The sequence below is a fragment of the Paenibacillus sp. 2TAB23 genome (genome assembly GCF_052115165.1).
Classification (GTDB): Bacteria; Bacillota; Bacilli; order Paenibacillales; family Paenibacillaceae; genus Pristimantibacillus.
The window spans coordinates 1-55982 of record NZ_JBFRGD010000033.1 but is presented as its reverse complement, the minus strand read 5'-3'; the positions used below and the strand labels follow the sequence as shown (position 1 = coordinate 55982).

68 protein-coding genes, 1 rRNA gene and 1 other annotated feature are annotated in these 55982 nt (G+C 46.6%); of the genes, 2 read left to right on the top strand and 67 right to left on the bottom strand.

Annotated elements, in window-relative coordinates; translation table 11 throughout:
- Window positions 1–108: 108 nt before the first annotated feature.
- The 57 genes from rpsK to AB4Z29_RS29540 form a co-directional block, all read right to left on the bottom strand.
- Entirely contained in the window at window positions 109–504 is a 396-nt protein-coding gene (gene rpsK, locus AB4Z29_RS29820) for a 30S ribosomal protein S11 (RefSeq protein WP_054025307.1), read from the bottom strand.
- Window positions 505–523: 19 nt separating this feature from the next.
- The gene (gene rpsM, locus AB4Z29_RS29815; RefSeq protein ID WP_054025308.1) at window positions 524–892 is read right to left on the bottom strand and encodes a 30S ribosomal protein S13; all 369 of its coding nucleotides are present in this window, start codon (window positions 890–892) and stop codon (window positions 524–526) included.
- Window positions 893–911: 19 nt separating this feature from the next.
- Window positions 912–1025 (bottom strand): 50S ribosomal protein L36, encoded by a 114-nt coding sequence (gene rpmJ, locus AB4Z29_RS29810; protein WP_003333770.1) that lies wholly within the window; start codon window positions 1023–1025, stop codon window positions 912–914.
- A gap of 39 nt (window positions 1026–1064) precedes the next feature.
- A complete protein-coding gene (gene infA / locus AB4Z29_RS29805) occupies window positions 1065–1280 on the bottom strand; it encodes a translation initiation factor IF-1 (protein ID WP_053373919.1) in 216 nt (71 codons plus the stop codon).
- A 3-nt stretch (window positions 1281–1283) separates the two neighbouring features.
- Window positions 1284–1565: a hypothetical protein gene (locus AB4Z29_RS29800; RefSeq protein ID WP_441946562.1), complete on the bottom strand. Its 282-nt coding sequence runs from the start codon at window positions 1563–1565 to the stop codon at window positions 1284–1286.
- An 8-nt stretch (window positions 1566–1573) separates the two neighbouring features.
- Window positions 1574–2332: a type I methionyl aminopeptidase gene (gene map / locus AB4Z29_RS29795; RefSeq protein ID WP_441946552.1), complete on the bottom strand. Its 759-nt coding sequence runs from the start codon at window positions 2330–2332 to the stop codon at window positions 1574–1576.
- The gene (locus tag AB4Z29_RS29790) at window positions 2332–2982 is read right to left on the bottom strand and encodes an adenylate kinase (protein ID WP_183571412.1); all 651 of its coding nucleotides are present in this window, start codon (window positions 2980–2982) and stop codon (window positions 2332–2334) included. Before AB4Z29_RS29790 ends, map begins: the two co-directional genes overlap by 1 nt.
- Window positions 2983–3073: 91 nt before the next feature.
- A complete protein-coding gene (gene secY, locus AB4Z29_RS29785; RefSeq protein ID WP_183571410.1) occupies window positions 3074–4375 on the bottom strand; it encodes a preprotein translocase subunit SecY in 1302 nt (433 codons plus the stop codon).
- A complete protein-coding gene (gene rplO, locus AB4Z29_RS29780) occupies window positions 4376–4816 on the bottom strand; it encodes a 50S ribosomal protein L15 (protein WP_053373914.1) in 441 nt (146 codons plus the stop codon).
- 39 nt (window positions 4817–4855) lie between these two features.
- Window positions 4856–5041, bottom strand: coding sequence for a 50S ribosomal protein L30 (gene rpmD / locus AB4Z29_RS29775; protein WP_076271422.1), 186 nt, complete (start codon window positions 5039–5041; stop codon window positions 4856–4858).
- 13 nt (window positions 5042–5054) lie between these two features.
- Window positions 5055–5552: a 30S ribosomal protein S5 gene (gene rpsE / locus AB4Z29_RS29770; RefSeq protein ID WP_054025314.1), complete on the bottom strand. Its 498-nt coding sequence runs from the start codon at window positions 5550–5552 to the stop codon at window positions 5055–5057.
- A gap of 30 nt (window positions 5553–5582) precedes the next feature.
- A complete protein-coding gene (gene rplR, locus AB4Z29_RS29765) occupies window positions 5583–5951 on the bottom strand; it encodes a 50S ribosomal protein L18 (protein WP_441946551.1) in 369 nt (122 codons plus the stop codon).
- Window positions 5952–6011: 60 nt separating this feature from the next.
- A complete protein-coding gene (rplF, locus tag AB4Z29_RS29760; protein WP_441946550.1) occupies window positions 6012–6554 on the bottom strand; it encodes a 50S ribosomal protein L6 in 543 nt (180 codons plus the stop codon).
- A 31-nt stretch (window positions 6555–6585) separates the two neighbouring features.
- A complete protein-coding gene (gene rpsH / locus AB4Z29_RS29755) occupies window positions 6586–6984 on the bottom strand; it encodes a 30S ribosomal protein S8 (RefSeq protein WP_053373909.1) in 399 nt (132 codons plus the stop codon).
- A 30-nt stretch (window positions 6985–7014) separates the two neighbouring features.
- Window positions 7015–7200 carry a type Z 30S ribosomal protein S14 gene (locus AB4Z29_RS29750; RefSeq protein ID WP_037291562.1) on the bottom strand — a complete coding sequence of 62 codons (186 nt, stop codon included), beginning with the start codon at window positions 7198–7200 and terminating at the stop codon, window positions 7015–7017.
- Window positions 7201–7226: 26 nt separating this feature from the next.
- Window positions 7227–7769, bottom strand: a complete 543-nt coding sequence (rplE, locus tag AB4Z29_RS29745; RefSeq protein ID WP_053373908.1) for a 50S ribosomal protein L5 — start codon at window positions 7767–7769, stop codon at window positions 7227–7229.
- Between the two features lie 31 nt (window positions 7770–7800).
- Window positions 7801–8154: a 50S ribosomal protein L24 gene (rplX, locus tag AB4Z29_RS29740; RefSeq protein ID WP_076271424.1), complete on the bottom strand. Its 354-nt coding sequence runs from the start codon at window positions 8152–8154 to the stop codon at window positions 7801–7803.
- Between the two features lie 47 nt (window positions 8155–8201).
- Window positions 8202–8570, bottom strand: coding sequence for a 50S ribosomal protein L14 (rplN, locus tag AB4Z29_RS29735; protein WP_054025318.1), 369 nt, complete (start codon window positions 8568–8570; stop codon window positions 8202–8204).
- Window positions 8571–8617: 47 nt separating this feature from the next.
- On the bottom strand, window positions 8618–8881 hold the full coding sequence (gene rpsQ / locus AB4Z29_RS29730) for a 30S ribosomal protein S17 (protein ID WP_183571406.1): 264 nt from the start codon (window positions 8879–8881) through the stop codon (window positions 8618–8620).
- A gap of 53 nt (window positions 8882–8934) precedes the next feature.
- Window positions 8935–9135: a 50S ribosomal protein L29 gene (gene rpmC, locus AB4Z29_RS29725; protein ID WP_053373905.1), complete on the bottom strand. Its 201-nt coding sequence runs from the start codon at window positions 9133–9135 to the stop codon at window positions 8935–8937.
- Window positions 9125–9559 carry a 50S ribosomal protein L16 gene (rplP, locus tag AB4Z29_RS29720; RefSeq protein WP_028609647.1) on the bottom strand — a complete coding sequence of 145 codons (435 nt, stop codon included), beginning with the start codon at window positions 9557–9559 and terminating at the stop codon, window positions 9125–9127. The genes rpmC and rplP overlap by 11 nt, the downstream gene beginning before the upstream one ends.
- Window positions 9560–9561: 2 nt before the next feature.
- The gene (rpsC, locus tag AB4Z29_RS29715; protein ID WP_441946549.1) at window positions 9562–10224 is read right to left on the bottom strand and encodes a 30S ribosomal protein S3; all 663 of its coding nucleotides are present in this window, start codon (window positions 10222–10224) and stop codon (window positions 9562–9564) included.
- Between the two features lie 13 nt (window positions 10225–10237).
- Complete coding sequence (gene rplV / locus AB4Z29_RS29710) at window positions 10238–10573, bottom strand: 50S ribosomal protein L22 (protein WP_028609649.1); 336 nt, start codon at window positions 10571–10573, stop codon at window positions 10238–10240.
- A 43-nt stretch (window positions 10574–10616) separates the two neighbouring features.
- Window positions 10617–10898, bottom strand: coding sequence for a 30S ribosomal protein S19 (gene rpsS, locus AB4Z29_RS29705; protein ID WP_183571400.1), 282 nt, complete (start codon window positions 10896–10898; stop codon window positions 10617–10619).
- 67 nt (window positions 10899–10965) lie between these two features.
- The gene (rplB, locus tag AB4Z29_RS29700; protein ID WP_441946548.1) at window positions 10966–11796 is read right to left on the bottom strand and encodes a 50S ribosomal protein L2; all 831 of its coding nucleotides are present in this window, start codon (window positions 11794–11796) and stop codon (window positions 10966–10968) included.
- Window positions 11797–11813: 17 nt separating this feature from the next.
- Window positions 11814–12107: a 50S ribosomal protein L23 gene (gene rplW, locus AB4Z29_RS29695; RefSeq protein ID WP_053373900.1), complete on the bottom strand. Its 294-nt coding sequence runs from the start codon at window positions 12105–12107 to the stop codon at window positions 11814–11816.
- Window positions 12107–12730 carry a 50S ribosomal protein L4 gene (gene rplD / locus AB4Z29_RS29690; RefSeq protein WP_183571396.1) on the bottom strand — a complete coding sequence of 208 codons (624 nt, stop codon included), beginning with the start codon at window positions 12728–12730 and terminating at the stop codon, window positions 12107–12109. Before rplD ends, rplW begins: the two co-directional genes overlap by 1 nt.
- Window positions 12731–12758: 28 nt before the next feature.
- A complete protein-coding gene (rplC, locus tag AB4Z29_RS29685) occupies window positions 12759–13382 on the bottom strand; it encodes a 50S ribosomal protein L3 (protein ID WP_441946547.1) in 624 nt (207 codons plus the stop codon).
- 41 nt (window positions 13383–13423) lie between these two features.
- A complete protein-coding gene (gene rpsJ, locus AB4Z29_RS29680; RefSeq protein ID WP_105406965.1) occupies window positions 13424–13732 on the bottom strand; it encodes a 30S ribosomal protein S10 in 309 nt (102 codons plus the stop codon).
- Between the two features lie 559 nt (window positions 13733–14291).
- Complete coding sequence (locus AB4Z29_RS29675) at window positions 14292–15086, bottom strand: ABC transporter ATP-binding protein (protein ID WP_441946546.1); 795 nt, start codon at window positions 15084–15086, stop codon at window positions 14292–14294.
- On the bottom strand, window positions 15086–16000 hold the full coding sequence (locus tag AB4Z29_RS29670) for an ABC transporter permease (protein ID WP_441946545.1): 915 nt from the start codon (window positions 15998–16000) through the stop codon (window positions 15086–15088). Before AB4Z29_RS29670 ends, AB4Z29_RS29675 begins: the two co-directional genes overlap by 1 nt.
- Window positions 16001–16096: 96 nt before the next feature.
- Window positions 16097–17140 (bottom strand): ABC transporter substrate-binding protein, encoded by a 1044-nt coding sequence (locus AB4Z29_RS29665; protein WP_441946544.1) that lies wholly within the window; start codon window positions 17138–17140, stop codon window positions 16097–16099.
- A gap of 315 nt (window positions 17141–17455) precedes the next feature.
- Entirely contained in the window at window positions 17456–18646 is a 1191-nt protein-coding gene (gene tuf, locus AB4Z29_RS29660; protein ID WP_138756290.1) for an elongation factor Tu, read from the bottom strand.
- A gap of 113 nt (window positions 18647–18759) precedes the next feature.
- Window positions 18760–20835, bottom strand: coding sequence for an elongation factor G (gene fusA / locus AB4Z29_RS29655; protein ID WP_441946543.1), 2076 nt, complete (start codon window positions 20833–20835; stop codon window positions 18760–18762).
- 29 nt (window positions 20836–20864) lie between these two features.
- Window positions 20865–21335, bottom strand: coding sequence for a 30S ribosomal protein S7 (rpsG, locus tag AB4Z29_RS29650; protein WP_028609662.1), 471 nt, complete (start codon window positions 21333–21335; stop codon window positions 20865–20867).
- 90 nt (window positions 21336–21425) lie between these two features.
- Entirely contained in the window at window positions 21426–21848 is a 423-nt protein-coding gene (gene rpsL / locus AB4Z29_RS29645) for a 30S ribosomal protein S12 (protein ID WP_054025332.1), read from the bottom strand.
- A gap of 256 nt (window positions 21849–22104) precedes the next feature.
- Entirely contained in the window at window positions 22105–22335 is a 231-nt protein-coding gene (locus AB4Z29_RS29640; RefSeq protein ID WP_441946542.1) for a ribosomal L7Ae/L30e/S12e/Gadd45 family protein, read from the bottom strand.
- Between the two features lie 245 nt (window positions 22336–22580).
- A complete protein-coding gene (gene rpoC, locus AB4Z29_RS29635; RefSeq protein WP_441946541.1) occupies window positions 22581–26207 on the bottom strand; it encodes a DNA-directed RNA polymerase subunit beta' in 3627 nt (1208 codons plus the stop codon).
- A gap of 95 nt (window positions 26208–26302) precedes the next feature.
- Window positions 26303–29854, bottom strand: coding sequence for a DNA-directed RNA polymerase subunit beta (rpoB, locus tag AB4Z29_RS29630; RefSeq protein ID WP_441946540.1), 3552 nt, complete (start codon window positions 29852–29854; stop codon window positions 26303–26305).
- A gap of 384 nt (window positions 29855–30238) precedes the next feature.
- Window positions 30239–30838 (bottom strand): class I SAM-dependent methyltransferase, encoded by a 600-nt coding sequence (locus tag AB4Z29_RS29625; RefSeq protein WP_441946539.1) that lies wholly within the window; start codon window positions 30836–30838, stop codon window positions 30239–30241.
- A 224-nt stretch (window positions 30839–31062) separates the two neighbouring features.
- Window positions 31063–31422 (bottom strand): 50S ribosomal protein L7/L12, encoded by a 360-nt coding sequence (gene rplL / locus AB4Z29_RS29620; protein WP_183571379.1) that lies wholly within the window; start codon window positions 31420–31422, stop codon window positions 31063–31065.
- A 90-nt stretch (window positions 31423–31512) separates the two neighbouring features.
- Entirely contained in the window at window positions 31513–32016 is a 504-nt protein-coding gene (rplJ, locus tag AB4Z29_RS29615; RefSeq protein ID WP_441946538.1) for a 50S ribosomal protein L10, read from the bottom strand.
- Between the two features lie 57 nt (window positions 32017–32073).
- Window positions 32074–32240, bottom strand: a sequence feature (ribosomal protein L10 leader region).
- 12 nt (window positions 32241–32252) lie between these two features.
- On the bottom strand, window positions 32253–32945 hold the full coding sequence (rplA, locus tag AB4Z29_RS29610) for a 50S ribosomal protein L1 (protein ID WP_183571375.1): 693 nt from the start codon (window positions 32943–32945) through the stop codon (window positions 32253–32255).
- A 100-nt stretch (window positions 32946–33045) separates the two neighbouring features.
- Complete coding sequence (gene rplK / locus AB4Z29_RS29605) at window positions 33046–33471, bottom strand: 50S ribosomal protein L11 (protein WP_028609671.1); 426 nt, start codon at window positions 33469–33471, stop codon at window positions 33046–33048.
- Between the two features lie 122 nt (window positions 33472–33593).
- A complete protein-coding gene (nusG, locus tag AB4Z29_RS29600) occupies window positions 33594–34127 on the bottom strand; it encodes a transcription termination/antitermination protein NusG (RefSeq protein ID WP_053373884.1) in 534 nt (177 codons plus the stop codon).
- Window positions 34128–34151: 24 nt separating this feature from the next.
- Window positions 34152–34361: a preprotein translocase subunit SecE gene (gene secE / locus AB4Z29_RS29595; protein ID WP_138756299.1), complete on the bottom strand. Its 210-nt coding sequence runs from the start codon at window positions 34359–34361 to the stop codon at window positions 34152–34154.
- A gap of 18 nt (window positions 34362–34379) precedes the next feature.
- On the bottom strand, window positions 34380–34529 hold the full coding sequence (rpmG, locus tag AB4Z29_RS29590; protein ID WP_015847242.1) for a 50S ribosomal protein L33: 150 nt from the start codon (window positions 34527–34529) through the stop codon (window positions 34380–34382).
- 314 nt (window positions 34530–34843) lie between these two features.
- Window positions 34844–35494 (bottom strand): RNA polymerase sporulation sigma factor SigH, encoded by a 651-nt coding sequence (gene sigH, locus AB4Z29_RS29585; RefSeq protein ID WP_054025342.1) that lies wholly within the window; start codon window positions 35492–35494, stop codon window positions 34844–34846.
- A 298-nt stretch (window positions 35495–35792) separates the two neighbouring features.
- On the bottom strand, window positions 35793–36317 hold the full coding sequence (locus tag AB4Z29_RS29580; protein ID WP_441946561.1) for an NYN domain-containing protein: 525 nt from the start codon (window positions 36315–36317) through the stop codon (window positions 35793–35795).
- Window positions 36318–36320: 3 nt separating this feature from the next.
- Window positions 36321–37076: a 23S rRNA (guanosine(2251)-2'-O)-methyltransferase RlmB gene (gene rlmB, locus AB4Z29_RS29575; RefSeq protein WP_183571371.1), complete on the bottom strand. Its 756-nt coding sequence runs from the start codon at window positions 37074–37076 to the stop codon at window positions 36321–36323.
- A gap of 44 nt (window positions 37077–37120) precedes the next feature.
- Complete coding sequence (locus tag AB4Z29_RS29570; RefSeq protein ID WP_441946537.1) at window positions 37121–37555, bottom strand: Mini-ribonuclease 3; 435 nt, start codon at window positions 37553–37555, stop codon at window positions 37121–37123.
- A complete protein-coding gene (cysS, locus tag AB4Z29_RS29565) occupies window positions 37552–38994 on the bottom strand; it encodes a cysteine--tRNA ligase (protein ID WP_441946536.1) in 1443 nt (480 codons plus the stop codon). The genes AB4Z29_RS29570 and cysS overlap by 4 nt, the downstream gene beginning before the upstream one ends.
- A complete protein-coding gene (cysE, locus tag AB4Z29_RS29560) occupies window positions 38991–39653 on the bottom strand; it encodes a serine O-acetyltransferase (protein ID WP_441946535.1) in 663 nt (220 codons plus the stop codon). Before cysE ends, cysS begins: the two co-directional genes overlap by 4 nt.
- 513 nt (window positions 39654–40166) lie before the next feature.
- On the bottom strand, window positions 40167–41639 hold the full coding sequence (gltX, locus tag AB4Z29_RS29555) for a glutamate--tRNA ligase (protein WP_441946534.1): 1473 nt from the start codon (window positions 41637–41639) through the stop codon (window positions 40167–40169).
- Window positions 41640–41715: 76 nt separating this feature from the next.
- A complete protein-coding gene (gene ispF, locus AB4Z29_RS29550; RefSeq protein WP_441946533.1) occupies window positions 41716–42198 on the bottom strand; it encodes a 2-C-methyl-D-erythritol 2,4-cyclodiphosphate synthase in 483 nt (160 codons plus the stop codon).
- The gene (ispD, locus tag AB4Z29_RS29545) at window positions 42195–42914 is read right to left on the bottom strand and encodes a 2-C-methyl-D-erythritol 4-phosphate cytidylyltransferase (protein WP_441946532.1); all 720 of its coding nucleotides are present in this window, start codon (window positions 42912–42914) and stop codon (window positions 42195–42197) included. Before ispD ends, ispF begins: the two co-directional genes overlap by 4 nt.
- Window positions 42915–43061: 147 nt before the next feature.
- Window positions 43062–44159 (bottom strand): PIN/TRAM domain-containing protein, encoded by a 1098-nt coding sequence (locus tag AB4Z29_RS29540; protein WP_441946531.1) that lies wholly within the window; start codon window positions 44157–44159, stop codon window positions 43062–43064.
- A 176-nt stretch (window positions 44160–44335) separates the two neighbouring features.
- On the opposite strand from AB4Z29_RS29540, the gene AB4Z29_RS29535 reads away from it, so the two are divergent.
- Window positions 44336–44731, top strand: coding sequence for a DUF1573 domain-containing protein (locus tag AB4Z29_RS29535; RefSeq protein WP_138756310.1), 396 nt, complete (start codon window positions 44336–44338; stop codon window positions 44729–44731).
- Window positions 44732–44811: 80 nt separating this feature from the next.
- On the opposite strand, the gene AB4Z29_RS29530 is transcribed toward AB4Z29_RS29535, so the two are convergent.
- Window positions 44812–45429 carry an HD-GYP domain-containing protein gene (locus AB4Z29_RS29530; protein WP_441946530.1) on the bottom strand — a complete coding sequence of 206 codons (618 nt, stop codon included), beginning with the start codon at window positions 45427–45429 and terminating at the stop codon, window positions 44812–44814.
- A gap of 148 nt (window positions 45430–45577) precedes the next feature.
- On the opposite strand from AB4Z29_RS29530, the gene AB4Z29_RS29525 reads away from it, so the two are divergent.
- Entirely contained in the window at window positions 45578–46540 is a 963-nt protein-coding gene (locus AB4Z29_RS29525; protein ID WP_441946529.1) for a tyrosine-type recombinase/integrase, read from the top strand.
- A gap of 282 nt (window positions 46541–46822) precedes the next feature.
- Here AB4Z29_RS29525 and pssA read toward each other — a convergent pair whose 3' ends face one another.
- From pssA to rrf, 9 genes are all read right to left on the bottom strand, one after another.
- Entirely contained in the window at window positions 46823–47569 is a 747-nt protein-coding gene (gene pssA, locus AB4Z29_RS29520; RefSeq protein WP_183571350.1) for a CDP-diacylglycerol--serine O-phosphatidyltransferase, read from the bottom strand.
- An 86-nt stretch (window positions 47570–47655) separates the two neighbouring features.
- The gene (gene disA, locus AB4Z29_RS29515) at window positions 47656–48732 is read right to left on the bottom strand and encodes a DNA integrity scanning diadenylate cyclase DisA (protein WP_183571348.1); all 1077 of its coding nucleotides are present in this window, start codon (window positions 48730–48732) and stop codon (window positions 47656–47658) included.
- Window positions 48733–48743: 11 nt separating this feature from the next.
- Window positions 48744–50111 (bottom strand): DNA repair protein RadA, encoded by a 1368-nt coding sequence (radA, locus tag AB4Z29_RS29510; RefSeq protein WP_183571346.1) that lies wholly within the window; start codon window positions 50109–50111, stop codon window positions 48744–48746.
- A 346-nt stretch (window positions 50112–50457) separates the two neighbouring features.
- Window positions 50458–50835: an antibiotic biosynthesis monooxygenase gene (locus AB4Z29_RS29505; RefSeq protein WP_441946528.1), complete on the bottom strand. Its 378-nt coding sequence runs from the start codon at window positions 50833–50835 to the stop codon at window positions 50458–50460.
- A gap of 136 nt (window positions 50836–50971) precedes the next feature.
- The gene (gene clpC / locus AB4Z29_RS29500; RefSeq protein ID WP_441946527.1) at window positions 50972–53431 is read right to left on the bottom strand and encodes an ATP-dependent protease ATP-binding subunit ClpC; all 2460 of its coding nucleotides are present in this window, start codon (window positions 53429–53431) and stop codon (window positions 50972–50974) included.
- Window positions 53432–53433: 2 nt separating this feature from the next.
- Window positions 53434–54522: a protein arginine kinase gene (locus tag AB4Z29_RS29495; protein ID WP_441946526.1), complete on the bottom strand. Its 1089-nt coding sequence runs from the start codon at window positions 54520–54522 to the stop codon at window positions 53434–53436.
- A gap of 19 nt (window positions 54523–54541) precedes the next feature.
- A complete protein-coding gene (locus AB4Z29_RS29490; RefSeq protein WP_441946525.1) occupies window positions 54542–55063 on the bottom strand; it encodes a UvrB/UvrC motif-containing protein in 522 nt (173 codons plus the stop codon).
- A gap of 35 nt (window positions 55064–55098) precedes the next feature.
- Complete coding sequence (locus AB4Z29_RS29485) at window positions 55099–55560, bottom strand: CtsR family transcriptional regulator (protein WP_441946524.1); 462 nt, start codon at window positions 55558–55560, stop codon at window positions 55099–55101.
- Between the two features lie 290 nt (window positions 55561–55850).
- Window positions 55851–55967 (bottom strand): 5S ribosomal RNA (rrf, locus tag AB4Z29_RS29480).
- Window positions 55968–55982 lie beyond the last annotated feature (15 nt).

Below are 55982 nucleotides of genomic sequence, written 5' to 3'. Positions count from 1 at the left end.
ACGTCGCTCCGTAAGCTTACCGTTATTTTAAGTCAAATCTTGTAGTATGCCAAACCTTCACAACCATTATTCACAAGTTGTTGTTATTTGATACCACATCGGATCCAACTATACGCGACGACGTTTCGGAGGACGGCATCCGTTGTGAGGAACTGGTGTTACGTCTTTAATGAGGTTAACTTCCAATCCAGCTGCTTGAAGCGAACGAATTGCTGCTTCACGGCCAGCGCCTGGTCCTTTTACCATCACTTCTACGGTTCTCATGCCATGTTCCATTGCTGCTTTCGCAGCCGTTTCAGCAGCCATTTGAGCTGCGAAAGGCGTGCTCTTACGTGAGCCTCTGAAACCCATGTTGCCAGAGCTTGCCCATGAAATCGCATTGCCGTGCGGATCCGTGATCGTAACGATCGTATTGTTGAACGTTGAGCGAATGTGCGCAACGCCAGTCTCAATATTTTTCCGGTCGCGACGTTTCGTACGAACGACTTTTTTTGGTTTAGCCATTGTCCATTATCCTCCCTTCTTATTTCTTCTTGTTAGCTACAGTCCGACGAGGACCTTTACGCGTACGCGCATTTGTTTTCGTACGTTGACCGCGAACAGGCAAGCCGCGACGGTGACGAAGACCACGGTAGCATCCGATTTCAGTCAGACGTTTAATGTTAAGCGAAATTTCACGACGCAGGTCGCCTTCTACTTTAACAGATTTATCGATTGCTTCACGAAGGCGAGCAAGTTCATCTTCTGTCAAATCGCGAACGCGAGTGTCGTAGCTAACTTCAGCTGTATTCAAAAGTTTTTGCGACGTTGTTTTGCCGATACCGAAAATGTATGTCAGGGCGATTTCGACGCGTTTGTCACGCGGCAAGTCTACACCAGCTATACGTGCCATAGGCTATATTCCCCTCCTTCTATCCTTGTTTTTGTTTGTGTTTCGGATTTTCACAAATCACCATAACGTTGCCTTTGCGACGAATGACTTTGCATTTTTCGCAGATCGGCTTTACCGAAGGTCTTACCTTCATTGTGATTACCTCCCGAATCTTTCGTGAGTAAGCAGCTGCTTACTTACGATAGGTGATGCGCCCTTTTGATAAATCATAAGGCGATAACTGTATAACCACCTTGTCTCCTGTCAGGATGCGGATAAAGTGCATTCTGAGCTTACCGGAAACATGTGCGAGAATTTGGTGACCGTTCTCCAGTTCCACCTTAAACGTGGCATTCGGCAACGGCTCTATGACCGTACCTTCGACCTCAATGATGTCTTCCTTAGCCAAGCGTCATTCTCCTTTCGCATTAACATACTTCTGAATAGCGTAACGTAACTTTGCGTTGGTCACCCTGCCGGTTTCATGCATACTGCTTGAAACCTCAGAACTAATTGCAGGCTGTAACTCGAGATGTAGAACGTTCTTTCTCTTCGGCTGATCGAATCGGCGCTTATGACCATCAGCAATCGTGACGAATCGATCATCAACGATTGTTAAAATAACAGCATAGCTTTCCTCATCTTTACCGCGAAGAACTTTGACGAACTGACCAATCTGGGGACGAGCATCCATTGTCATGCTTATGACTGCTGCGGCAGAATGGTCAATATTTCAAAGCCGTCCTCTGTAACAGCTACTGTATGCTCGAAATGTGCACACCATGAGCCGTCTTCCGTTACAACCGTCCAATTGTCTTCGAGCGTACGGACATATCGTTCACCGATATTAACCATTGGTTCGATTGCAAGCACCATTCCGGTCTTCAAACGAGGGCCGCGATCAGGTATGCCGTAGTTCGGTATTTGTGGTTCCTCATGGAGGTCCGCGCCGATTCCGTGCCCTACGTATTCCCTAACTACGGAGAATCCTGCATCTTCAATTACCTTTTGAATAGCGTGCGAAATTGTATATAGTCTAATATCTGGTTTGATAAGCGCAAGCCCCGCATATAGCGATGCTTCCGTTACATCAAGCAGTTTCTGAACATCAGGCGTTACTGCCCCAACCGCATAGGTCCAAGCCGAATCGCCATGATACCCTTCATACTGCGCACCGATATCGATACTAATAATATCGCCTTCGTTCAACTTGCGTGAACCAGGGAAGCCGTGCACCAGCTCGTCATTCACAGAAGCACAAATGCTGGAAGGAAAACCATTGTAACCTTTGAAGGACGGAATCGCATTTTTACTCTTAATGAACGTATCAGCGATTTGGTCAAGCTCACGAGTTGTGATGCCTGGTTTCACAGCCTCCGCCATCAATCGATGCGTTTCCGCAACAATGCGTCCAGCTTCCCTCATATATCGCAGCTCCGATTCGGATTTGCAAATAATCATTACAATGAACCTCTCAAGTTGGAAATAATGTCGGATGTTACGACATCAATGTCCTTCTCGCCGTCGACTTCGCGAAGGAGACCTTTAGCACTGTAGTAATCAAGAAGAGGAGCCGTCTTAGATGAATACTCATCCAGGCGCGTACCAACCTTTTCTTCCGTATCATCAGAACGCTGATACAGTTCGCCACCGTCTTTGTCGCAAATACCTTCGACCTTAGGCGGGTTAAAGATTACGTGATAAGTCGTACCTGTCGTTTTCGATATGCGTCTGCCCGTCAAGCGAGCAAGCAGCAAACTGCGGTCAACCTTTAAATTTACAACATGGTCAATACTGCGTCCGAGCTCCGCAAGCATAACATCGAGTGCTTCTGCTTGCTGCAATGTGCGAGGAAACCCGTCGAGCAAGAATCCATTTTTGCAATCGGATTGTTCAAGTCTTTCCTTCACAATACCGTTCGTGATCTCATCGGGAACGAGCAAGCCTTGATCGACATACTCTTTCGCTTTGATTCCAAGTGCGGTTCCTTCTTTCATAGCGAGGCGGAAAGCATCGCCAGTAGAAATATGGGGAATACCGAACTCTTCAACGATCCGTTCAGCTTGTGTACCTTTACCGGCACCCGGAGGGCCCATGAATAAAATGTTCATTGCTGAGTTCCTCGCTTTAAGCACAATAGGCTCGGGCGGGCTACCGCAGTGCGCAAGTTGACGAACGCGGAAGCCCGGTCAGAACCTATTGTTATTTATTGATAAACCCTTTGTAATGGCGTTTGATCAACTGGCTCTCGATTTGCTTCATCGTATCTAGTGCAACACCGATAACGATTAGGAGCGAGGTGCCGCCTAGCTGTACTGATTTAGGTAATCCAGCAAGTGTCCCGAAGAATACCGGAATGACTGAGATAACCGCCAGGAAGATCGCTCCTGTCAATGTGATCCGCGACATAACGCGAGTCAGGTATGACGAAGTTGGCTTGCCTGGACGAATGCCAGGAATGTAGCCGCCGTTCTTCTTCATCTGATCAGCCATTTGAACCGGATTAATTTGCACGAATGTGTAGAAGAAGGTAAACCCGATAATTAACAATACGTACAATACCATACCTAGCGGTTGGTCATAGCTCATATTTTTAATAATCCAGTCTGCCCAATTTTGGGTAGCCCAGAACTGAGCAATCGTAATCGGGAACATAACGAGCGAAACCGCGAAGATAACCGGGATAACGCCAGCGCCGTTCACTTTCATAGGAATGTGAGTGGACTGTCCGCCGTACATTTTCCGTCCAACAACGCGCTTAGCGTATTGAACAGGAATTTTACGAATACCTTGTTGTACGAATATAACACCGACAATGATTGCGATAATCGCAACCAGAACCAGTACCATTTTGATAATGTTCAAGAACAACTGATCTTGGGCACCTACGAACTGATCTTCAACAATCGTACGAATGTGTCCAGGGATACCAGCTGCAATTGCTGCAAAGATTAGAATGGAAATACCATTTCCGATTCCTTTTTCCGTGATTTGCTCACCTAGCCACATCAAGAAAGCAGTACCTGCAGTCAAGATAATAGCAATGAGAACATAATCGACGAATGTCGCGCCAACAATCATTTCGTAACCGTATTGACGGTTAAAGCCGATTGCCGTAGCGAAACCTTGGATCAAACCAAGTACAATCGTACCATAACGAGTGATTTGTGCGAGCTTGCGTTTACCGTTCTCGCCTTCCTTAGCCCATTCCGCAAACTTAGGTATAACGTCCATAGATAACAGCTGTACGATAATCGACGCTGTAATATATGGCGTAATTCCGATTGCGAAGATGGAGAATTGGAACAAAGCACCGCCGGAAAACGTGTTAAGCAAGCCGAACAGATCCGCACCGGCTGCATCAACCTGCTTAAACACATCTTTGTTTACATCGGGAACCGGGATAAATGAACCGATGCGGTAAATCAAAAGGATGAAAAGGGTGAAGAGGATCCTTGTACGAAGATCCGCCACTTTCCAAATGTTGGACACGGTCTTGAACAATTAGATCACCTCGGTTTTACCGCCGGCAGCCTGGATTTTCTCTACCGCAGATTGAGAGAACTTGTTTGCTTTTACAGTAAGTGTAACGCTAACTTCACCATTACCCAAAATTTTAATTCCTGCGAGCGGGTTCTTAACGATCCCAGTCTCGATGAGAACTTCTGGAGTGACTTCAGTTCCTGCTGCAAACGCATTTAGTTCTTCAATGTTGACAATCGCGTACTCTTTGCGGAACGGGTTGTTAAATCCACGTTTCGGCACTCGACGATACAAAGGGTTTTGTCCGCCCTCGAAACCAGGACGAACGCCGCCGCCGGAACGAGCGTTTTGACCTTTGTGACCTTTACCGGCTGTTTTACCGTTACCGGAACCGATACCGCGACCTTTGCGCTTTGGCGCTTGGGTTGAGCCCGGTGCTGGTGCTAGCTCATGCAATTTCATCGTTCGTGCACCTCCTTATTTATTTCTTGGAACTACATGCTATTCTTGTACTTCTTCTACTTTTACCAAGTGACTAACAGTGTTAACCATGCCGCGGACAGCTGGGCTGTCGTTCAAAACAACTGCCTGACGAATCTTTTTAAGACCGAAAGATTCAACCGTTGCACGTTGTTTCTCGTTGCGACCGATTAAACTGCGAACGAGGGTGATTTGCAATTTTGCCATCTTATTTCCCTCCTTAGCGTAACAGCTCTTCGACTGTTTTTCCACGTAGCTTTGCAACTTCTTCCACGCGTTTAAGACGGGAAAGACCTTCAAGCGTTGCGTTAACCATATTCATGGAGTTCGAAGAACCTAGCGATTTCGTCAAGATGTCGCCGACACCAGCAAGTTCGAGAACTGCACGAACCGGGCCGCCAGCGATAACCCCAGTACCTTCAGAAGCGGGCTTCAGAAGAACTTCACCTGCTCCGAAATGTCCCAGAACAAGGTGGGGAATAGTCGTGCCAACGATTGGAACATGGATCAGGTTTTTCTTAGCATCTTCGATACCTTTGCGGATTGCATCAGGTACTTCGCCTGCTTTACCGATCCCTGCGCCAACGTAGCCTTTACCGTCGCCGACTACTACAAGTGCACTAAAGCTGAAACGGCGTCCGCCTTTTACAACTTTAGATACGCGATTGATATTAACAACTTTTTCAGTCAGTTCTAACGTATTTGGATCTACACGCAAGTCGTTTAACCTCCTTATAAATAAAGTCGATTAGAATTCTAGGCCAGCTTCGCGAGCTGCTGTAGCAAGTGCCTGAATTCTGCCGTGATACAAGTAACCGCCGCGATCAAATACTACTTGGGTAACACCCTTAGCTTGAGCGCGTTTCGCAATCAATTCTCCGACTTTGCTCGCTGCATCGATGTTGCCACCGTTGCTTACCGCTTCAGTCAATTCTTTATCCTGTGTGGATGCAGAAGCGATTGTTACGCCTGAAACATCGTCGATTAATTGAGCATACATATGCTTGGAGGAACGGAATACAGATAGACGCGGACGTGCAGCTGTACCGTTAATTTTTTTACGAACACGAAGGTGTCTTTTCAGACGAGCCTTGTTTTTGTCGCCTTTCGTAATCATACAAAGTTCACTCCTTTCTTTCAGCCTTAAGACGCTATCTTAAGCAAACGGACTGTTTGCTTATTTTTTCTTACCAGCTTTACCTTCTTTGCGGATGATGCGTTCGCCTTCGTACTTGATACCTTTACCTTTATACGGCTCTGGTTCACGTACGGAACGAATTTTTGCAGCAGTTGCACCAACGAGCTCTTTATCGATACCGCGAACAGTTATTTTCGTGTTTGCTGGTACTTCGAATTCGATTCCGTTATCAGGTGCGATCTCGACTGGGTGAGAATATCCTACGTTAAGTACGATTTTGTCTCCAGCTTTGTTTGCACGGTAACCTACGCCGACTAGCTCCAAGTTTTTGAAGAAGCCTTCAGTAACGCCGCTCACCATGTTATTGATGACGCTGCGAGTTGTTCCGTGCAACGAGCGATGCAATTTATTATCGGAAGGACGTTCTACTAGGATTTCTGTTTCCGTTACATTCACTTTCATATCTTTGTGAAGTTCACGGGAAAGCGATCCTTTCGGTCCTTTTACAGTAATTACTGTGTTGTCCAAGTTGATTGTTACGCCGTTAGGCACTTGGATTGGTTTGCGACCAATACGGGACATTGTTACACCTCCTATCTTTGTGACTTGTTACTTACCAAACGTAGCAAACTACTTCGCCGCCGGATTTAACCTGACGAGCTTCTTTATCAGTCATAATCCCTTTGGAAGTGGAAATGATAGCAATTCCAAGTCCACCGAGTACACGGGGGATTTCAGTTGATTGTGTATAAACGCGAAGGCCTGGTTTCGAAATACGTTTCAAGCCAGTAATAACGCGCTCTTGGTTAGGGCCGTATTTCAAGAAAATACGGATAATCCCTTGTTTGTTGTCTTCGATATATTCAGCGTCGCGGATAAAACCCTCGCGCTTCAAAATCTCAGCGATTTGCTTCTTCATTTTCGAAGCGGGCATTTCCACGGTCTCGTGACGAACAACATTCGCATTACGAATGCGTGTCAACATATCTGCAACCGGATCAGACATAACCATTGTGTTAACCTCCTTCCCAAACTAGGCTGATTACCAGCTTGCTTTTTTAACGCCAGGAATCTGGCCCTTATGTGCTAACTCACGGAAACAAATCCGGCAAATTTTAAACTTTTGCAAAACAGAATGCGGACGGCCGCAACGCTCACAGCGCGTATATGCACGCACTTTAAATTTCGGTGTGCGTTGTTGCTTCACTTTCATCGAAGTTTTTGCCACTGGGTATTACACCTCCTAAAAGTGGATTACTTCGTAAACGGCATGCCCATTTGGGTCAGCAGTTCACGAGATTCTTCGTCCGTTTTTGCCGTCGTGACGATGACGATGTCCATACCGCGCACTTTATCGACTTTGTCGTACTCGATCTCTGGGAATATCAATTGCTCTTTCAAGCCAAGTGTATAGTTACCACGGCCGTCAAAAGCTTTGTTCGATACACCGCGGAAGTCACGTACACGCGGAAGAGAAATGTTGAACAGTTTATCTAGGAAATGATACATACGCTCGCCGCGCAATGTAACTTTAACCCCGATTGGCATGTTCTCACGAAGTTTAAAGCCTGCAATAGACTTCTTCGCACGAGTAACGACTGGTTTTTGACCGGAAATGATACGTAGTTCTTCAACTGCTACATCAAGGATTTTCGAATTGGAAACCGCTTCGCCTACCCCCATGTTGATAACTACCTTCTCAATCTTCGGCACTTGCATAACAGACGTATAGTTGAACTTCTGCATAAGAGCAGGAGTTATTTCGTTTAAGAAACGACCTTTCAATCTTGCTGCCATTGATCATGGACCTCCTTTCCTACCGTAACGATTAGTCGATTACTTCTCCGGAACGTTTCGCGATCCGAACTTTCTTGCCGTTGTCGAGCACTTTGTATCCGATACGTGTTACTTTACCGCTTTTCGGATCGATATGCATAACGTTTGAAACGTGAATTGGTGCTTCTTGTTCGATAATACCGCCCTGTGGATTAGCTTGCGATGGACGAGTATGTTTCTTAACAGTATTTACACCTTCTACGAGTACGCGGTTTTCACGCGGATACGCAGCGATAACGCGGCCCTTCTTACCTTTGTCTTTACCGGTAATGACGATAACCGTGTCGTCTTTTTTCACGTGCAATTTATTGTTATGGGATTCGAGTACTTTTTTCAGCCTTGGCATGAGTTACACCTCCTGCACGCTTGTGCTTTCAAGCTTATATTTGGTTCTTAGATAACTTCTGGTGCTAGTGATACGATTTTCATGAAATCTTTATCACGAAGCTCACGGGCAACTGGTCCAAAGATACGAGTACCGCGCGGGCTTTTGTCTTCCTTAACAATTACAGCTGCATTTTCGTCAAATGCGATGTACGAACCGTCTTTACGACGAACCGAACGCTTTGTACGAACGATAACCGCTTTAACAACGTCACCTTTTTTGACAACGCCGCCTGGTGTTGCTTGTTTAACTGAGCAAACGATCAAATCGCCGATGTGTCCAACGCGACGTCCCGTTCCACCAAGTACACGGATACACATTAATTGCTTTGCGCCGGAGTTGTCAGCAACCGCTAAGCGCGAGAATGGTTGAATCATTTCAACGTCCTCCTTTCGGAAAAATGCTCAGGCACTGCATACGCTCATTAGATTATAACAGCAACTTCAACGACTTCTACAAGTCTGAAGCGTTTGTCTTTCGATAGCGGACGAGTCTCCATGATTTTCACGATGTCGCCAATTTTTGCTTGGCCATTCTCATCGTGCGCTTTAAATTTTTTCGTAACTTTAATGCGTTTATGGTACAAATCGTGTTTTTTGTAAGTCTCAATAGCAACAACGATTGTTTTGTCCATCTTGTCGCTTACCACTTTGCCAATTAGAACTTTACGGGCATTGCGATCGCTCATGTGTTCTTCCTCCTTCCTCCAGCCGTGTTTATGCATTCATGTAAGGGTATTGACTAGCTGCTAATTCCGAGTTCTCTTTCACGCAAAATCGTTTTAGCACGAGCGATTCCTTTACGCACATCACGGATCCGAGTCGGGTTATCCAATTGACCAGTAGCCAGTTGGAAACGAAGATTGAAAAGCTCTTCTTTAAAACCAGCGACCTGTTGTTCAAGCTCAGCGGAGGTTAGGTTTCTAAATTCACTAGCTTTCATTTGCTTCACCACCCACTTCTTCACGTTTCACGAATTTAGTCTTGATCGGCAATTTATGAGCCGCAAGACGCATCGCTTCACGAGCGGTTTCTTCGGATACACCAGCAAGTTCAAACAGGATTTTACCTGGTTTAACTACGGCTACCCATTTCTCAACGTTACCTTTACCACTACCCATACGCACTTCGAGAGGCTTTTGAGTAATTGGTTTAGCAGGGAAAATCTTAATCCATACTTTACCACCACGTTTGATGTAGCGAGTCATTGCAATACGAGCCGCTTCGATCTGACGGTTGGTGATCCATGATGGTTCTAGAGCTTGAAGGCCAAATTCGCCGAATGCTACTGTAGTGCCGCCTTTAGCGCGACCCTTCATATGACCGCGTTGTTGTTTGCGGTGTTTGACACGTTTAGGTACCAACATGATTAGTTGCCTCCTTCCTGGGGAGCTTTCTTCTTAGTCGGAAGGACTTCGCCGCGATAGATCCATACTTTAACGCCAATACGGCCGTATGTTGTAGCCGCTTCAGCCGTGCCGTAATCAATATCAGCACGAATTGTATGAAGTGGTACTGTTCCTTCGCTGTAGCCTTCCGAACGTGCGATTTCCGCGCCACCGAGACGACCGCTAACTGCGGTTTTGATCCCTTTAGCACCTGAACGCATGGAGCGTTGAATTGCTTGCTTCAATGCGCGACGGAAAGATACACGACGCTCAAGTTGTTGTGCGATGCTTTCAGCTACAAGAATAGCGTCAAGATCTGCATATTTGATTTCAGAGATGTTGATGTGTACTTTTTTGCCTTTAGTGATTTTACCAAGCTCAGTACGAAGGTTTTCTACTTCGGAACCGCCTTTACCAATAACCATACCTGGTTTAGCGGTTTGGATCGTTACGTTCACGCGGTTAGCTGCACGTTCGATCTCGATGTGAGAAACTGCTGCGTCTTTCAGCTTGTTTTTCAAGTATTCACGGATTTTAACGTCTTCCATTAGAAGATCGCCGAAATCTTTTCCCGCGAACCATTTGGACTCCCAATCACGGATAACTCCGACCCGGAAGCCTACTGGATTTACCTTTTGACCCACACGTAATCCCTCCTTATTTTTCAGATACCACCAAGGTAATGTGGCTGGTTCTTTTATTGATCCGGCTTGCGCGACCCATCGCACGAGGACGGAAACGCTTCATCGTTGGCCCTTGGTTAACGAAAGCTTGTGATATAAACAATTTGTTTACATCAAGCTGATAGTTATGCTCAGCGTTAGCAATGGCAGAGTTCAGCAGCTTCTCCAAAATTGGGGATGCAGACTTAGGCGTGTGACGCAAAATCGCGATTGCTTCGCCAACTTGTTTACCGCGAATCAAATCCGCAACAAGCTGTGCTTTACGGGGAGCAATACGGATAAATTTAGCGTGCGCTTTAGCTTCTGGCATGTAGGAACCTCCTCTCGTTCAGTTAGAGATGTTTAAGGGCAAATTAACGTCTGCCCGTTTTTTTGTCTTCACCAGCATGGCCTTTATACGTACGAGTTGGTGCAAATTCACCAAGCTTGTGTCCAACCATATCTTCCGTTACATATACCGGCACGTGCTTGCGACCGTCATATACTGCAAACGTGTGACCAATGAATTGCGGGAAAATGGTCGAGCGGCGGGACCAGGTTTTGATTACGACCTTCTTCTCGGATTCGTTCAATACCTCGACTTTTTTAAGCAGGTAACCGTCAATAAACGGCCCTTTCTTTAAACTGCGACCCATTTGTGTTCCTCCCTTCATATAAGCGGTAGCGATACTTTCGTATCACGCGGTTTTTTTCAAGCTGCTATTATTTCGTGCGACGACGAATAATGTATTGGCTCGATGCTTTTTTCTTCTTGCGCGTTTTGTAACCAAGAGTAGGTTTACCCCAAGGTGACAACGGAGATTTACGTCCGATTGGAGCACGGCCTTCACCACCACCGTGTGGGTGATCGTTAGGGTTCATGACAACACCACGCACAGTAGGACGATTTCCGAGCCAACGGTTACGGCCGGCTTTACCGATTTTCACGAGTTCGTGATCTTCGTTACCAACAGAACCAATTGTTGCGCGGCAAGTGTTCAGAATGCGACGAACTTCACCTGAAGTCAAACGAACGGATACATAGTTTTCTTCTTTACCAAGAAGTTGAGCACTAGTACCAGCTGCACGAACAAGTTGTCCGCCTTTGCCCGGTTTCAATTCGATGTTGTGGATAACTGTACCGACTGGGATATTCACAAGCGGCAAAGTATTTCCTGGTTTAATATCAGAGCCAACACCAGAAGTGATTTTGTCTCCAACTTTCAAACCTTTTGGTGCAATGATGTATGCTTTCTCACCATCAGCGTAATGGATCAAAGCAATGTTGGATGAACGGTTCGGATCGTATTCGATCGACGCTACGTTACCAACAATACCATCTTTGGTACGTTTGAAGTCGATAATCCGGTATTTACGTTTGTGTCCGCCGCCGTGGTGACGTACCGTAATTTTACCTTGGTTGTTACGTCCAGCTTTTTTGAAAAGCGGAGCAAGCAACGATTTCTCCGGTGTACTTGTCGTGATCTCTTCGAAAGTCGAGACGGACATGTTACGACGTGCTGGAGATGTCGGTTTGTACTTTTTAATTGGCACTTCGATTCCCTCCTTTTCTAAACAGACGTTTCAAAGAATTCAAGTTCTTTGCTGTCAGCGCTCAGTTGAACGATCGCTTTTTTCCAATCCGGTCTGTATCCGCTATGTTTACCATAACGTTTTGGTTTACCCGCAACACGCATCGTGTTAACGCCGGTTACTTTTACTTTAAAGATTTGCTCGATAGCAAGTTTGATTTCAGTTTTGTTTGAACGAAGATCTACTTCAAACACATACTTTTTATCAACCATGTAATCGGACGTACGTTCCGTGATAACCGGGCGCTTGATAATATCGCGTGGATTTTTCATTACGCAAGCACCTCCTGTACTTTCTCTACTGCTTCTTTAGTGATGATTAGGTTGTCATGCACCAATACATCCAGAACATTAATGCCGTCAGCTGCAACGAATTTAACACCTGGGATATTACGAGCAGACAATGCAACGTTATCTTCATAATTAGCCGTTACTACAAGAGCTTTGCGGCCAACTTTCAGGTTGCTTAGTATTGCTGCGAATTCTTTCGTCTTAGGAGCTGCAAATGTCAGTTGATCCAAAACGATAATCTCGTTTGCAATCACTTTTGATGACAATGCCGATTTAATCGCAAGACGACGAACTTTCTTAGGAAGCTTGAATCCGTATGAGCGTGGAGTAGGTCCGAAAACCGTACCGCCGCCAACCCATTGCGGGGAGCGAATGCTACCTTGACGAGCACGGCCAGTACCTTTTTGTTTCCAAGGTTTACGACCGCCGCCGCGTACTTCGGAGCGTCCTTTAGTTTTGTGATTGCCGAAGCGTTCAGATGCTTGTTGGTTAACAACAGCACTGTGCAAAACATGAACGTTTGGTTGAATTCCGAAAACCGTTTCAGCCAGTTCAAGCTCACCCACTTGCGCGCCACTCACGTTATATACTGTTACTTTAGGCATATCCTGTTCCTCCTTTCTTTAAAAGCGATTAGTTCTTAACGGTTAGTTTCACTTTTACGAATCCGTTTTTCGGGCCCGGAATCGAACCTTTTATTAGAAGAACGTTACGTTCTACATCTACACGGATAACTTCAAGCTTTTGGATCGTGATTGTTTCGTGACCCATATGTCCTGGAAGGCGTTTGCCTTTCGGTACACGGTTCGCTTGGATCGAACCCATCGAACCTGGTCCACGGTGGTAACGGGAACCGTGAGACATAGGACCCGTGCTTTGTCCCCAACGTTTGATAACGCCGGCAAAGCCTTTACCTTTTGAAATACCTGTTACGTCAACGAACTCGCCCTCTGTGAAAAGGTCAGCTTTAACTTCTTGGCCAACTTCGTAATCGCCCAAGTTAATGCCGCGAATTTCACGAACGTAGCGCTTAGGTGTTGCATTTGCCTTTTTGGCGTGACCAGCTTCCGGCTTGTTCGATCTGCTTTCCTTTTTATCGGAGAAACCGAATTGAACAGCTTCGTAGCCATCGTTTTCTTGGTCTTTCTTCTGTAGTACCACGCAAGGTCCAGCTTCGATAACCGTTACTGGAACGACGTTACCTTCAGCAGTGAACACTTGAGTCATACCAAGTTTTTTTCCTAAGATACCTTTCATGTTGACACCTCATTTCCTTCCTATAATCGCATATGCTGGTATTACAGTTTGATTTCGATATCTACACCGGATGGTAAATCCAGGCGCATCAACGCATCAACCGTTTGCGGCGTTGGGTCAACAATGTCGATCAAACGCTTATGAGTGCGTTGTTCGAATTGCTCCCTCGAATCCTTGTACTTGTGTACCGCACGGAGAATGGTGATGATTTGCTTTTCCGTTGGCAACGGAATCGGCCCGGATACGCCTGCACCGGAACGTTTTGCAGTTTCAACGATTTTCTCTGCGGATTGATCAAGAATCCTGTGATCGTATGCTTTCAAGCGAATACGAATCTTTTGCTTTGCCATATAAGTCCCTCCTTCTATCGCCCAATTTATTATCGGACATACTCCGTAAGAAAACCCTTCACATGCCCCATGGCAAAGGGGCCGGGTGTGTCGGCAACCTCTCACATCATCGCAACGTCAGACCAACAGACACTATTATACCGAATTGAATGGGCAATTGCAACATAAAGTTTAAGTTCTTTTAAAGCACTACTCTACTTATCCAATGGCTCAGCGGTGCGGCCTGTCAGATCCAACTCTCTCTAACAGTAGAAGACTTTAAACGGAAGTCTGGAACCAAAAATAATTCAAATCCCATACATCACCCATTATGTCCCTTATTACAAGTACGCAATACTTATCTGGTTATAATAACGGACATGATGGGTGCTTTCTGATTATAAACACATCCGATATGAAAAGACACCGCCAAATAACGCCAGAACCGAATCGCAATTCAATTTAATCGATATGTACATCAATATCTGCCACTATAAACCATTGTTTTGCTTCTCTTGTCTTCTGGATACAAAAAGAACCACACGCTCCGCAAAAAAGCGAATCGGATGGTTCTTTCAAATTAGCCCAAAACAATACGGTCATCAGCCAGCTTCTTCCCGCTAATGATCTCAAATTCCCCGAGCAGCTCCGCAACAGTCAGATCTTTCTTCCGTTCTTCTGGTATATCGAGAATGATTCGGCCCTTGTCCATCATAATTAACCGGTTACCGAGCCTAATGGCTTGCTCCATGTTGTGGGTTACCATCAACGTCGTTAGGTTCATTTCCCTCACTAGCGTTTCCGTTAATGTTGTAATAAGCTCCGCTCTCGCGGGGTCCAGCGCAGCGGTATGCTCATCTAGGAGCAGAATCTGCGGCCTTGTAAAGGTAGCCATTAGCAAACTTAGTGCTTGTCTCTCACCACCGGACAATAAGCCGACCTTTGCGCTTAAGCGGTTCTCAAGCCCAATTCCCAGCCGCTGAAGCTCTTGTTTGAATATGGCACGTTTCGCTCGCGTCACTCCGAAAGAGAATCCACGAGATTTGCCACGCGCGTATGCAATTGCCAAGTTTTCTTCTATAGACATTCGAGGCGCGGTTCCTGCCATTGGGTCCTGAAATACGCGGCCAATCCATTTGCTCCGCTGATACTCCGTTAGATTGCTTATATTTTGCCCATCAATCCTAACTTCACCCGCATCCGGCTTCATGACTCCGGATATGATATTCATGAGCGTAGATTTGCCGGCACCGTTACTTCCAATTACCGTAATAAAATCGCCCGGCTTCATAATAAGATTAGCACCAACCAGCGCTGTTTTCTCATCTACCGTTCCCGGGTTAAACAACTTAGACACCTTTGCAATTTCTAACATCAGCGCCCACCTCCCGGTTGTGCTTTATCTAAAGCAGCCAGCATTTCCACCGTGCGTCTGCGAGCCGTGTTTTTTTGCTTCCATACTCTTCTCGCTGAAGGGACTACAAGTGCAAATATGATGATAACAGCTGTTATAAGCTTCATATCAGATGCATCCAGCCACTCCACGCGAAGCGCTAATGCATAAATGATACGATAAATGATAGAACCAAGAATAACGGCCAATGTTGCTCTAAATATCGTACGTGAACCAAAAATTGCCTCGCCAATGATAACAGAAGCAAGACCAATGACGATCATGCCGATGCCCATACTGTTATCCGCATATTTTTGATAATGAGCGATCAATGCGCCTGAAGTGGCGACAAGGGCATTCGACAATGCTATGCCGAAAATGGTTGTAATATCTGTGTTGGCACCAAAGCTGCGAATCATTCTTGAGTTATCCCCAGTTGCGCGCAAGCTCAAACCAATATCTGTCCGGAAAAATAAATCGAGAATGACCTTCACTACAATAACAAAAATGATCATCATACCTAGTGTAGATACATGATCGAATAAGTTTTCCTGTCCACGCAACGAGACATTTGGTTTACCCATAATGCGCAGGTTAATGGAATACAAGGCAATCATCATAATTATACCTGAAAGCAGGCCGTTGATTTTACCTTTCGTATGCAAAAGTCCCGTACATGTACCTGCTAAAGCTCCGCCAATAAAAGCACATAGCACTGCCAGCCACGGTGGTGTACCGCTAACGGTCATTACCGACCCGATCGCAGCGCCTGTTGTAAAGCTTCCGTCTACCGTCAAATCCGGAAAGTCGAGTATGCGGAATGTGATATAAACGCCAAGTGCCATAAGCGCATACAATAATCCGCTTTCTACAGCTCCTTGCATCGATGCGAACATATGACATACCTCCTCTTCAAAACAAGAGGGTGAACCAGTTGCCTGATCCCCCCCGTATCGTTTTGTTCATATTATTTTAAACGCTTAATGCCATTGTTACTCAATGATGTTGTTTGCAGGATCTTTGACAAAAGCTTTCATTTCGTCCGTAACGGTAATCCCCTGTTCAGCTGCAGCTTTCATGTTGAAGATGAAATCAAGCTTTTGAGGGACAGTCACATTCATTTCACCTGGGTTTTTACCGTTTTTCAAAATTTCAACAGCCATTTGACCAACTTCATAACCGTGGTCATAATACTTGAAGCCGACTGCCGCAAACGCACCTTTTTCAACTGTATCGCGATCAGCTGAGAAGAAAGGAATTTTATTAGCGTTAGCTACTTCAATAATGGCATCTGCGCCAGTAACGACCATGTTGTCCAGCGTGATGTAGATGGCATCAACACGGCCAACCAATGAGTCAGCAGCCTGTTTAACATCAGAAGAGTTAGCAACAGAGGCTTTAATCAATTTAATATCGTGTTTAGCTAAAGCTTCTTCCGCAATCTTGCCCATTACTACCGCGTTTTGCTCGCCTTCATTTATAATGAGACCTACATTTTTTGTATTAGGGAATTGCGATGCAATGAAATCCATTGTTTGTGTGATAGCAGCAGGATTCGTATCCGAAGCTCCTGTAATATTGCCGCCTGGCGCTTCCAATTGCGTTACGATGCCTGCATCAATCGGATCTGTTACAGCAGCGAACAGCACAGGGATGTCCTTAACGTCATCAGCAAGCGCTTGTGCTGTAGGAGTTGCGATTCCTAGTGCTAGATCACTTTTGCCGTTCCCAATTTTTTGAGAAATCGTTTTAATATTAGTTGCATCGCCTTGCGCGTTGTTAAAGTCGATGGTTAGATTTTTTCCTTCTTCAAGGCCTGCATCTTTAAGTGCAGCTATAAAGCCCTCACGCGTAGCGTCCAATGAAGGATGTTCTACAATTTGTGAAATCGCTACAGTATAAGACTTTTCAGCTTCGCCGCCTGTGTTAGGCGCATTCGTGCTTGCATTTGTTTCTGATTCCGTTTTAGCCCCACAAGCTGCCGTCACGATCATTACAGAAGCCAATGCAATGCTGATCCAAAATTTTTTACTCATTCGTCTAAACCCCTCTCATCGTATAAATCCCTTGGTCATATGGCCCATTCGATATCGTGCATACACATCAAAGCAGTACTGCTTTCTCTCAGTAAAGTCAGCAGATTCAATTGTATATCGATTGTGAGTGGGACATAGACTACCTCTTTTAACTATTCCCTAATATTAAATGGCTGTAAGGTCTACCGTCAATCATTAGTTAGCTGTAAAGATTAAGTAATTTAATTCGTCTATTTATTTGTGAATGTCCTAAAAATCAAAAGCCCCCACCGAAGTGAGGGCTTTTTCTATTCATAGCGGCTAAGCCGCCATCAATTATTTTTGGATAGAAGCTACAGCGCCAGCGCCTACAGTACGGCCGCCTTCACGAATAGAGAAACGAGTTCCATCTTCTACAGCGATTGGAGCGATAAGCTCAACCGTTACAGTGATGTTGTCGCCAGGCATAACCATTTCAGTACCTTCTGGCAGGCTGATGATACCCGTTACGTCAGTTGTACGGAAGTAGAACTGTGGACGGTAGCCAGTGAAGAAAGGCTTGTGACGGCCACCCTCTTCTTTTGTAAGAACGTAGATTTGAGCTGTGAAGTTAGTGTGTGGTTTAACCGAACCCGGTTTAGCCAAAACTTGTCCACGCTCGATGTTGCTGCGGTCTACACCACGAAGCAATGCACCTACGTTGTCCCCTGCTTGAGCGGAGTCAAGCAATTTACGGAACATTTCAACGCCTGTTACTACGGATTTGCGGGACTCTTCAGCAAGACCGATAATTTCTACCTCGTCGCCGACTTTGATAACGCCACGCTCTACGCGACCTGTAGCAACTGTACCACGGCCAGTGATTGTGAATACGTCCTCGACAGGCATAAGGAAAGGCTTAGCTGTGTCGCGCTCAGGAGTTGGGATGTAAGTATCAACTTGCTCGAAAAGCTCGATGATTTTTTCAGCCCAAGGACCTTCTGGGTTTGCAAGAGCTTCACGAGCAGCTCCGCGGATGATTGGAGTGTCGTCGCCTGGGAACTCATACTCGGAAAGAAGGTCACGAACTTCCATTTCAACTAGCTCAAGAAGCTCTTCGTCTTCAACCATGTCGCATTTGTTCAAGAAAACAACGATGTAAGGTACGCCTACTTGTTTCGAAAGCAAGATGTGCTCACGAGTTTGTGGCATAGGACCGTCAGTAGCGGAAACTACAAGAATAGCTCCGTCCATTTGAGCAGCACCAGTGATCATGTTTTTTACATAGTCGGCGTGACCTGGGCAGTCAACGTGTGCGTAGTGACGAGCTGGCGTCTCATACTCAACGTGAGCTGTCGAGATCGTGATACCACGCTCGCGCTCTTCTGGAGCTTTATCGATTTGGTCGAATGCGATTGCTGCACCGCCGTATTTTTTGGAAAGTACAGTTGTGATAGCTGCAGTCAAAGTCGTTTTACCGTGGTCGACGTGACCGATAGTACCGATATTAACGTGCGGTTTGTTACGTTCAAATTTAGCCTTAGCCATTGAACTTGAGCCTCCTCAATATATCATGAATTTTTTTATGTGTGGGCCGGCATCAGGTTTGCAAGCAAACAAGCTGACGGCCAAAAGCAAATGGTTTGGAAGGACAAAAACAATTACTCGCCTTTGTTCTTAGCAATGATCTCTTCAGAGATCGATTTCGGAACTTCTTCATAATGAGAAAGCTCCATGGAGAATACGCCGCGTCCTTGTGTACCGGAACGTAATGTAGTGGAATAACCAAACATCTCGGAGAGAGGCACCTTGGAGCGGATAATTTGTGCACCTGCACGAGTATCCATACCTTCGATACGACCACGACGGGAGTTAAGCATACCCATAACATCGCCCATGTACTCTTCAGGAACAGTAACTTCTACTTTCATGATTGGCTCAAGAAGAACTGGCTTACATTTATCTTTGGCAGCTTTAAGCGCCATCGAACCTGCAATTTTAAACGCCATCTCCGAGGAGTCAACATCATGGTAAGATCCGTCTACTACAACAGCCTTGACATCAACGAGCGGGAAGCCGGCTACTACACCGTTCTTCATTGACTCTTCGATACCAGCCTGGATAGGAGCGATAAATTCACGAGGAATCGAACCGCCGACTGTTTTGTTTTCGAATATGAAGCCTGAACCTGGCTCAAGTGGTGAGAACTCAACCCAACAATGACCGAATTGACCTTTACCACCGGACTGACGAACGAACTTACCTTCAACCTTCGCAGCTTCACGGAACGTTTCACGGTAAGCAACTTGCGGTTTACCAACGTTAGTTTCAACTTTGAATTCGCGGAACATACGGTCAACGAGGATCTCAAGGTGAAGCTCACCCATACCAGAAATAATTGTCTGGTTAGTTTCTTCGTCCGTATGTGCGCGGAAGGTAGGATCTTCTTCTGCCAGCTTGGAAATAGCGATACCTAGTTTGTCTTGGTCAGCTTTCGTTTTTGGTTCGATAGCAACCGAGATAACCGGCTCAGGGAAGTTCATGGATTCGAGAATGATAATGTTCTTCTCGTCACAAAGAGTGTCCCCAGTCGTCGTATCTTTAAGTCCAACTGCTGCAGCGATATCGCCTGCATACACTTCTGAAATCTCTTGACGAGCGTTCGCGTGCATTTGAAGAATACGTCCAATCCGCTCACGTTTGCCCTTAGTTGAGTTAAGAACATAAGAACCGGATTTCAGAATTCCCGAGTATACACGGAAGAACGTCAATCTACCAACATAAGGATCCGTCATGATTTTGAATGCCAAAGCCGCGAACGGCTCTGTATCGGATGATGGACGTTCGCCTTCTTCGCCGTCTTCAGTTGTACCTTTAATAGCAGGTACATCAAGAGGAGATGGAAGGTAGTCTACAACCGCATCCAACATCAGTTGAACACCTTTGTTGCGGTAGGAAGATCCAACGATTACAGGGAAGATTTTAACTTCGCAAACACCTTTACGTAGCGCTGCTTTGATCTCTGGAATTGAAATTTCTTCGCCTTCCAGATATTTCATAGTCAGCTCTTCGTCAAGCTCTGCTACCTTTTCAATCAATTCCGTACGAAGCTCTTCCACTTGGTCAGCATACTCCGAAGGAATTTCAACCTCAATTGGATCTTTACCTGTGTCGTCTTTGTACTTATATGCTTTGCGTTCAACGATATCGATAACACCGACAAAATCTGACTCGGCGCCAATCGGAATTTGAATCGCAACAGCATTAGCTTGAAGACGCTCACGCATGTCTTTAATAACATTCAGAAAGTCAGCACCAATGATGTCCATCTTGTTGACGTATGCGATCCGCGGAACGTTGTAACGGTCTGCTTGACGCCATACTGTCTCAGATTGTGGCTCGACTCCTTCTTTCGCACTGAAAACTCCAACGGCCCCGTCCAATACGCGCAGGGAACGTTCAACTTCTACTGTGAAGTCAACGTGTCCCGGGGTGTCGATAATATTAATACGGTGTCCATCCCATTGAGCAGTTGTCGCGGCAGACGTTATCGTGATACCGCGCTCTTGTTCTTGTTCCATCCAGTCCATCGTCGCAGCACCTTCGTGCACTTCTCCGATTTTATGAGTACGGCCCGTGAAGAACAAAATCCGTTCAGTTGTAGTGGTTTTACCGGCATCAATATGCGCCATAATCCCGATGTTACGCGTATTGTTCAAGGAGAACTCTCTTGACATAAAATGGTCTCCTCTCGAATGTAAAGATTCTACCAGCGGTAGTGAGCAAACGCTTTGTTCGCTTCAGCCATTTTGTGAGTGTCTTCGCGCTTTTTAACAGCTGCGCCAGTGTTATTGGAAGCATCTGTGATTTCAGCAGCTAAACGCTCTTCCATCGTTTTCTCACCGCGGTTACGTGAGTAGTTCACGAGCCAACGGAGACCAAGTGCCGTACGGCGCTCTGGTTTAACTTCGATAGGCACTTGATAGTTTGCACCGCCGACACGGCGTGCTTTAACCTCAAGTACTGGCATAATATTTTTCAAAGCTGCTTCGAACACTTCCATCGGATCTTTACCCGTGCGTTCTTGAATCAGTTTGAAAGCATCATACAATAGCGTTTGTGCAACGCCTCTTTTACCGTCAAGCATAATGCGGTTGATTAGGCGCGTTACCAGCTTGCTGTTATACAGCGGATCTGGAAGCACATCGCGTTTCGTTACAGGACCTTTGCGTGGCATGAGAAAGTCCCCCTTTCTTCTAATAGTCGCTATTTCTAGCATTTCAATGACCCGTTAGGAATATTTTCAATATCCCTGCAAGGGTTTTACTTATGATTTTTTAACTTTCGGACGTTTCGTACCGTATTTCGAACGAGCTTGCATACGGTTGTTAACACCCGCAGTATCAAGCGCGCCGCGCACGATATGATAACGTACTCCTGCTAAGTCTTTTACTTTACCACCACGGATCAAAACAACGCTATGCTCTTGCAAGTTGTGTCCGATACCTGGAATGTAAGCCGTAACCTCTAAGCGGTTCGTCAAACGAACACGAGCATATTTACGAAGTGCGGAGTTCGGTTTCCTTGGAGTCATTGTACCTACACGAGTGCACACACCGCGTTTTTGAGGAGCGCTGATGTTAGTAGCTTCACGTTTCAATGCATTGAAACCTTTTTGCAATGCCGGCGATTTCGATTTAACGACTTTCGCTTGGCGTCCTTTACGGACTAGCTGGTTAATAGTTGGCATGTTGCCACCCCCTTCCCTATATTCATGTCTTTTGAGAATATAAGCATTTATAAATACATTTGTTTATAAATCAACTTATATTTCTTTTGCGCAACGAGCTCTTTCCACCAAAAGACGGCAACAGCCGTATACGCTGTATGGTAGACATTTTACCTAAAATTAAGCCCACAGATCCAGGCGGTTCATTAAAGAACAAACAAAAGTTCTCGCCAGTCAATCATCGTTAAATAATCAACTAACAAAAACGGATATTGCATTATTCTTCTTCGGTTACGAGCGCTGCCATCGCGGCCCCGATATCGATGCCGCAGGTTTCCCCAAGCTCATCCATCGTATCGATCCATTTCATTGGAACTCCCGTCCGCTCACATAGATGAACAATCTTCTCTTTCATCTGCGGATCTGCATCTCGTGCAACATAGACTTCAATCGCTCTTTCTTGCTCGAGCATCTTGGCAGTCTGCTTTGCGCCGACTTTGAATTGCATGGAAATCACCTTCAATTCTTCCATTCAGCGATCACACAATTAGGCACACTTCGATATAATAGCACCTACACCGTGATTGTGTCAAGGAACTTCAAGATAATCATTTGCAAACCAATTGATAATGAGTTTTACACTGTAAACATACAAAAGAGCGACCATCTTCCGCTTCCAAATAAAGCGGAAGATGTAACGCTCTTTATCTATGGTTTAGTATCCGGTTATTGAACGTAATCGGCAACCGTCTATTAATCGACAGTTACAGCTTCCGTTTCCAATTCCCCTTCAACTGCAGTAGTAGCTTCATCTTCTAGTCCAGCAAAGCGAATGTTACGGTATCGAGCCATTCCCGTACCTGCAGGAATCAACTTACCGATAATAACATTTTCCTTGAGTCCAAGCAACTGGTCAACTTTGCCTTTAATAGCCGCATCAGTCAATACACGAGTTGTTTCTTGGAAGGATGCCGCAGACAAGAATGAATCTGTCTCAAGCGATGCTTTCGTAATACCGAGCAAAACTGGTTTTGCAACAGCCGGCTCCAAATCCGCAAAGATCGCAGTGCGGTTCTGAGATTCATATTCATGAATGTCAACAAACGCGCCTGGAAGCAGAGTTGTACCGCCTGCGTCTACGATACGGATCTTCCGGAGCATTTGCTTAATCATGACTTCAACGTGCTTGTCATTGATTTCTACCCCTTGGTTCCGGTAAACGCGCTGTACTTCTTGCAAAATGTAGTTTTGAACGCCACGGATACCTTTGATGCGCAGCATATCTTTAGGGTCAATCGAACCATCCGTCAGCTCATCGCCGGCTTCGATTTGTTGACCTTGCGTTACGCGAATACGCGATCCATAGGTAACAGCATATACTTTCGATTCCGCTTCGCCTTGAACCTCGATTTCACGACGGTCCTTCGCTTCACGAATTTCTTTGATTACACCATCAAGCTCAGAAATAATTGCTTGACCTTTCGGATTACGCGCCTCAAACAACTCTTGAATACGCGGCAAACCTTGTGTGATATCATCGCCGGCAACGCCGCCCGTATGGAACGTACGCATCGTCAGCTGTGTTCCTGGTTCACCGATGGATTGTGCCGCGATAATGCCTACCGCTTCCCCAATCTCAACGTGCTTGCCAGTAGCAAGGTTACGGCCGTAACAGATCTTACATACGCCATGACGCGCGCGGCAGCTCAGTACGGAACGAATTTGCAATTTTTCCACGCCAGCATCGATAATCGCATCTGCTTTATTGGAATCAATAAGCTCGCTGCGGTTAACAATGATTTCGCCAGTTTTAGGGTTACGAACGGTTTCGAACGCATAGCGGCCTTCAATACGGTCATAAAGATCTTCAATAACCTCTTTACCGTCTTGAATTTTGCTTACGGAGAAGCCTTTATCCGTACCGCAATCTTCTTCACGCACGATAACGTCTTGTGCTACGTCGACAAGTCGACGAGTCAGGTAACCGGAATCGGCAGTCCGAAGTGCTGTATCCGCCAAACCTTTACGCGCTCCGTGAGTCGAGATAAAGTACTCGAGTACCGTTAGGCCTTCACGGAAGTTCGATTTGATTGGCAACTCGATAATACGGCCGGATGGATTGGCCATCAGACCACGCATACCGCCGAGCTGTGTAATTTGTGATTTGTTACCCCGTGCTTTGGAGTCTACCATGAGCATAATGTTGTTGTAACGATCCATCGACTTCATAAGAACTTCGGTGATTTCGTCTTTACATTTGCTCCAAATGCTGATGATACGGTCATAACGCTCTTCGTTCGTAATCAAACCGCGACGGTATTGATTCATAACGGTAGATACCTTCTCATCGGAGCGCTTCATGATTTCGTCTTTTTCTACTGGGATGATAACGTCAGCAACGCCGATCGTAATACCAGCCTTAGTCGAGTACGTAAAGCCCAGCTGCTTAATGCGGTCAAGAAGCATCGCTGTAAGCGTCGTGTGGTATTGGCGGAAGCATTCTGCAATGACTAATGCAAGATAGTCCTTACCTACCGCACCTGGCGTGTCGATTGCATCCAAGAACTTAGGAAGATCGGCACCTTTTTCGTAGACGAAGTATTTGTCAGGTGTACCGTGCAGCAAATTCGTTTTCGTAGCTTCGTTGATGTAAGGGAAATCTTCAGGGAAAATCTCATTGAAGATTACTTTACCAACCGTTGTTACGAGTAGCGAGTTTTGCTGTTGCTCGGTGAAATTAACTTTTTTGAGCACGCGTACTGGAATGAAAATTCTCGCGTGCAAGGAAACGATACCACGTTGGTAAGCAGAGATTGCCTCGTTAATGGTACCGAATACGGAACCACTGCCTTTGGCTTCTTTGTTATCCATCGTCAAGTAGAAGCTTCCTAGAACCATATCCTGTGACGGAGTAACGACCGGTTTGCCGTCTTTCGGGTTAAGAATATTGCCTGATGCAAGCATCAGCAAGCGAGCTTCCGCTTGTGCTTCAGCAGACAACGGAACGTGAACGGCCATTTGGTCACCGTCGAAGTCAGCGTTGTATGCTGTACATACGAGCGGATGAAGCTTAATTGCACGGCCTTCTACTAGAATAGGCTCAAATGCTTGAATACCTAGTCTATGAAGCGTCGGGGCACGGTTAAGCAGTACCGGATGTTCTTTAATGACTTCCTCAAGAACGTCCCATACCTCAGGGCTTACGCGTTCAACTTTGCGCTTCGCGCTCTTGATGTTATGCGCCAAGCCTTTATTAACAAGCTCTTTCATAACGAAAGGCTTGAACAATTCTAGTGCCATTTCTTTCGGAAGACCGCACTGGAACATTTTCAAGTTTGGACCTACTACGATAACCGAACGACCAGAGTAGTCAACCCGTTTACCGAGCAAGTTCTGACGGAAACGTCCTTGCTTACCTTTCAGCATATGGCTGAGGGATTTAAGCGGGCGGTTACCAGGACCAGTTACGGGACGACCGCGACGACCATTATCGATCAATGCGTCAACCGCTTCCTGCAGCATCCGTTTTTCATTCTGAACGATGATGTCAGGAGCGCCTAGGTCTAGCAGTCTCTTCAGACGGTTATTACGGTTAATAACACGGCGATACAGATCATTAAGGTCGGATGTCGCGAAACGTCCGCCATCAAGCTGCACCATCGGACGAAGCTCAGGAGGAATGACAGGAAGCACGTCAAGGATCATCCATTCTGGCTCGTTGCCAGAGTTGCGGAATGCTTCTACGACTTCTAGACGCTTAATCGCACGGTTGCGGCGTTGGCCTTGAGCCGTACGCAGCTCTTCCTTCAGTTGCTCAAGCTCTTTATCAACGTCGATATCCTGCAAAAGCCTTTTGACAGCTTCGGCGCCCATACCAGCATGAAAACCATACCCGTATTTCTCCCGGTAGCTGCGATATTCTTTCTCCGAAAGGAGTTGTTTTTTCTCAAGCGGCGTATCACCTGGATCAGTAACCACATAGGAAGCGAAGTAAATGATCTCCTCGAGCGAACGAGGCGACATATCCAGCGCAAGACCCATACGGCTTGGAATCCCTTTGAAATACCAAATGTGGGAAACTGGCGCAGCCAGTTCAATGTGACCCATACGCTCGCGACGTACTTTCGCGCGGGTTACTTCTACGCCACAGCGATCACAAACGACACCTTTATAGCGTACCCGTTTATATTTGCCGCAATGACATTCCCAGTCTTTTGTAGGTCCAAAAATTTTCTCGCAGAAGAGACCTTCCTTCTCCGGCTTTAAGGTCCTATAGTTGATCGTCTCCGGTTTCTTAACTTCTCCGCGGGACCACGAGCGAATTTTATCCGGCGAAGCCAGACCGATTTTCATATACTCGAAGTTGTTCACGTCCAACAAGGAGCAACCCTCCTCCGTCATGTATGACAATGTCTATCTAATCAGCTAGATTCCGTCATAGGCGCGTGACCATGCGACGGAATCCAGCAACTAGTTTATTCAGTAGCAGCGCCGACCTCGGCACCTTCTATATTGAGGTTGAGCTTATCGCCTGTAGCCTCGTCTTCATCGTCCATTTCTTTCATTTCGATCTCTTCTTCGTTCTCGGACAGAATTTTAACATCCATACCCAAGCTTTGAAGCTCTTTGATCAAAACTTTGAACGATTCAGGAACGCCTGGTTCTGGAACATTCTCGCCTTTGACGATTGACTCGTACGTTTTGACACGACCAACCACGTCATCGGATTTCACCGTCAATATTTCTTGAAGCGTGTACGCAGCGCCATATGCCTCAAGCGCCCATACCTCCATCTCCCCGAAACGTTGTCCGCCGAATTGAGCTTTACCACCGAGCGGTTGTTGCGTAACGAGCGAGTAAGGTCCAGTTGAACGGGCATGAATTTTATCATCGACCATGTGCGCCAGTTTGATCATATACATGACCCCAACTGTAACTTCACGTTCGAAGTTTTCTCCTGTCCGTCCATCATACAGTACGGTTTTACCGTTACGCTGCATGCCTGCTTCTTCCATCGTATCGAAAACGTCATTCTCGCGCGCACCATCGAATACCGGTGTTGCAGCATGAATGCCAAGATGCTTACAAGCCATACCTAAGTGAACTTCAAGTGCCTGACCGATATTCATCCGCGACGGAACGCCGAGCGGGTTAAGAACAACCTCAACTGGGGTGCCATCTGGAAGGAATGGCATATCTTCTTCAGGCATGATACGAGCGATAACCCCTTTGTTACCATGACGGCCGGCCATTTTGTCGCCTTCGGAAATTTTCCGTTTTTGAGCAATGTAAGCACGAACCAACTGATTAACGCCTGGTGGGAGCTCGTCGCCGTTCTCACGAGTAAATACTTTTACATCAACAACGATACCGTCAGTACCATGCGGTACGCGGAGCGAAGTATCACGAACCTCACGAGCCTTCTCACCGAAGATCGCATGAAGCAAACGTTCTTCCGCAGTCAGCTCCGTCACACCCTTCGGTGTTACTTTACCAACTAGGATATCGCCAGCGCCGATCTCGGCACCGACACGAATGATTCCGCGCTCATCCAGGTTGCGAAGAGCTTCTTCGCCGACATTCGGAATATCGCGTGTAATTTCTTCCGGTCCAAGCTTCGTGTCACGAGCCTCGGACTCGTATTCCTCAATGTGAATTGATGTATAAACATCTTCTTTCACAAGCTTCTCGCTAAGCAGGATCGCATCCTCATAGTTGTAGCCTTCCCACGTCATGAATGCAACGACTACGTTGCGTCCAAGAGCCAATTCGCCTTTTTCAGTGGAAGGTCCATCTGCAAGGATATCACCTTTCTTGATCACATCGCCTTTACGAACTAGCGGGCGCTGATTGATGCACGTTCCTTGGTTTGAGCGCATAAACTTGTGTAGCTTATGTTTCACAAGGTCGCCAGTAACCGGCTTGCCATCGATTTGTTCAACGCGGCGAAGCCAGATCTCATTCGCGGACGAACGTTCAATTACACCGTCATGCTTCGCAACGATACAAACTCCTGAATCCTTAGCAGCTTTATGTTCCATCCCCGTACCAACAAGTGGTGATCTTGGGATAAGAAGCGGAACCGCTTGACGTTGCATGTTCGATCCCATGAGGGCACGGTTGGAGTCATCGTTTTCCAGGAACGGAATCAACGCTGTCGCAACAGATACTACCTGCTTAGGAGATACGTCCATATAGTCAACGCGATCGCTAGGCATGGTCAGAATGTTATCGGCTTGCTTGTTGTAACGAACGATCGTGTTTTCTTCGGCAAACTTGTCTTCTGAAGTCAGCTTCGCATTCGCTTGCGCGATTACGTAGTTATCTTCCTCATCGGCAGTCAAGTATGCGATTTGCTCAGTTACAATTCCTGTTTTCGGATCAACCCATCGGTATGGCGCCTCAATGAAGCCATATTCGTTAATGCGGGCGAAAGATGACAAGGAGTTGATCAAACCGATATTCGGTCCCTCAGGCGTCTCGATTGGACACATCCGCCCATAATGGGAGTGATGGACGTCACGCACTTCAAAGCCCGCGCGTTCCCGAGTCAAACCACCGGGTCCGAGTGCAGATAGACGACGTTTATGTGTCAATTCAGCAAGCGGATTCGTTTGGTCCATAAACTGGGACAGCTGCGAGGAGCCGAAGAACTCTTTTATAGATGCAATAACCGGTCGAATGTTGATTAGCGCTTGCGGCGTAATCGCATTCGCGTCTTGAATGGACATTCTCTCGCGCACAACGCGCTCCATGCGAGACAAACCGATACGGAATTGATTTTGAAGCAGCTCGCCTACCGAACGCAGACGACGGTTACCAAGATGATCGATATCATCTGTGCTTCCTACGCCGTGCAGCAGGTTAATAAAGTAGTTAATGGAAGAAATGATATCCGCAGGCGTAATATGCTTAACGGATTTATCAATAATGCCATTGGCGATTACTTTAATTACTTTGCTTTCGTCATATGGCGAGAATACGCTGATCGTTTGTAGAGGAATACTATCAGCATCCAATACGCCGTTTGCAACGTGGTAAGTCTTGAAGCCAACATCCTTCTCAAGCTTCTCGAGAATCTCATCAAGCAAGCGGCGGTCAATCATTTGTCCCGATTCAGCGATAATTTCGCCTGTTGTAGGGTCAACTAGATTTTCCGCAAGCCGCTGATTAAACAAACGGTTCTTGATATGGAGCTTTTTGTTTATTTTGTAACGGCCTACATTGGCCAAATCATAACGTTTCGGGTCAAAGAAGCGAGCCACAAGCAAGCTCTTCGCATTGTCCAAAGTCGGAGGCTCGCCTGGACGAAGACGCTCATAAATTTCAATCAGCGCTTTCTCCGTGGAATCCGTATTATCTTTGTCAAGCGTGTTGCGAATGTACTCATCATGTCCCAGCAGTTCAAGAATTTCAGCGTCAGTACCGAAACCTAACGAACGCAAAAGCACCGTTACCGGGATCTTCCGGGTCCGGTCAATACGTACGTAGATGATATCCTTCGCATCTGTTTCAAGCTCAAGCCAAGCGCCGCGGTTAGGAATAACCGTAGCCGTGTAGTTTTTCTTCCCGTTTTTATCGACCTTCGTGCTGAAGTACACACTCGGGGATCGAACCAATTGGCTAACTATGACACGCTCAGCCCCGTTTATAATAAACGTGCCAGTCTCTGTCATAAGCGGGAAATCACCCATGAAAACTTCTTGTTCCTTTACTTCGCCGGTCTCCTTATTGAAAAGTCGTACCTTAACGCGTAAAGGAGCCGCATACGTCACGTCGCGCTCTTTTGATTCATCGACCGAATATTTCGGTTCGCCTAAGCTATAGTCGATAAACTCAAGCGATAGATTGCCCGTAAAGTCCGAAATCGGAGAAATGTCTTGAAACAGTTCAATTAGATCGCTGTCCAAAAACTTCTCATACGATTTTTGTTGGATTTCAATCAGGTTCGGGACTTCCAGCACCTCGTTGATCCTGGCGTAGCTTCTGCGCGCGCGCCGACCATACTGAACAAGTTGTCCTGCCAACTTAACCTCACCCCTCATGTCTGTATCACAGCATCGATAATCACTGCGTCACTATAAACGGACCAGCCGCCTATATAGTCAAATAAAGAAAAGCCCTTATCGAATAGTTCGAAAAAAGAGCATGTTCCGGCAGTTAACCAATCACAGCGCGGCCGTGATCGTCTCATATCAAATAATTTTGCCCAAAACGTAAACATTATACGTCAAACGTGTAAAACTTATGCATTCCGCGCTTTAAATTTACACTTGACATTTTAGTTAACTAAAGAGATCGAGCCCAATTTAATGCTGACATTTTATAATTTTACCATATCCAAAATGTCAAGTCAATAATTTTTATTCCATTTTCAAAGATATTTTCAAAACATCATTTGTCTTTTTTACCTATCCTTTTACAGCGCGGAAAATACGGTAGCCCTTATCCTTCGTAACTTCCTCAACATCCGCGAACAGCGACTCCAGTTTTGCTTTTGCCGATGGCGCGCCTTGTTTCTTCTGAATGACAACCCACATACAGCCACCTGGCTCAAGCAATTCAAAGCCTTCTTCAAAAATGCGATGAACTACGGTTTTACCGGCACGGATAGGCGGATTGGTTACAATGACATCGAATGTTTTCCCTATTACAGCTTCAAATAAGTCGCTCTGCAAAACTGTTACGTTAGCAATCTGATTAAGCTTTGCATTTTCTTTCGAGAGCTGCACCGCTCTTTCATTTATATCAATCATTGTTACATGCCCTTGCTCAGCAAGCTTGGCCGAAGTCAACCCGATTGGACCGTAGCCGCAGCCGACATCGAGAACGTTAGCATCTGTATTGATCTCAAGCGCGTCGATTAATACTTGACTCCCATAATCGACACCCGATTTCGAGAATACGCCTGTATCTGTCATAAACCGAAATGAAAAGCCTCTTAGTGACACTTCATGAACCTGACGATTATGCTTCACGTCCGGGCTTTGTGAGTAATAGTGATTCGACATAATTCATCACTCTCCCGTTATTACAATACTTCTTCCAACATTTAGATGTCATTCTTACGTGCGAAAGCCTACTCGCGTTGAAGGATAAGAATGTATAAGTCGTTTCATTTATACATTCTTATCCTTTAACATACAACGAACCCCTTGAAACCTGACGGATTCAAGGGGCTCGCCAGCCGATTCATCGTACAATCGCATGATCAGCTAATATGGTTTAACGAATACTACTTAACTTCTACAGAAGCGCCAGCTTCAGAAAGTTTAGCTGCAACTGCTTCAGCTTCTTCTTTAGCAACTTTTTCTTTAACAGCTTTAGGAGCGCTGTCAACCAAGTCTTTCGCTTCTTTCAGGCCAAGACCTGTAATTTCGCGAACAACTTTGATTACGTTGATTTTGGAAGCGCCAGCGCCGTTAAGGATAACGTCGAATTCTGTTTGCTCAGCTTCAACAGCCGCGCCTGCACCTGCTGCTGCTACTGGAGCTGCTGCAGTTACGCCGAATTCTTCTTCAATTGCTTTAACAAGCTCGTTCAGTTCAAGAACGTTCATAACTTTAATCGCTTCTAAGATTTGTTCTTTAGACATGATTATACCTCCGGGAATGTGGTTTATTTTTTTGTTTTATCCTAAGCCGGCTTACGCCGGTTCAATACTGTAAGCGGTTTTGAGTAGAAATTAAACGCCTGCTTCTTGTTTTTCACCGACTGCTTTAACTGCAAGCGCGAAGTTGCGCATTGGAGCTTGCAATACGCTGAGGAGCATAGAGAGCAAACCTTCGCGGGACGGAAGTTCCGCAAGAGCCTTAATTTCTTCTTGAGATACGACTTTACCTTCTACAACGCCGCCTTTAAGTTTCAAAGCATCGTTCTTCTTAGCAAAATCGTTCAAAATTTTTGCTGGAGCAACAGCGTCTTCCTTACCGAATGCAATTGCAGTAGGACCTGTAAGAATGTTGTTCAATTCTACATAATCCGTACCTTCAGTTGCGCGGCGAACGAGCGAGTTTTTAAGAACTTGGAATTCAATTCCTGCTTCACGAAGCTGTTTCCGAAGTTCAGTAACTTGCGCAACGTTCAATCCACGGTAGTCAGCTACTACTGTACTGGAGCTAGAAGCAATTTTCGCCGCGATTACGGCAACTGCCTCTTGTTTCTCTTGGATGATATTTGCGTTAGCCAAACTGTACACCTCCCGTAATAGTATACATTCCGTTAATTACGACGGGCTTTCCACGCCTCGATGCATGAGAAAGGCCTTCGCAGACACTGCGAAGGCCATGATGTCGTTATCGCGCATCAACCCGGAAAGGATTGAATATTGCTTACAAACGTTTTATCATAACACCTCGGTAGGAAATTAAGCCTTATGGCACCTACTGTCTACGGTATGCGTATTCGAATTTAGTTCCGTTCTTCTTAGCGATAAACCGCTGTAGAAACACGAGCGCCAGGGCCCATTGTCGAAGAAACGGCGATGTTTTTCAGGTAAACACCTTTTGCAGCAGCCGGTTTAGCACGGTTAAGTGCATCGATCAGTGATTTGAGGTTCTCGTTGAGTTTCTCAGCATCAAATGATACTTTTCCGATTGGAGCATGGATTTGACCTGCTTTATCAAGACGGTATTCAATCTTACCGGCTTTAATTTCTTGAACGGCTTTCGCAACGTCAAACGTTACTGTACCAGCTTTAGGGTTAGGCATCAAGCCTTTACCACCAAGAATACGTCCAAGTTTACCAACTTCAGCCATCATGTCCGGCGTTGCTACGCAAACGTCGAATTCGAACCAGCCTTGTTGGATTTTGTTGATCATGTCTGCATCGCCGACAAAGTCTGCGCCCGCAGCTTCCGCTTCTTTCACTTTTTCGCCTTTTGCGAAAACGAGAACGCGTTTTGTTTTACCAGTTCCGTGTGGAAGTACTACTACGCCACGAACGGCTTGGTCTTGTTTACGTGGGTCTACACCCAAACGAACTGCTACTTCAACGGATTCGTCAAATTTAGCTGTTGCTGCCTTCTTTACAAGCTCAATCGCTTCTAACGGCTCGTATGTTGCTTCGCTGTCAATCAGCTTAACAGCTTCTAGATACTTCTTACCTTGTTTAGCCATTGTAATTTCCTCCTCATGTGGTAGTAGCGGAAAATCCTCCTAAGGATGATCCTCCCACTCGCGAAAGCCAGAGCTTCGCAAAGCAAGCTACTCAGTAAAATTAGTCAACAATAGTTACGCCCATGCTGCGAGCAGTACCTTCAACCATACGCATTGCTGCTTCAACGGAAGCTGCGTTAAGATCCGGCATTTTTTGCTCAGCGATTTCGCGAACTTTGTCACGTTTCACAGTAGCGACCTTTTTCTTGTTCGGTTCGCCTGAACCTTTTTCGATACCAGCTGCGACGCGAAGCAATACTGCTGCCGGCGGCGTTTTTGTTTCGAAAGTGAAAGAACGGTCTTCAAATACTGTAATGACGACTGGAATAATCAAGCCTGCTTGATCTGCGGTACGAGCATTAAACTCTTTACAAAACGCCATGATGTTAACGCCTGCTTGACCAAGTGCTGGACCGATCGGCGGCGCTGGGTTTGCTTTACCTGCAGGAACTTGCAATTTGACCATTTTAATGACCTTTTTTGCCATGCCTGACACACCTCCTTACCCTTTATTCCATGCGTAAATAGCATATGCCACTGATTAAGAGGCATTGCCACTTCGCGTCCAAACCTCCACCAGTTAACCCAGTGGGCTTCGGAAACCAGATATTATATCTTCTCCACTTGAGTGTAATCCAGCTCTAGCGGGGTCTCCCTGCCAAACATGTTTACATGAACCTTCAACTTCGCTTTGTCCAGCAAAATTTCTTCTACTGTACCAACAAAATCTGCGAAAGGACCTACTTTGACGCGAACCGTTTCTTTCAAATCAAACTCGATTTTCGGTTTCGGCTCTTCCATGCCCATGTGCTTGAGAATTTGCTCAACCTCATCTGGCAATAGAGGAATCGGCTTTGAACCGGACCCAGTTGATCCTACAAATCCAGTTACGCCAGGCGTATTGCGAACAACGTACCATGAATCGTCGGTTTGAACCATTTCCACAAGAACATAACCGGGGTAGACTTTACGTTGGACAGTCTTTTTCTTACCGTCCTTCTCTACCACTTCGTCTTCCATAGGAACGAGCACGCGGAAGATTTTGTCCTCCATGCCCATTGATTCAACACGGCGCTCCAAATTGGCTTTCACCTTGTTCTCATAGCCTGAGTAAGTATGCACGACGTACCATCTTTTTTCCATCACAAATCCACCTTTGGACCATTCTTAAACAATGAATTCAACCAGAGACGAGATCCCGATGTCAAGAAGCCAGAAATAAATTGTTACAAACGTGATCGTCAACAATACCACGATCGAATAGCTTGTCAACTCTTTACGGCTTGGCCAGCGAACCTTCTTAAGCTCCGCCCAGCTGTCGGCAAAAAAACTAAACGTTGTACCAAAGCTTTGCTTTAGTTTAGCCAAAAATGCCACGTTCACACCTCCAATTGACTATCTCGTCTCGCGATGAGGAGTCTGCTCGTTACAGAACTTGCAAAACTTCTTCAACTCGATGCGGTCGGGGTGATTGCGTTTGTTCTTGCTGCTCGCATAGTTTCTCTGTTTGCAGTTTGTGCATGCCAACGTGATAATTACCCGCATTGAATTACACCTCCCGAACTGCTACAAAATACGAATCATGAAGCTCTATATGAAAGTTCATTGATTCCAACGCCAAAACGAAAAAAAACCTCGATTTTAGGCCTACCTAAACACTTTATCACACAGCAATTTTGATGTCAATGTAAAAGATAAGCGTCAAGCCTGCGAATAACTGGTAATTACAAGAGCATCGGGCTCGTTTCTACCATTATAGTCTACTTAAGCCCGTTTAAAACAAAAAGGACCTATATTCCATCCAGACACCGCCAGATGGAAGACAGCCCTCATTAATGACGATTTACGTATGAATGCGTTTAACCGCTAATGTCTCTGACTTCCAAATAACGTTCTAGCTTGCGTTTCACTCGTTGGAGAGCGTTATCAATGGATTTCACGTGTCGATCCAAATCGACAGCAATTTCCTGATATGACCTTCCGTCCAAATAAAGCATGAGCACCTTGCGTTCAAGATCGCTTAATATCTCGGACATTTTGTCTTCCAAACCAATGAATTCTTCTTGATTGATAATCAATTCTTCGGGATCAGATACTCGCGTACCGCAAATGACATCCAGCAGCGTGCGATCCGAATCTTCGTCATAAATGGGCTTATCAAGCGATACGTAGGAATTAAGCGGGATGTGTTTCTGACGCGTGGCTGTTTTGATGGCGGTAATAATCTGTCTAGTAATACACAACTCTGCAAAGGCCTTGAAGCTTGCTAGCTTGTCCCCTTTGAAATCACGAATTGCTTTATATAGACCTATCATACCCTCCTGCACGATATCTTCACGATCCGCACCGATAAGAAAATAGGAGCGCGCTTTAGCTCTCACGAAATTCTTATACTTATTAATCAAGTATTCCAACGCCATACTGTCGCCATTGCGGACCGCTTCGACGATATCCTCGTCCGTACTGCTGTCATACTCGAGCGTACTCCATTCTTTGAGGTCGATACTCACGAACTATCCCTCCGGCCTGCAAGGCGTACACCGCTAAGATTCGTATTCACGCAAATTTATCCTGCAGATCCAGTAGCATGGCCCTAGCAGCAATTTACGTTCAAAGATAAGAATGTTTCTTAAGGAAATACAGCACGTTCTTATCGCTAATAATAGAGTCAGTATACATTATGTAACCTTACACCGTCAACCAATCGGGCATCTGCGAACTGTTGAGTATCTAGCAATTTTGTAACTTTGTGGAATCCGCTTTGGCATTCGCTGCACTAAATAAGCAAACGCCGCTGCAATCGTTCCATTATTTTTCTCCGCGCCTTAGCTTTTCAAGCTGACTGCGGATTTCAAGGCTGACAATTCCGTCTACCGAATTGCGCGTGCCAGGCTTATCCTCTCGGAGCGATTGCTCTATGTTTTTGCGGTTTTGACCAATGTCGATGAGCAGTTCACGGGCAGAAACTCTAAGCGCGCCTTTGCCGAAAGCAACGTGCTGCTCCACCAAATCAGATGTGGCTACATAAATATTCCGGCGGCGCACATATAGCTCGGAGCATAGGCGCTCGATGCACTCATCCGCTGTTTCCTTCTCTTTCGTGTATACAATAGTCAGCTTATGATGTCTATACGTTGCACCTAGTCCCGGAACTTGATGCGCATCGAACACGACGTATACCTGCATCCCCGTAAAGCCTTGATAGTCTGCCATCATGTCCAGCAGCTTGTCCCGCGCTTCCTCAAGGTCGTATTCCTTGAGCTTCTCAAGCACAGGCCAAGCGCCTATCATGTTATAACCGTCGACTAACAAAATATCGTCCTTCCGGTTCATCACCTAAAGGCTCCGGCGTTGACGTACAACCTCATACATAAGAACGCCTGCCGCGACAGAAGCGTTCAAGGAGTTCAATTGCCCGAGCATCGGCAATTTAACGAGAAAATCACATTTCTCCTTGATCAGTCTTCCCATTCCTTTGCTTTCATTGCCGATAACCACAACGAGCGGCATGTCGAATTTCATTTTGTAAACATCCTGCGAAGCGCTCAGATCGGTACCAGCTACCCACACTCCAGCCTCTTTCAGCTTATCGATGGTTTGAGCGAGGTTCGTCACGCGTGCAACAGGCACATGCTCTGCCGCTCCCGCTGATGTTTTCAAAACCGTTGCCGTTAAACCTGCGGACCGTCTTTTCGGGATAATCACGCCATGAACCCCTGTGCACTCTGCGGTACGCAATATTGACCCTAGATTATGAGGATCCTCGATCTCATCGAGCAGCAAAATAAAAGGAATCTCATCCCGTTCCTTTGCGCGTTCAAGAATTTCTTCAACCTCGACATAAGCAAATGCGGCGGCCTGTGCTACTACTCCTTGATGCGTAACTCCAGGAGTTAAGCTGTCCAGCTTTCTTTTATCAACGAACTGTACGACGATTCCGAACTTTTTCGCTTCCGCGACAATCGGCTGTGTCAGTGTTTTCTGAGCGCCATCGGCAATCCAAATTTTATTAATTTCCCGTCCAGAGCGTAGAGCTTCAAGTACCGGATGCTTACCCGCAATCATCTCGTCTTGTATCGTTTCTTCCGTCATTCGGTTACCCTCCTCGTATCTTTATAGTATTGTGCAAGGCTTCATTAGCCTTCTACTGGCTGATGCTTTCCGATTGCAATCGAAAATAGCTCATGTATGCGTTCGATGCGGCCTTCATAATAGAGATAGCCGACAAGGCTCTCCAAAGCTGTTGCAAGCCGGTAATCTGCAAGATCCGCATTTTTGGGAGGTGCTCCCGATTTCGAATTGCGGCCGCGGCGGACGATGTCCGCCTCTTCTTCAGTCAAATGCGGCTGCCATAGATCAAGCACCCTTTTCTGGCCTTTAGCCGAAACAAACTTAGTTGCTTCACGGTGTATATGATGAGACTTTTGATTAGGAAGCGATATTAAATACTGTCTTACCAAAAGCTCGAATACAGCATCCCCCATATATGCTAGAATGACGGGGTTCATCAGCTGCGGTGTTTTGGAGGGTGCATGAAACAACAGTGCGTTCGTATCTATGCGCTCACTCATTTGCGCCGCCAGCGGATACCCTGAGGCGTATCCTCAAGGACAATGTTTTTCTCTGTGAGCAGTACCCGAATTTCATCCGCTCTCGCCCAGTTTTTCGAAGCCCTTGCTTCCGTACGTTCTACGATAAGCTGTTCGATGTCCGCGTCAAGAAGCTCTGAATCCGCCTGCGGCTGCGGCAGCAAGCCAAGCACCGCATCCATGTGCTCGAGCAGCGTGAGCAACGCACTTACTCCGCCTGCGGCTGCTTCGGATCGATTAAGATATTGATTCGCCTCGGCAACCAAATCAAACACGGAGGTGATAGCGTCTGGCGTATTGAAATCATCGCTCATTTTGGCGTGGAACTGGTCATGAATAACTTTCAACCTTGCATCGAGCTCTGCATCCTCAGATGCGACAAGTCCAGTAGTTCCTACTGCTGCTTGACTTGTTCCGCCTGCAGATGCTGCAAGCCTATGCCTAAGGTTGACCGCGCAATTAGCGATCCGCTCCACGCTATTCTCCGCTTGCGCTACAGTATCATCGCTGAAATTAAGCGGACTGCGATAATGCGTAGAAAGCATGAAGTAACGAATAGCATGAGGTTTAACCCGCTTCACAAGCTCATGAACCGTGATGCCATTGCCAAGAGATTTGGACATCTTCTCGTTATTGATATGAATGTACCCGTTATGCATCCAATAATTCGCCAGCGGCTTTCCTGTCAGTGCCTCGGATTGCGCCACTTCGCATTCATGGTGGGGGAATTGCAGATCATGCCCGCCTCCGTGTATATCGAGCGTATCGCCCAGGTAAGCGCGAGCCATAGCCGAGCATTCAATGTGCCAGCCTGGGCGCCCTTCTCCAAAAGGACTTTCCCACTTAATCTCTCCCGGCTTCGCGCCTTTCCACAATACGAAGTCCTGCGGGCTCTCTTTGCGGTCGCCAATCTCAACACGAATACCAAACTGAAGCTCCTCGATGTTCTGATGCGACAGCTTGCCATAATCAGCAAAAGCAGACGTTCGGTAATAAACATCGCCATCGCTCATATAAGCATAGCCTTTGTCGATTAGACCTTGGATAAACGCAATAATTTGAGGAATATGCTCCGTTACACGCGGATTGAGCGTTGCCTTGTGCACACCAAGCGCTTCAATGTCTGCATAAAATGCCGCAATGAACTTTTCCGCTACTTCCGGCACCGAAGTGCCAAGCTGTTCGGCTTTGCGGATTAGCTTATCGTCCACGTCCGTAAAGTTAACGACGTATTGCACGTCATTCCCGGTTTCCTCCAAATAACGACGTACAACATCAAAGAAAATAACGGGGCGTGCATTGCCGATATGGATATAATCGTACACGGTTGGGCCGCATACATACATTTTAACCCTACCCGGTTCTTGGGGCACAAAAGGCTCTTTCAGCCTCGAAACTGTATTGTATATGGATACTGTCATTTTCGTATCTCTCCTCCGGCCACTGGTTCCCGAAGCTGCTTCAGCTCGGTTTTTAATTCATCAATTTCCTTCTGCATCGTACGGAACATTTCAATTACTGGATCCGGGAGCTGCGTATGGTCCAGACGGTCGGCTACCCGCTCGCCGTTTCGTTTCACGACACGCCCTGGATTTCCGACTACCGTACAATTCGTCGGCACTTCCCGAAGCACAACCGCATTGGAGCCTATATTAGAAAACTCGCCCACTTGGAAGGAGCCCAGCACCTTCGCTCCAGAACCAATAACTACATTATTGCCAATTGTCGGGTGGCGCTTACCTTTCTCCTTGCCGGTTCCGCCCAGAGTAACGCCTTGATAGATCACAACATCATCGCCAATCTCGCAGGTTTCCCCGATAACGACACCCATGCCGTGGTCAATAAACAGCCGATCGCCGATTCGCGCGCCTGGATGGATCTCTATCCCTGTCATGAACCGGCTTACCTGAGAGATCATTCGAGCTATCGTGAACCAGCCTTTTCGGTATAATGGATGTGCGATACGGTGTGCCCATATGGCATGCAAGCCCGAATAGGTGAAAACAACCTCGAAGCGGCTGCGTGCAGCCGGATCATTCTCAAAAACCGCTTGGATGTCCGATCGAAAGTGACGAAACATAAGCAATGCTCCTTTGTCATGCGCTCATAAATTTCCAATAAAAAAGCCTCTGCAGCATATTATGCTGCAGAGGCGTGCAATCTCGCGGTTCCACTCTGCTTGAACAAGCAAGGCGACGTTCAGCCTTGGATCATTCATCTCAAAGTCTTTAACGCAGACGATACGTTGCTGCCTACCCTGCCCAGTCCCATGTACGCCTTCAAGAACGATTATGCGTCTCCGCCTAATCCTACTGATCGTGCATGTCATGCTGAAGCAGCTCGGAACAAAGCTCCCAGGTGCATATTTCCGTTCGGTGGACCAGACAACTTGCAGCCCCATCCGAGTCTCACAGCCGCACCAAAATGGGGCGTCGATTCGAATGACGGTTGTCCTCTCTGCGAATCCACAAGCAAACGTACTTCTCCTGTTCATGGCTGTTCGATTCATTCTTCTATTAGTCATAGTATACCGAATACCCAAAAATGTGACAAGGGTATTCTATCCGTACGGTTTGCTTTACCCGAACAGCTGTTAAACTGACCGACTAGCCAGTCGATCCCGAAGTCGCTTAATAACCTTCTCTTCGCCAAGCAAAGCAAGTGACTGATTAAGGTCAGGACCATGCGTCTGTCCAGTCAGCGCTGCCCGGATCGGCATGAATAGCTGCTTGCCTTTGAAGCCGGTAGCTTTCTGAACGGCTTTAATCATGTCCTTGATGCCGTCAACCTCGAATGGCGTCTCGCCCGCTTCAACAAGCGTCAAAAAAGCCTGAAGCACGGTCGGGACCTGCTCCTCTGCCAGAACGGCTGCTGCCTCTTCCTCGTCCTCCACCGTATCGCGGAAGAAAAGCTCCGTCATCGGCACGATATCCGAAGCGCTGCGCAGCTTGTCTTGATGCAGGGCAACCAAATCCGTCACCCATTTCCGTCCATCAGCGTCAAGCTCGCTATCTAAGCGGCCCGCCTGCTGAAGGTGCGGCAGACATAGATCAACTACTCTCGCCGTGTCTGCTTTTTTCAAATATTCGTTATTCATCCAGCTAAGCTTCTGCGTATCGAATACGGCAGGGCTTTTGCTTAATCGATCCGCATTGAATACGGAAACCAGCTCTTCACGCGTAAAGATCTCTTGCTCGCCCTCTGGCGACCAGCCGAGCAGCGTAATGAAATTAAACATGGCTTCTGGCAGATAACCTAGATCGTCATACTGCGAAATGAACTGAATGATGGACTCGTCGCGTTTGCTTAGCTTCTTGCGCTGTTCATTCACGATAAGCGTCATATGGCCGAATATAGGAGGCTCCCATCCAAAAGCTTCATAGATCATCAGTTGGCGCGGCGTATTCGAAATATGGTCTTCGCCGCGCAGCACATGGCTGATTCTCATCAAATAATCGTCCAGCACAACCGCAAAGTTGTACGTGGGAATGCCATCCTTCTTCACGATGACGAAATCGCCCATTTCGGCTGTATCAAAGCTGATCGAGCCTTTAACCAGATCATCAAATGCATAGGTACGACCTTCCGGCACGATAAAGCGAATGCTCGGTATACGGCCCTCCGATTCAAATGCCTGACGCTGCTCCTCGGTCAGATGACGATGCCGGCCGGAATATCGAGGCGTCTCACCGCGTTCTGTCTGCTCTTCCCGCTCCTGCTCCAGCTCTTCCTCCGAGCAGTAGCAACGATACGCAAGACCCCGATCTAGAAGCTCCTGCCAATATTTGCTGTATATGTCGAGGCGCTCTGTCTGCCGATACGGTCCGTAGCCGCCTCCAATGTCGATGCTTTCATCCCAATCGATGCCCAGCCACTTCAAATACTTGAGCTGGCTTTCTTCCCCACCCGCAACATTGCGCTTCACATCGGTATCCTCGATCCGAATGATGAATTTGCCGCCTTTGTTTCTAGCATACAAATAATTAAATAAGGCCGTTCTTGCATTGCCGATATGTAAATGGCCCGTCGGTGACGGGGCATAGCGAACTCTTACCTCTGCTGTCATCTCCAATTACCTCCTAAAAGTTTAGCGGAGCGATTGCCGGTCTCCGCAAGCAATGCCCCTCCATGAATAAATCCGATCATATCACATCCATGATTAGACAAACAACGGATTGCGCCGCAATCCCCTCACCGCGTCCTGTGAATCCAAGCTGCTCGGTTGTCGTTGCTTTGACATTCACCTGTGAAATGTCTGCTTCCAGCGCCTTGGCAATGATGGCCGACATCTGCGGAATATAAGGCAGCATTTTGGGCCGCTGCGCTATAATGGTTGAATCGATATTGCCAAGCTTATAGCCGCGCTCACGCACGAGTTTCCATACTTCCTCAAGCAGCTTAAGGCTATCAGCATCTTTGTAGGCTGCATCCGTGTCAGGAAAATGCTTACCGATATCCCCAAGCCCAAGCGCGCCTAGAATAGCATCCGTTATCGCATGAAGAAGCACATCCGCGTCTGAGTGGCCTAGCAGCCCTTTCTCATAAGGAATCGTAACTCCGCCAATTATACATGGACGACCCTCTACCAATTGATGCACGTCAAACCCTTGTCCCACTCGAATCATCTTCGCTCACCTTTCCCCTCTGCCCTGTCGGCACGACGCTTCGCAAGCAAAAATTCCGCCCACGGCAAATCCTCAGGCGTCGTTATTTTAATATTGGTGTATTCTCCTTCAGCGACCGTGACGTTCACTCCCATGCGCTCAACCACCATCGCATCATCCGTCCCAACGAACTGCTCCGCTAATGCCCGCTCATGCGCTTCAAGCAGCAAGACACGTCGAAAAGCTTGCGGCGTTTGTATCGCCCACAAGCTTCGGCGGTCTGGCGTAGAGACAATCACACCCGCTTCATTGACTTGTTTAATCGTATCTTTAACAGGAACGGCAAGTACGGAGGCACCGCTTTGTTCAGCCTGCGAGCAGCATGCCCGCACAGCATCAGCGGTGACAAGCGGTCGCACTCCGTCATGGACCATCACCCAGTCCGTTGTCAGCTCCTGCAGCCCGCAATGTACGGAATGCTGCCGCTCTTTTCCACCAGCTACGACTGCCGTTACTTTCGACATTCCATATTCCTTCACCCAACCGCTGCAGCGTTCCACATCGTCGCTTCCGACGACAAGCACCGCTTCCTTGACCCAATCCAGTGACTGAAAGAGCTCTAGCGTATGTACAAGGATTGGCTTGTCCGCTAGCTGCAAATATTGCTTGCTTTCCTTCGTACCCATCCGCGTGCCTTTACCGGCCGCTACGATGATGACTCCCCAATCTGCTCCCATGCATCGACCCGCCTCATACCGTGTTATAGGATATGCGTCTATACAGCTTTCCCTATAGCTGCCTTATCCTTCACCGCGAAACGAGCTTTTGCCGCCGTGGAGCGGCGTCAGCCGTTTGCGCTTTAACAATAGTACTATCATACCTTGTTACAGCGCTTTTTCCAACAGCTTCGGCTTTGCGAATATCATTCTTCCAGCTGAGGTTTGCAGTACACTGGTCACGAGCACTTCCATCGTTGTACCAATATATTCACGTCCGCCTTCGACTACGATCATCGTGCCGTCATCCAAATAAGCGACGCCTTGCCCATGCTCTTTACCGTCTTTTATCACTTGTACGATGATTTCTTCTCCCGGTAAAACAACTGGTTTTACTGCATTAGCCAAATCATTGATATTGAGCACAGAAACGCCCTGAAGCTCACAAACCTTGTTTAAATTGAAATCGTTGGTCACGACTTTTCCATGCAGCGCTTTAGCGAGCTTCACAAGCTTGCTGTCCACCTCGCCGATCTCTTCGAAATCTCCTTCATAAATCAGAACCTTCACATCAAGCTCTTTTTGAATTTTGTTCAAAATATCAAGCCCGCGGCGTCCTCTATTGCGCTTAAGCAAATCGGATGAATCTGCAATGTGCTGAAGCTCCTCGAGCACAAACTCCGGAATGACCAGCGTACCTTCAATGAATCCTGTCTTGCAGATATCCGCAATACGGCCGTCAATAATAACGCTCGTATCGAGAATCTTATGTTCCTCATAGCCGCCAGCCTCATCAGCTGGTGGCGCAACTCTGCGCTTCTCCAGCATGGCAGCGAACCCGTCTGCGAGCTCCTGCTGCTTATTCAAGCCAATGCGCAAGCCCAAATAACCAAAGCATACCATCATTGCTGCTGGAATTAAGCTTCCGAGGCCATCAAGACCCGATACTGCTGGATAGATCAATACAGTAAGCAATAAACCTGCAAGAAGCCCTCCTGCGCCTGCGATCAGCTGCTGCATCGGCAGCGCAGCCGCCTGCTCGGCTCCTTTTTGCATATAACGGATAATTTGACCTGCGAGCATCGTTGCCACAACTACACCAAAAACCGCGCCAATGGCTACATTCATGTAATAAGTGCCGGATCGCTGCAGCATACCGAAGGATGAGCCTGACCATACGGCCGCTCCATTCACCCATCCGTATACCTCGCCACCTGCCATACCACCGAACAACATTCCCATCAATTGAATAATTCGTCTAACCATTATGGTTCACCTCCACTACAATTATGTTCCAATAATTGCCTTGTTAACCGTGGGGGCGCCTATTAATTGCAAACATTTATAAATTTTAATAATTCACATTTTGTAAACGGTCGGGATCAAGCTTATAATGGAGTTAAAGATTTCAACATACGAGGTTGGTGAAAGAGGTGGAACCGATGAGCGCTCCTACACTGGATCAATTTCAGCAGCAAGTATCCGAATTGCTGCTTAGGCACCGCAGCTTGTTAGATGTAATGTCCAAATTCGGACAGTCCGGCGCTTCGGTCAATCGTGCAGTCACGAAAGCAGTCACTGACTGCGGCTGTATCGAGCTGAACGCACGCAAGCAGCAATATTCGGATGAACTGAATCTTGAGAACGCCAAAACGACGCTGCAAAGTCATCTCACGGGCGCCGTTTGCGAGCATTGCCGTGACGCGCTTAAGAATGATTTAGGGCGCAATCTGTTCTACATGACTGCCTTGTGCAACTTGCTAGATATTCAGTTGGATGAGGTTATTGCAGATGAATACGACAAATGCTCAACATTAGGTCTGTTTAATTTAACGTAGCATGCAAGAACGGCTATCAGCATGAAGCTTTGGGGAGCCTCTCTCTCCAAAGCTTTTTTTATTTCCGGTTTATTTCTATTTTATATCCCGCTGAAATAATGCCCTATCTCATGCTCTGGAAGCTCCAGCACCAAATCAACGATTACAGCGTCAAATTGCGTATTCCGGTGTCGCTCAAGCTCTCTGTAAGCTTCGGACGCAGTTAGCGGTTTCTTATAAGGACGCATGGATAACATCGAGTCCAGCGCATCGATAACGGAACAGGCTCTTGCAAACAAGGGGATTTGCTCGCCTTTCCTGCCCTCCGGATATCCCGTTCCGTCATATCGCTCATGATGAAACCTTACCAATTGCAAAATATTTTCGTCATAAAAGGATTGGTTTCGAAGAATCTCCTCACCATAAACTGGATGCTTGCGAAGTACGCTCCACTCCCAGTCGTTCAATCTCTCTTTTTTATGCAAAATATCGTTCGGCACCTTCGTTTTCCCTACGTCGTGAAGAAAACACCCTCTTATAAACGCAGCATGCTCCTTCTCGTCAATCGGTAAATAAGGAACAACAATTTCGGCTAACAAAGCTACTCTAACACAATGTCTGTACGTAGCAGGGCTCTTGTACATCAAGTACTTCATCCAACTGCCCGCGCCCGTATGCTGCATAGAAATCACTTCCGCATAGCTCTGACTAATCGTCATCCGTTTCTCCTCTTCAACCGAATTAAAATGACAATTCAGTTGCCTTTGTAACTTTTTTTGTAAATCGCAGTCTATAGATTAGAAAAAATATACATACAGCGAGGTGTCGCATAATAACAGTTATACGACAACAAGAGGAGGATATCTGATGAGAACGGAAGCTATTTTCGAAGAAAAAGCCATATTGCACGTAATGCATGAGAAAGAACCGCGCTTTACAGACGAACAAAAAATCCAAATGTTTTTGAGCAGTAGAAGCCAATCCCAACATACCTACAAAAGCTACTTTAGAGCAATCGAACGCTTCCGCATGTTCATATCCGGAAGAAATCTGAATGATGTTTCGTGGCGAGAAATAGAAGCATTCAAGCTCTTTCTAATGTCCATAAAAAACGAGAAAACCGGGCTCCCGTTGGCACCTGCAACGATCTCTGCCATTATTGCAGCTCTCAAATCTTTATATAAATGGGGCTGCGATCCCAACATCGGGTTGTTCAAACAGAACCCGACCAGCAGCGTCCGCCTCCCTGTTATTCCCTTGACGAGCAAAAAGCATTTTCTCACAAAAAACGAGGTGGGCAAGCTTTTGCATTTTCTGCAGCATGACAATGAACGCAACTATTTAATTGCTTTAAGCCTTCTCCTGCTTGGACTACGCGTCTCCGAGCTATGTGCAATCAAATGGTGTGACTTCTACTCAGACCCGTTAGAGTCCACCGTGTGGCTTACGGTGACGAAGGGCAAAGGGGGAAAAATAAGAGATATCAAGGTTCCTCGCCATTTATGGATGCTATACTCTCGCTATCTCGACCGCCAGCCCCATCTAAGCAATCGAGCAGATGTGGTTATATTCGGTATATCATCAAGGCAAGTTGAACGAATGATTAAAATTTCTTGTTCCAAAACCGGACTGGACAAGCCCGTTACACCCCACTGGTTGAGGCATACTAACGCAACACTCGCCCTGCTGAATGGCGCCTCTCTGCAACAGGTTCAAGAGAGTTTAGGCCATGCACATATCAATACGACGCAACGCTACCTGCATACGGTTGAACAACTTGCCAAGTCGGCTTCAGATTATGTAGAGGAAGTATTGATAAGCTATATCTAAAAGACTGGAACAAAGGTTCTTGAGACCTAGACAAGCACTCGCAACGTTGTTAAGATGGTATTAATGGCATATAATAGTAAGTAACAAATTCGTTTATAGTGTATAAATTTGTCGTATAACTGTTATTATGCGACTACCTAACTAAAAATATTATATTTTATTCATTAAATCGCTATTACATAACGCAATAATAATCAAATAACTAATTAATAAACAAAAAATAGCGATTCTAAACACAATTTACTGTGTTCGAATCGCTATTTTCTCATCTTTATTTGCATGTCATGCAGGTTTTTCTGATTGGACGGTATCATCAACAACCTCGTCACGCTTCTTACGTTTCCGATTCCGTTTAGGCAGTCGGCGATCAACGTTTTTTTTTAGGCCGTACAGCGCATATAACAGCAGCGGTACAAACAATATTTTGGAAAGATCATTTTTGAAAAACAAACCAAGCACCACAGCCACTACAATGATTATCGGTACAACCCAAACGGCACTCTTCGGGATGCCAACTTTCTTGAAGTTTGGATATTTGATCGTACTCACCATGAGCAGAGAAAGTACAACCGTGCTTGTTAACAGTATAGAAACATAAATGTCGTCTTTGAATAAAGCCATTGTCGCCAGGACGCCTCCAGCCGCCGGTATAGGGAGACCGATGAAATATCCTGGAGCGCTTGAAATCACATTAAAGCGAGCAAGCCGCAGTGCGCCGCATATGGGAAACAACGCCGTAACAATCCACGCCAACGCGGGACTAAGATCTTGAAAAGCAACTACGTACATAATAAAAGCTGGTGCTACGCCAAACGAAATGACATCGGATAACGAGTCAAGCTCCTTACCGAATTCGCTTTGAACGTTCAGCGCCCGAGCAACGCGTCCGTCTACACCATCAAGCAGCATGGCGATTAAAACCATCATTGCCGCCGTATCTGGTTTTTCATTAAATACAAGAATGATGGCGATTACTCCTAAGAATAAATTCCCCACCGTGAGAAGGCTCGGTATCGATTTTGCGATCATCTTTTCCACCTCTTCTCTACTATGCCCCAAAACACGAACGAATGCACAAGTTCGTACAGAACCACATTCTATCTATTGTATGGGATTTAGATTTGCCTGTCAATGAACATCTGCTCTTGAATCCGTTTAAGACCCTCTTTGATCGCACGTGCACGTACTTCTCCAATGCCCTCTACTTCGTCCAGCTCCTCAATTGTAGCCATCAGAATGTGAGGCAGACGGCCAAAACGTTCAATTAAGTTATTCATGATGATGAGCGGCAACCGAGGAATTTTGTTCAATAAACGGTATCCGCGAGGGGAGACGGATTCATCATTCATATTGCTTGTATGTTGATAGCCAATTAGTCGAATAATTGGAGGTGCATCCAACAGCTCATCCGAGCTTAGTTTTTTCAGACCAGCACGAATTTCCCGGATTTTCTCATCCGAATTTTCTTTCGCATAGTCCTTAAGTAAGTACCAGGCGTCCTCTTCCACGCCTCCAACCAGCTCATCCATTTGCATGCTGATAAGGCGGCCTTCCGTGCCAAGCTCATTCACGTAACGTTTGATTTCCATTTTTATACGCAGCACCATCTCAACACGCTGGATGACATGAGCCACTTCCTGGAGGGTAACCAGTTCCTCGAACTCAAGCGCCGATAAATTCGTAAACGATTGGCTAAGCACCGCTTTATATTTCTCCAGCGTTTGAATCGCTTGATTCGCTTTCGTAAGTATGACACCCATATCTTTCAGAGAGTATCTTAGATTACCTTGGTAAAGTGTAATGATATTGCGACGCTGGGATATGGAAACGACCAGCTTGCCGGTCTGCTTCGCCACGCGCTCCGCCGTACGGTGCCTAATTCCCGTTTCTATCGACGGAATCGAGCTGTTCGGGATGAGCTGCGTGTTCGCATACAATATCCTTCGCATATCCTCGCTTAGTATAATCGCGCCATCCATTTTGGCTAGCTCATACAAGTAGTTAGGCGAGAAGTCGCAGTTAATGGAGAAACCTCCATCAACGACCTCCATAACCTCAGGACTGTAGCCTACAACAAGCAATGCCCCCGTTTTAGCCCGAAGCACATTCTCAAGCCCATCACGAAAAGGGGTACCTGGTGCGACTAATTGCAACAATTGATTCATAATTTCAAGCTGAGTAGGTTCTTTCATCGTCTGCCCCCCTATCCAAGCGCTGCTTTAAGTGCTTCCGACACTGTGCTTACGCCGATAATTTCAATACCTTCGGGCGGCTTCCACCCTTTTAAACTTTTCTCCGGCATAATAACGCGTTTGAAGCCCAGCTTCTCCGCTTCTTTCACCCGCTGTTCTGCCCGTGATACTGCGCGAACCTCACCCGTAAGCCCAACCTCGCCAAATATAACATCGTAAGGCTTCGTTGGCGCGTCTCGAAAGCTTGAGGCGATGCTGACTGCAGCCGCGAGATCGACTGCCGGCTCGTCAAGCTTTACACCGCCTGCCACATTCAAATAAGCATCCTGCGTTTGCAAAAACATCCCGTTGCGCTTCTCGAGTACCGCGATAATCAGCGCCATGCGATTGTGATCAATACCCGTTGACATTCTTCTCGGGGATGGAAAGTTTGTTGTCGCCACTAGCGCCTGAAGCTCCACGAGTACAGGTCTCGTTCCCTCCATGCTCGCAACGACCGTCGACCCCGATACGCCAAGCGGCCGCTCGGATAAGAACAATTCTGAAGGGTTCGAAACTTCCCTAAGCCCATCCTCGCCCATTTCGAAAATGCCGATTTCATTCGTCGAACCGAAACGGTTTTTGACTGCCCGCAAAATGCGATAAGTATGATGGCGCTCTCCTTCGAAATAAAGAACACAATCAACCATATGCTCGAGCAATCTTGGGCCGGCAATAGCCCCTTCCTTCGTAACGTGGCCGACCAGAACCGTTGCAACTCCTTTGATTTTGGCTACTCTCATGAAATGCGCTGTGCATTCACGAACCTGCGATACGCTACCAGGCGCAGATTGCACATTAGGGTCATATACGGTCTGTATGGAGTCAATGACGAGAAAATCCGGCTGAACCGATTCGATCGCATCGTTAATTTGCTCCATATTGGTCTCGCATAATACATACAGCGATTCCGTCAAGGCACCTAGACGATCCGCTCTAAGCCGCGTTTGCCGTACCGACTCCTCTCCCGAAATATAAAGAACCTTTAGCCCTTTCACGGCAAGGGCATGCGAGGTCTGCAGCAGCAGCGTTGACTTCCCGATACCCGGGTCACCGCCGACAAGGATCAGTGAGCCTGGCACAACGCCTCCGCCTAACACGCGGTTTAGCTCAAGCATCCTTGTTTCAATACGTGGCTCTTGCCCACTTTCTATATGTATGATGGACTGCGGCTTTTCTTTCGCATGAAACGAAGACAATCCGACTCCCTTCGTTTTAACCACCGTTTCCTTCTCTTCCACCATGGAGTTCCAAGCATGGCAGCCCGGGCATTTGCCAAGCCATTTCGCCGATTCGGTCCCGCACTCTGAACAAACAAACTTCGTTTTTATTTTGGCCATTCTGTACTCCTTAAACGTTATGGGCTAGCATGAATAGATGAAGCCATCCCTAGCGATTCTGCTTAAAATGACACTATATAAAGTTTACCATTTTATCCCCCATGTATAAACCCACATTGTGAACGAAAAAAAGGCGATAACCTATTTATTATTCGTTAACCACAGCTAAACCTATCCCATTTACCCGTTTTTATATTCTATCCACAGATTTGCCAACAACTTATCAACATTATCCACAAGTCATCAACATATCCCCACAGCGATCGCTTGAAAAAATGACATAAAAAAGGCTCCCTTTATCCACAGTGGATAAGAGAGCACTCCCATACCTTTATGTTCGTATGATTCAATTAGCATCCGCCACGCCTTCGCTGTGTTGCACAATTCCCGCTTGTCTGGCAACTAAGACGCGATGCGTAGTGAGCTGCGAACCGAGCATTACGCATTCGGTTTGCTCCCTTTTCCCGGACTGCTGCGCACCTTTCCCCTTGTATGCATGTGCTTGCCGGAAGGAGTCACTGTTCACCCAGCCCTCAAAAGATGCTTTATTTTCCCAAGTCGTGCTGACCTTCAGCTCATCGTACTCCTCTAATCCTTCCGTGAACAATACCTCCATTCGCAAAAAACCTGGGGATAAATCAATTCCCTTAGAATTTACGAATCGGTTAGCCACGGTTTCCCCATAACCTTTTTTTACTTTTATCGTATTGGTAACAACTATCATCGTTGTTCCTCCTATTGTATCGCATCCTACCTATCCTCTTATTATACGATAATGATTCTCATTGTCAATTAATTGCATAATAAAAGCTGCCCCGCAAACTGATAGTTCTGTTCGCGGGACAGCTCGTATGAAACGATTATTTGGTTGTGGATTCCTCAGGCTCTTGTTCCGGAATAGACTTGCTGACCGTTAAGCCGCCGTCTTTTTCATCGATCGTGAACGTATCGCCTTTTTGGATTAAACCCATTAATAGGTCCTCTGACAAGCGATCCTCGATATGCTTCTGGATAGCACGACGCAACGGACGCGCACCATATTGCGGGTCGTAGCCTTCTTTGGCAAGAAACGCTTTGGCAGCATCGGTCAATACGAAGTCAACCTCTTGCTCACGCAGGCGCTTGCGCAGCTCCTCTGACATCAGCGTTACGATTTGAGCGATATGCTCCTCACCAAGGGAATGGAACACGATGCTCTCATCGATACGGTTCAAGAACTCAGGACGGAAGCTTTTCTTAAGCTCTGCCATAACTTTATCCTTCATTTGCAAGAAATCGCGTCCTGCATCCTGAACGGCGGTAAAGCCTAAGGAAGAATTCTTCTTAATTTGATCGGCGCCGACATTCGAAGTCATGATGATCAATGTGTTGCGGAAATCGACCACACGTCCTTTCGAATCGGTCAGTCGGCCATCTTCAAGTACTTGCAGCAAAATATTAAATACTTCCGGATGGGCTTTCTCGATCTCATCGAGCAACACCACGGAGTAAGGCTTGCGGCGTACCTTCTCGGTCAATTGGCCGCCTTCTTCATAGCCAACGTAGCCCGGAGGCGCTCCGACTAGACGGGACGTAGAGTGCTTCTCCATGTATTCCGACATGTCGATTCGGATAACGGCGTTCTCATCTCCGAACATCGCTTCGGCAAGCGCTCTTGCCAGCTCTGTTTTACCAACACCAGTTGGACCTAGGAATATGAATGAGCCGATCGGACGCTTCGGATCCTTTAGACCGGCACGCGCACGGCGTATCGCTCGCGATACCGATTTAACCGCATCTTCTTGGCCAATAATGCGATCATGCAAAATATCTTCCATCTTCAGCAAACGCTCGGTTTCGCCTTCGGCCATTTTACTTACTGGAATTCCTGTCCAGCTCGCTACAACCTGAGCAATATCCTCTGGCGTTACTTCAGAATCAGTGCGCCCTTGTTTTTCTTTCCACTGATTTTTCGTGATATCAAGCTCTTCGCGAATTTTTTGCTCCGTATCACGGAGCGCTGCAGCTTTCTCAAACTCCTGGCTCTGAACCGCTGCATCCTTTTCTTTGCGGATATCCTCAAGACGGTTTTCTAGCTGCTTTAGGTTAGGAGGTACCGTGTATGAGTTCAAACGCACCTTGGATCCAGCTTCGTCAATAAGGTCAATCGCTTTGTCCGGCAGGAACCGATCTGGAATATAGCGATCAGACAGCTTCACTGCTTGCACAATAGCCTCATCCGTAATTTTTACACGGTGATGCGCCTCGTAACGGTCACGCAATCCGTACAATATTTGAATGGCTTCCTCAGGGGATGGCTGATCGACCGTAATCGGTTGGAATCGGCGCTCTAACGCTGCATCCTTCTCGATATATTTCCGATATTCATCCAGCGTTGTCGCGCCAATGCATTGCAGCTCGCCGCGTGCCAATGCCGGCTTCAAAATATTCGAAGCATCAATCGCGCCTTCAGCCCCCCCTGCACCAATAAGTGTATGAAGCTCATCGATGAATAGAATGATATTGCCAGCTTGCCGAATTTCGTCCATGATCTTTTTCAGACGATCCTCGAATTCGCCGCGGTATTTCGTACCGGCTACAACCGAACCCATATCCAACGTCATTACACGTTTGTCGCGCAATGTTTCAGGAATTTCATTTTCAATAATTTTCTGTGCTAGACCCTCGGCAATAGCTGTTTTACCAACGCCCGGCTCGCCAATCAGCACGGGATTGTTTTTGGTACGGCGGCTAAGCACTTGAATAACGCGCTCTATTTCCTTGCTGCGCCCAATAACAGGATCTAAATTTCCTTCCTTTGCATAGGCAGTCAAATCTCTGGCAAGACCGTCTAGCGTCGGCGTGCTTACGTTCGCTTGAGATCCGTGGTTGCTCGATACGGCCTCACTGCTGCCTAGAAGCTGCAATACTTGCTGACGAGCCTTATTAAGGCTAATGCCGAGATTGTTGAGCACGCGTGCTGCCACGCCCTCTCCCTCACGAATAAGGCCGAGCAAAATATGCTCCGTTCCTACATACGTATGTCCAAGCTTTCTAGCCTCATCCATTGAGAGCTCAATGACCTTTTTCGCACGAGGCGTATATGCAATATTGTTTGGCTGCTCTTGACCGCGGCCAATCAACGCTTCAACCTCGTCCTGAATTTTTTCAAGTCCAAGTCCAAGTCCGATTAATGCTTTTGCTGCTATGCCTTCCCCTTCGCGGATAAGACCAAGTAAAATATGCTCCGTACCTATATTGTTATGTCCTAGACGAACCGCTTCTTCCTGCGCCAATGCCAGCACCTTCTGTGCTCGCTCCGTAAATCTTCCAAACATCATAGTTACGCACCCCCATGGCCTTTTTCCACACGCAATTGATTGCGTATGAGTTCTGCTCTCCTGAAATCCCTCTGGTCTGGACTCATCTTCTCATCGAAGGTTTGCTGTAAGAATCCAGGCTGAGTCATGACTAAGAGCTCGTTTAACACTTGCGGCGTGACATCCGGCAGTATGCCAAGGTCTGCGCCGAGCCTTACATCAGATAGTCGCTGCGCAGATTCTTTCGAATCCATGATCTGAGCATGTGATAATATCCCATACGACCTTTTCACGCGATCTTCTGTCCTTAATCTTGAATCATGCATCAGCCGCTTGCGAGCAGCCTTCTCATGCTCAATAATCTGCCTTGCTACACCGTATAAATTTTCGATAATTTCATTCTCCGATTGTCCTAGCGTAATTTGGTTCGACACTTGAAATAAATTGCCAAGCGCCTCACTCCCTTCGCCATACAATCCTCTAACGGCTAATCCAACCTGCGTTACCGCTGACAATATGCGATTAATTTGCGACGTAAGCACGAGAGCCGGAAGATGCATCATAACCGAGGCTCGAATGCCCGTTCCTACATTCGTCGGGCAAGTCGTCAAATAACCGCGTTTCTCATCAAAGGCATAATCAGCAGATTCCTCAAAAATATCGTCAATTCCGCTGGCCAATGCCCAAGCCTCCTGGATTTGAAAACCCGGATACAGACATTGAATGCGCAAATGATCTTCTTCGTTAATCATTATGCTAACAGATTCGTTATCGCTCAAAATAACGGCCCCGCATCGCGAATCATTCGCTAAATTAGGACTGATTAAATGCTTTTCTACAAGCACCCTTTTATCAAGCTCGCTCAAATCCGATAATACGATTGTCTCAAAAGAACCAATAGACTGCAGCTTGCCGCTCTGGCTCACTTCTGTAAGCTGATCCATTACATCCTTGGATTGCTGATTTGTTGCAAGCAGCGGAAAAGGCTGATGACGTAAATTACGCGCTACCCGCACTCTGCTGCTTATGACAATTTCGGATTCGGGGCCAGTGTCCTTCATCCATTCACTAAGCGCATGCTGTGAGAATCGATGCTTAGTCAAGAGGATCATTCACTCCTTCTATGCCGGCCTACAGGTCTGCAATTTTTCGTTCCAACTCGCGTATCCGGTCACGCAGCTGTGCCGCGCTCTCGAACTCCTCCTGATCAATCTTCTCCTGCAGATTCCGTCTTAGCTCCTCAATTTCCCGCTTGCACTGGATTTGACCGCCTGAGCGCTTGGGAATTTTGCCGCTGTGCACGGTACTGCTGTGAACACGCTTGAGCAGCGGATCGAGCTTGCTTTCAAACGCTTGATAACAGGAGCTGCAGCCGAAACGACCAATCTTGCTGAACTGCGTATAAGTAAGGCCGCATTCCTCGCATTGAAGCGTTGGCTGCTTAATACCGACGATACTCGAACCGCCTAACTGTTCGAAGTCAAGGAGACCTGACAATAAGCTATGAATAGAAAAACTATTCGGCGCGCCAGGAATGCCTTCCCCCTTCTCACGAGCACAGCTTTCACAAATGTGAAATTCGGTTTTCTCACCATTGACGATTTTTGTAAAATGAAGCGTAGCCGGCTTTTGGCCGCATTCTTGGCAAAACAAGCCTGATCCCTCCTCCCGGTATTAACGGCTGTTCATTATTTAACGAGCAGTGAGATAAGCATGGATCTAAGCAACCGCGCTCGAATTTCATCTCTTAACGGCAGCTTAAGTGCGATGGTATCGCGATGGACTGCCGCACGAAGCAAATTCCCTTCGCGTTTGGTTATAAGCCTTGCTTCCTCAAGCTGATAAATAAGTCCTTCCGCCGCACCTTGGTCCACGCATTCCCCCACCGTTTCTTCGATGTGGAACTGAATCGCCTTCAGTGCCGGAAGATCAATCCGTTGTATTCGGATATAGCCTCCGCCTCCGCGCTTACTTTCAACCATGTATCCTTTCTCCATGGTAAATCGAGTACTGATTACATAATTGATTTGCGAAGGTACACAAGAAAATTTGTCAGCCAAGTCATTACGTTGAATTTCTACTGCGCCCTCCGGACTATCCTGGAGCATAAGCTTCAAATACTGCTCGATGAGATCGGAAATGTTTCGCAAACCACCAACCTCCCTGAGAAATAACCAATAAAACTAAAATTGAAACAAAACAAGCATATCGATGTTGCAGTCAAATCAGTCATACACCAAATATTCGGACAATTGACTTTGACTTTCTTTGACCTTGATTTTATTATATGCAATTTCCGCAAAAGGTCAAGTGCTCCTTAAAAAACATTTACTATTAGCTTGGTGTCGTTACAAGCCGTTTATACATATGCCTATAGAAAATAAATCAAATTAACGGGTAAAACAAAAAACCTACCGCATAAATGCGATAGGTTTCTCGTGCTTGGCGACGTCCTACTCTCCCAAGACCCTGCGGTCTAAGTACCATTGGCGCTGGAGGGCTTAACGGTCGTGTTCGGTATGGGAACGCGTGGTTCCCCTCCGCCATCGCCACCAAACGTAGCGTGTTACAC

What these genes read in the sequence shown, in the direction of transcription:
- rpsK (WP_054025307.1), bottom strand. Translation starts at nt 504, where the DNA reads ATGGCTAAACCAAAAAAAGTCGTTCGTACGAAACGTCGCGACCGGAAA.
- rpsM (WP_054025308.1), bottom strand. Translation starts at nt 892, where the DNA reads ATGGCACGTATAGCTGGTGTAGACTTGCCGCGTGACAAACGCGTCGAA.
- rpmJ (WP_003333770.1), bottom strand. Translation starts at nt 1,025, where the DNA reads ATGAAGGTAAGACCTTCGGTAAAGCCGATCTGCGAAAAATGCAAAGTC.
- AB4Z29_RS29800 (WP_441946562.1), bottom strand. Translation starts at nt 1,565, where the DNA reads ATGGATGCTCGTCCCCAGATTGGTCAGTTCGTCAAAGTTCTTCGCGGT.
- map (WP_441946552.1), bottom strand. Translation starts at nt 2,332, where the DNA reads ATGATTATTTGCAAATCCGAATCGGAGCTGCGATATATGAGGGAAGCT.
- AB4Z29_RS29790 (WP_183571412.1), bottom strand. Translation starts at nt 2,982, where the DNA reads ATGAACATTTTATTCATGGGCCCTCCGGGTGCCGGTAAAGGTACACAA.
- rplO (WP_053373914.1), bottom strand. Translation starts at nt 4,816, where the DNA reads ATGAAATTGCATGAGCTAGCACCAGCACCGGGCTCAACCCAAGCGCCA.
- rpmD (WP_076271422.1), bottom strand. Translation starts at nt 5,041, where the DNA reads ATGGCAAAATTGCAAATCACCCTCGTTCGCAGTTTAATCGGTCGCAAC.
- rplR (WP_441946551.1), bottom strand. Translation starts at nt 5,951, where the DNA reads ATGATTACGAAAGGCGACAAAAACAAGGCTCGTCTGAAAAGACACCTT.
- rplF (WP_441946550.1), bottom strand. Translation starts at nt 6,554, where the DNA reads ATGTCCCGTATTGGTCGCAAACCAATCCAAGTGCCTAACGGCGTAACA.
- rpsH (WP_053373909.1), bottom strand. Translation starts at nt 6,984, where the DNA reads ATGGTTATGTCTGATCCGGTTGCAGATATGTTGACACGCATTCGTAAT.
- rplE (WP_053373908.1), bottom strand. Translation starts at nt 7,769, where the DNA reads ATGGCAGCAAGATTGAAAGGTCGTTTCTTAAACGAAATAACTCCTGCT.
- rplX (WP_076271424.1), bottom strand. Translation starts at nt 8,154, where the DNA reads ATGCCAAGGCTGAAAAAAGTACTCGAATCCCATAACAATAAATTGCAC.
- rplN (WP_054025318.1), bottom strand. Translation starts at nt 8,570, where the DNA reads ATGATTCAACCATTCTCGCGCTTAGCGGTTGCTGACAACTCCGGCGCA.
- rpsQ (WP_183571406.1), bottom strand. Translation starts at nt 8,881, where the DNA reads ATGAGCGATCGCAATGCCCGTAAAGTTCTAATTGGCAAAGTGGTAAGC.
- rpmC (WP_053373905.1), bottom strand. Translation starts at nt 9,135, where the DNA reads ATGAAAGCTAGTGAATTTAGAAACCTAACCTCCGCTGAGCTTGAACAA.
- rplP (WP_028609647.1), bottom strand. Translation starts at nt 9,559, where the DNA reads ATGTTGGTACCTAAACGTGTCAAACACCGCAAACAACAACGCGGTCAT.
- rplV (WP_028609649.1), bottom strand. Translation starts at nt 10,573, where the DNA reads ATGCCAGAAGCTAAAGCGCACGCTAAATTTATCCGTATTGCTCCCCGT.
- rpsS (WP_183571400.1), bottom strand. Translation starts at nt 10,898, where the DNA reads ATGGGTCGCAGTTTAAAGAAAGGGCCGTTTATTGACGGTTACCTGCTT.
- rplW (WP_053373900.1), bottom strand. Translation starts at nt 12,107, where the DNA reads ATGAAAAATCCACGCGATATTATCAAGCGCCCGGTTATCACGGAACGT.
- rplD (WP_183571396.1), bottom strand. Translation starts at nt 12,730, where the DNA reads ATGCCTAAAGTAACAGTATATAACGTGAGTGGCGCGCAAGTGGGTGAG.
- rplC (WP_441946547.1), bottom strand. Translation starts at nt 13,382, where the DNA reads ATGAAAGGTATCTTAGGAAAAAAACTTGGTATGACTCAAGTGTTCACT.
- rpsJ (WP_105406965.1), bottom strand. Translation starts at nt 13,732, where the DNA reads ATGGCAAAGCAAAAGATTCGTATTCGCTTGAAAGCATACGATCACAGG.
- AB4Z29_RS29675 (WP_441946546.1), bottom strand. Translation starts at nt 15,086, where the DNA reads ATGTTAGAAATTGCAAAGGTGTCTAAGTTGTTTAACCCGGGAACGGTA.
- AB4Z29_RS29670 (WP_441946545.1), bottom strand. Translation starts at nt 16,000, where the DNA reads ATGTTCGCATCGATGCAAGGAGCTGTAGAAAGCGGATTATTGTATGCG.
- AB4Z29_RS29665 (WP_441946544.1), bottom strand. Translation starts at nt 17,140, where the DNA reads ATGAGTAAAAAATTTTGGATCAGCATTGCATTGGCTTCTGTAATGATC.
- tuf (WP_138756290.1), bottom strand. Translation starts at nt 18,646, where the DNA reads ATGGCTAAGGCTAAATTTGAACGTAACAAACCGCACGTTAATATCGGT.
- fusA (WP_441946543.1), bottom strand. Translation starts at nt 20,835, where the DNA reads ATGTCAAGAGAGTTCTCCTTGAACAATACGCGTAACATCGGGATTATG.
- rpsG (WP_028609662.1), bottom strand. Translation starts at nt 21,335, where the DNA reads ATGCCACGCAAAGGTCCTGTAACGAAACGCGATGTGCTTCCAGATCCG.
- rpsL (WP_054025332.1), bottom strand. Translation starts at nt 21,848, where the DNA reads ATGCCAACTATTAACCAGCTAGTCCGTAAAGGACGCCAAGCGAAAGTC.
- AB4Z29_RS29640 (WP_441946542.1), bottom strand. Translation starts at nt 22,335, where the DNA reads ATGCAATTCAAAGTCGGCGCAAAGCAGACTGCCAAGATGCTCGAGCAA.
- AB4Z29_RS29625 (WP_441946539.1), bottom strand. Translation starts at nt 30,838, where the DNA reads ATGTCGAATCACTATTACTCACAAAGCCCGGACGTGAAGCATAATCGT.
- rplL (WP_183571379.1), bottom strand. Translation starts at nt 31,422, where the DNA reads ATGTCTAAAGAACAAATCTTAGAAGCGATTAAAGTTATGAACGTTCTT.
- rplA (WP_183571375.1), bottom strand. Translation starts at nt 32,945, where the DNA reads ATGGCTAAACAAGGTAAGAAGTATCTAGAAGCTGTTAAGCTGATTGAC.
- rplK (WP_028609671.1), bottom strand. Translation starts at nt 33,471, where the DNA reads ATGGCAAAAAAGGTCATTAAAATGGTCAAATTGCAAGTTCCTGCAGGT.
- nusG (WP_053373884.1), bottom strand. Translation starts at nt 34,127, where the DNA reads ATGGAAAAAAGATGGTACGTCGTGCATACTTACTCAGGCTATGAGAAC.
- rpmG (WP_015847242.1), bottom strand. Translation starts at nt 34,529, where the DNA reads ATGCGGGTAATTATCACGTTGGCATGCACAAACTGCAAACAGAGAAAC.
- AB4Z29_RS29580 (WP_441946561.1), bottom strand. Translation starts at nt 36,317, where the DNA reads ATGAACCGGAAGGACGATATTTTGTTAGTCGACGGTTATAACATGATA.
- rlmB (WP_183571371.1), bottom strand. Translation starts at nt 37,076, where the DNA reads ATGACGGAAGAAACGATACAAGACGAGATGATTGCGGGTAAGCATCCG.
- AB4Z29_RS29570 (WP_441946537.1), bottom strand. Translation starts at nt 37,555, where the DNA reads ATGAGTGAGCGCATAGATACGAACGCACTGTTGTTTCATGCACCCTCC.
- cysS (WP_441946536.1), bottom strand. Translation starts at nt 38,994, where the DNA reads ATGACAGTATCCATATACAATACAGTTTCGAGGCTGAAAGAGCCTTTT.
- cysE (WP_441946535.1), bottom strand. Translation starts at nt 39,653, where the DNA reads ATGTTTCGTCACTTTCGATCGGACATCCAAGCGGTTTTTGAGAATGAT.
- gltX (WP_441946534.1), bottom strand. Translation starts at nt 41,639, where the DNA reads ATGACAGCAGAGGTAAGAGTTCGCTATGCCCCGTCACCGACGGGCCAT.
- ispF (WP_441946533.1), bottom strand. Translation starts at nt 42,198, where the DNA reads ATGATTCGAGTGGGACAAGGGTTTGACGTGCATCAATTGGTAGAGGGT.
- ispD (WP_441946532.1), bottom strand. Translation starts at nt 42,914, where the DNA reads ATGGGAGCAGATTGGGGAGTCATCATCGTAGCGGCCGGTAAAGGCACG.
- AB4Z29_RS29540 (WP_441946531.1), bottom strand. Translation starts at nt 44,159, where the DNA reads ATGGTTAGACGAATTATTCAATTGATGGGAATGTTGTTCGGTGGTATG.
- AB4Z29_RS29535 (WP_138756310.1), top strand. Translation starts at nt 44,336, where the DNA reads ATGAGCGCTCCTACACTGGATCAATTTCAGCAGCAAGTATCCGAATTG.
- AB4Z29_RS29530 (WP_441946530.1), bottom strand. Translation starts at nt 45,429, where the DNA reads ATGACGATTAGTCAGAGCTATGCGGAAGTGATTTCTATGCAGCATACG.
- AB4Z29_RS29525 (WP_441946529.1), top strand. Translation starts at nt 45,578, where the DNA reads ATGAGAACGGAAGCTATTTTCGAAGAAAAAGCCATATTGCACGTAATG.
- pssA (WP_183571350.1), bottom strand. Translation starts at nt 47,569, where the DNA reads ATGATCGCAAAATCGATACCGAGCCTTCTCACGGTGGGGAATTTATTC.
- disA (WP_183571348.1), bottom strand. Translation starts at nt 48,732, where the DNA reads ATGAAAGAACCTACTCAGCTTGAAATTATGAATCAATTGTTGCAATTA.
- radA (WP_183571346.1), bottom strand. Translation starts at nt 50,111, where the DNA reads ATGGCCAAAATAAAAACGAAGTTTGTTTGTTCAGAGTGCGGGACCGAA.
- AB4Z29_RS29505 (WP_441946528.1), bottom strand. Translation starts at nt 50,835, where the DNA reads ATGATAGTTGTTACCAATACGATAAAAGTAAAAAAAGGTTATGGGGAA.
- clpC (WP_441946527.1), bottom strand. Translation starts at nt 53,431, where the DNA reads ATGATGTTTGGAAGATTTACGGAGCGAGCACAGAAGGTGCTGGCATTG.
- AB4Z29_RS29495 (WP_441946526.1), bottom strand. Translation starts at nt 54,522, where the DNA reads ATGATCCTCTTGACTAAGCATCGATTCTCACAGCATGCGCTTAGTGAA.